General features: G+C 67.8%; 42 protein-coding genes (2 of these 42 running past the window's edge). 30 read left to right on the forward strand and 12 right to left on the reverse strand.

All coding sequences use genetic code 11. From position 1 onward, the window contains the following. Nucleotides 1-97, forward strand: partial view of a glutathione S-transferase family protein gene (locus KUV67_06625; GenBank protein ID MBY6204549.1) — the end only. Its footprint begins 884 nt before the window's first position; 97 of the gene's 981 nt are visible here — the last part of the coding sequence; its start codon lies off the left edge, out of view; it ends in the stop codon at nucleotides 95-97. A 25-nt stretch (nucleotides 98-122) separates the two neighbouring features. Continuing rightward, nucleotides 123-647, forward strand: coding sequence for a gamma-glutamylcyclotransferase (locus KUV67_06630; GenBank protein ID MBY6204550.1), 525 nt, complete (start codon nucleotides 123-125; stop codon nucleotides 645-647). 45 nt (nucleotides 648-692) lie between these two features. Here KUV67_06630 and KUV67_06635 read toward each other — a convergent pair whose 3' ends face one another. Beyond that, a complete protein-coding gene (locus tag KUV67_06635) occupies nucleotides 693-1,283 on the reverse strand; it encodes a hypothetical protein (GenBank protein MBY6204551.1) in 591 nt (196 codons plus the stop codon). A gap of 277 nt (nucleotides 1,284-1,560) precedes the next feature. Between KUV67_06635 and KUV67_06640 the strand changes: the two genes are divergently transcribed. The 17 genes from KUV67_06640 to KUV67_06720 all read left to right on the forward strand — a co-directional run bounded on the left by KUV67_06640 (nucleotide 1,561) and on the right by KUV67_06720 (nucleotide 26,389). Next, the gene (locus tag KUV67_06640; protein MBY6204552.1) at nucleotides 1,561-3,744 is read left to right on the forward strand and encodes a hypothetical protein; all 2,184 of its coding nucleotides are present in this window, start codon (nucleotides 1,561-1,563) and stop codon (nucleotides 3,742-3,744) included. Then, nucleotides 3,741-5,627, forward strand: coding sequence for a hypothetical protein (locus KUV67_06645; GenBank protein ID MBY6204553.1), 1,887 nt, complete (start codon nucleotides 3,741-3,743; stop codon nucleotides 5,625-5,627). The genes KUV67_06640 and KUV67_06645 overlap by 4 nt, the downstream gene beginning before the upstream one ends. Then, nucleotides 5,624-7,759, forward strand: a complete 2,136-nt coding sequence (locus KUV67_06650; protein MBY6204554.1) for a hypothetical protein — start codon at nucleotides 5,624-5,626, stop codon at nucleotides 7,757-7,759. The genes KUV67_06645 and KUV67_06650 overlap by 4 nt, the downstream gene beginning before the upstream one ends. After that, nucleotides 7,756-9,654, forward strand: a complete 1,899-nt coding sequence (locus KUV67_06655; protein ID MBY6204555.1) for a hypothetical protein — start codon at nucleotides 7,756-7,758, stop codon at nucleotides 9,652-9,654. Before KUV67_06650 ends, KUV67_06655 begins: the two co-directional genes overlap by 4 nt. Next, nucleotides 9,651-11,471 (forward strand): hypothetical protein, encoded by a 1,821-nt coding sequence (locus KUV67_06660; GenBank protein ID MBY6204556.1) that lies wholly within the window; start codon nucleotides 9,651-9,653, stop codon nucleotides 11,469-11,471. Before KUV67_06655 ends, KUV67_06660 begins: the two co-directional genes overlap by 4 nt. A gap of 7 nt (nucleotides 11,472-11,478) precedes the next feature. Beyond that, a complete protein-coding gene (locus KUV67_06665; GenBank protein MBY6204557.1) occupies nucleotides 11,479-13,395 on the forward strand; it encodes a hypothetical protein in 1,917 nt (638 codons plus the stop codon). Then, entirely contained in the window at nucleotides 13,392-15,275 is a 1,884-nt protein-coding gene (locus KUV67_06670) for a hypothetical protein (GenBank protein MBY6204558.1), read from the forward strand. The genes KUV67_06665 and KUV67_06670 overlap by 4 nt, the downstream gene beginning before the upstream one ends. A gap of 4 nt (nucleotides 15,276-15,279) precedes the next feature. Beyond that, nucleotides 15,280-17,178: a hypothetical protein gene (locus KUV67_06675; GenBank protein ID MBY6204559.1), complete on the forward strand. Its 1,899-nt coding sequence runs from the start codon at nucleotides 15,280-15,282 to the stop codon at nucleotides 17,176-17,178. Between the two features lie 2 nt (nucleotides 17,179-17,180). Further along, on the forward strand, nucleotides 17,181-19,001 hold the full coding sequence (locus KUV67_06680; protein ID MBY6204560.1) for a hypothetical protein: 1,821 nt from the start codon (nucleotides 17,181-17,183) through the stop codon (nucleotides 18,999-19,001). 40 nt (nucleotides 19,002-19,041) lie between these two features. Then, the gene (locus KUV67_06685; protein MBY6204561.1) at nucleotides 19,042-20,514 is read left to right on the forward strand and encodes a serine hydrolase; all 1,473 of its coding nucleotides are present in this window, start codon (nucleotides 19,042-19,044) and stop codon (nucleotides 20,512-20,514) included. Further along, nucleotides 20,511-21,092 carry a nuclear transport factor 2 family protein gene (locus KUV67_06690; protein MBY6204562.1) on the forward strand — a complete coding sequence of 194 codons (582 nt, stop codon included), beginning with the start codon at nucleotides 20,511-20,513 and terminating at the stop codon, nucleotides 21,090-21,092. Before KUV67_06685 ends, KUV67_06690 begins: the two co-directional genes overlap by 4 nt. Next, nucleotides 21,089-23,113: an amidohydrolase family protein gene (locus KUV67_06695; protein MBY6204563.1), complete on the forward strand. Its 2,025-nt coding sequence runs from the start codon at nucleotides 21,089-21,091 to the stop codon at nucleotides 23,111-23,113. The genes KUV67_06690 and KUV67_06695 overlap by 4 nt, the downstream gene beginning before the upstream one ends. A gap of 152 nt (nucleotides 23,114-23,265) precedes the next feature. Further along, entirely contained in the window at nucleotides 23,266-23,850 is a 585-nt protein-coding gene (locus KUV67_06700) for a VOC family protein (protein MBY6204564.1), read from the forward strand. A gap of 55 nt (nucleotides 23,851-23,905) precedes the next feature. Then, complete coding sequence (locus KUV67_06705; protein MBY6204565.1) at nucleotides 23,906-24,280, forward strand: nuclear transport factor 2 family protein; 375 nt, start codon at nucleotides 23,906-23,908, stop codon at nucleotides 24,278-24,280. A 55-nt stretch (nucleotides 24,281-24,335) separates the two neighbouring features. After that, nucleotides 24,336-25,127, forward strand: a complete 792-nt coding sequence (locus tag KUV67_06710) for a hypothetical protein (GenBank protein MBY6204566.1) — start codon at nucleotides 24,336-24,338, stop codon at nucleotides 25,125-25,127. A gap of 63 nt (nucleotides 25,128-25,190) precedes the next feature. Continuing rightward, entirely contained in the window at nucleotides 25,191-25,910 is a 720-nt protein-coding gene (locus KUV67_06715; GenBank protein MBY6204567.1) for a hypothetical protein, read from the forward strand. Then, on the forward strand, nucleotides 25,907-26,389 hold the full coding sequence (locus tag KUV67_06720; GenBank protein MBY6204568.1) for a hypothetical protein: 483 nt from the start codon (nucleotides 25,907-25,909) through the stop codon (nucleotides 26,387-26,389). The genes KUV67_06715 and KUV67_06720 overlap by 4 nt, the downstream gene beginning before the upstream one ends. 435 nt (nucleotides 26,390-26,824) lie before the next feature. On the opposite strand, the gene KUV67_06725 is transcribed toward KUV67_06720, so the two are convergent. Then, complete coding sequence (locus KUV67_06725) at nucleotides 26,825-27,208, reverse strand: zf-TFIIB domain-containing protein (GenBank protein MBY6204569.1); 384 nt, start codon at nucleotides 27,206-27,208, stop codon at nucleotides 26,825-26,827. A 322-nt stretch (nucleotides 27,209-27,530) separates the two neighbouring features. Between KUV67_06725 and KUV67_06730 the strand changes: the two genes are divergently transcribed. Further along, a complete protein-coding gene (locus KUV67_06730; protein ID MBY6204570.1) occupies nucleotides 27,531-28,238 on the forward strand; it encodes a protocatechuate 3,4-dioxygenase in 708 nt (235 codons plus the stop codon). Nucleotides 28,239-28,322: 84 nt separating this feature from the next. Here KUV67_06730 and KUV67_06735 read toward each other — a convergent pair whose 3' ends face one another. The 4 genes from KUV67_06735 to KUV67_06750 form a co-directional block, all read right to left on the reverse strand. Next, nucleotides 28,323-31,616 carry an EAL domain-containing protein gene (locus tag KUV67_06735; GenBank protein ID MBY6204571.1) on the reverse strand — a complete coding sequence of 1,098 codons (3,294 nt, stop codon included), beginning with the start codon at nucleotides 31,614-31,616 and terminating at the stop codon, nucleotides 28,323-28,325. A gap of 340 nt (nucleotides 31,617-31,956) precedes the next feature. Then, complete coding sequence (locus KUV67_06740; protein MBY6204572.1) at nucleotides 31,957-33,090, reverse strand: alanine racemase; 1,134 nt, start codon at nucleotides 33,088-33,090, stop codon at nucleotides 31,957-31,959. A gap of 216 nt (nucleotides 33,091-33,306) precedes the next feature. Then, on the reverse strand, nucleotides 33,307-34,017 hold the full coding sequence (locus KUV67_06745) for a hypothetical protein (protein MBY6204573.1): 711 nt from the start codon (nucleotides 34,015-34,017) through the stop codon (nucleotides 33,307-33,309). A gap of 126 nt (nucleotides 34,018-34,143) precedes the next feature. Continuing rightward, the gene (locus KUV67_06750) at nucleotides 34,144-34,722 is read right to left on the reverse strand and encodes a hypothetical protein (GenBank protein ID MBY6204574.1); all 579 of its coding nucleotides are present in this window, start codon (nucleotides 34,720-34,722) and stop codon (nucleotides 34,144-34,146) included. A 172-nt stretch (nucleotides 34,723-34,894) separates the two neighbouring features. On the opposite strand from KUV67_06750, the gene nadA reads away from it, so the two are divergent. The 4 genes from nadA to KUV67_06770 all read left to right on the forward strand — a co-directional run bounded on the left by nadA (nucleotide 34,895) and on the right by KUV67_06770 (nucleotide 43,322). After that, complete coding sequence (nadA, locus tag KUV67_06755; GenBank protein MBY6204575.1) at nucleotides 34,895-36,028, forward strand: quinolinate synthase NadA; 1,134 nt, start codon at nucleotides 34,895-34,897, stop codon at nucleotides 36,026-36,028. A 4-nt stretch (nucleotides 36,029-36,032) separates the two neighbouring features. Next, on the forward strand, nucleotides 36,033-37,616 hold the full coding sequence (locus KUV67_06760) for an L-aspartate oxidase (protein ID MBY6204576.1): 1,584 nt from the start codon (nucleotides 36,033-36,035) through the stop codon (nucleotides 37,614-37,616). Continuing rightward, nucleotides 37,613-38,461: a carboxylating nicotinate-nucleotide diphosphorylase gene (gene nadC / locus KUV67_06765; GenBank protein MBY6204577.1), complete on the forward strand. Its 849-nt coding sequence runs from the start codon at nucleotides 37,613-37,615 to the stop codon at nucleotides 38,459-38,461. Before KUV67_06760 ends, nadC begins: the two co-directional genes overlap by 4 nt. Before the next feature lie 100 nt (nucleotides 38,462-38,561). Next, the gene (locus KUV67_06770) at nucleotides 38,562-43,322 is read left to right on the forward strand and encodes a fibronectin type III domain-containing protein (GenBank protein ID MBY6204578.1); all 4,761 of its coding nucleotides are present in this window, start codon (nucleotides 38,562-38,564) and stop codon (nucleotides 43,320-43,322) included. Nucleotides 43,323-43,329: 7 nt separating this feature from the next. Here KUV67_06770 and KUV67_06775 read toward each other — a convergent pair whose 3' ends face one another. Then, on the reverse strand, nucleotides 43,330-45,873 hold the full coding sequence (locus tag KUV67_06775; GenBank protein MBY6204579.1) for a serine/threonine-protein kinase: 2,544 nt from the start codon (nucleotides 45,871-45,873) through the stop codon (nucleotides 43,330-43,332). Further along, the gene (locus KUV67_06780; protein MBY6204580.1) at nucleotides 45,870-46,454 is read right to left on the reverse strand and encodes a sigma-70 family RNA polymerase sigma factor; all 585 of its coding nucleotides are present in this window, start codon (nucleotides 46,452-46,454) and stop codon (nucleotides 45,870-45,872) included. The genes KUV67_06775 and KUV67_06780 overlap by 4 nt, the downstream gene beginning before the upstream one ends. A gap of 200 nt (nucleotides 46,455-46,654) precedes the next feature. Between KUV67_06780 and KUV67_06785 the strand changes: the two genes are divergently transcribed. Beyond that, complete coding sequence (locus KUV67_06785; protein MBY6204581.1) at nucleotides 46,655-46,855, forward strand: hypothetical protein; 201 nt, start codon at nucleotides 46,655-46,657, stop codon at nucleotides 46,853-46,855. A gap of 18 nt (nucleotides 46,856-46,873) precedes the next feature. On the opposite strand, the gene KUV67_06790 is transcribed toward KUV67_06785, so the two are convergent. Then, nucleotides 46,874-48,394: a CRTAC1 family protein gene (locus KUV67_06790; GenBank protein MBY6204582.1), complete on the reverse strand. Its 1,521-nt coding sequence runs from the start codon at nucleotides 48,392-48,394 to the stop codon at nucleotides 46,874-46,876. A gap of 135 nt (nucleotides 48,395-48,529) precedes the next feature. Here KUV67_06790 and KUV67_06795 point away from each other — a divergent pair, with 135 nt between their 5' ends. Together KUV67_06795 and mgtE are read left to right on the forward strand one after the other, a co-directional pair. Next, the gene (locus tag KUV67_06795) at nucleotides 48,530-49,774 is read left to right on the forward strand and encodes a saccharopine dehydrogenase NADP-binding domain-containing protein (GenBank protein ID MBY6204583.1); all 1,245 of its coding nucleotides are present in this window, start codon (nucleotides 48,530-48,532) and stop codon (nucleotides 49,772-49,774) included. A gap of 23 nt (nucleotides 49,775-49,797) precedes the next feature. Further along, complete coding sequence (gene mgtE / locus KUV67_06800) at nucleotides 49,798-51,198, forward strand: magnesium transporter (protein MBY6204584.1); 1,401 nt, start codon at nucleotides 49,798-49,800, stop codon at nucleotides 51,196-51,198. Nucleotides 51,199-51,204: 6 nt separating this feature from the next. Here mgtE and KUV67_06805 read toward each other — a convergent pair whose 3' ends face one another. Further along, the gene (locus tag KUV67_06805; GenBank protein ID MBY6204585.1) at nucleotides 51,205-52,743 is read right to left on the reverse strand and encodes a CRTAC1 family protein; all 1,539 of its coding nucleotides are present in this window, start codon (nucleotides 52,741-52,743) and stop codon (nucleotides 51,205-51,207) included. Between the two features lie 179 nt (nucleotides 52,744-52,922). Here KUV67_06805 and KUV67_06810 point away from each other — a divergent pair, with 179 nt between their 5' ends. Continuing rightward, complete coding sequence (locus KUV67_06810; protein MBY6204586.1) at nucleotides 52,923-53,522, forward strand: DUF924 domain-containing protein; 600 nt, start codon at nucleotides 52,923-52,925, stop codon at nucleotides 53,520-53,522. 134 nt (nucleotides 53,523-53,656) lie between these two features. Next, nucleotides 53,657-54,268 carry a DUF1579 domain-containing protein gene (locus tag KUV67_06815; GenBank protein ID MBY6204587.1) on the forward strand — a complete coding sequence of 204 codons (612 nt, stop codon included), beginning with the start codon at nucleotides 53,657-53,659 and terminating at the stop codon, nucleotides 54,266-54,268. Nucleotides 54,269-54,366: 98 nt separating this feature from the next. Here the strand turns inward: KUV67_06815 and KUV67_06820 are convergent, their stop codons facing one another. Further along, nucleotides 54,367-55,254 carry a DMT family transporter gene (locus KUV67_06820; protein ID MBY6204588.1) on the reverse strand — a complete coding sequence of 296 codons (888 nt, stop codon included), beginning with the start codon at nucleotides 55,252-55,254 and terminating at the stop codon, nucleotides 54,367-54,369. 71 nt (nucleotides 55,255-55,325) lie between these two features. Between KUV67_06820 and KUV67_06825 the strand changes: the two genes are divergently transcribed. Then, complete coding sequence (locus tag KUV67_06825; GenBank protein MBY6204589.1) at nucleotides 55,326-55,778, forward strand: MgtC/SapB family protein; 453 nt, start codon at nucleotides 55,326-55,328, stop codon at nucleotides 55,776-55,778. A 31-nt stretch (nucleotides 55,779-55,809) separates the two neighbouring features. Here the strand turns inward: KUV67_06825 and KUV67_06830 are convergent, their stop codons facing one another. Beyond that, nucleotides 55,810-57,671, reverse strand: the 3' portion of a protein-coding gene (locus KUV67_06830; GenBank protein ID MBY6204590.1) for an efflux RND transporter permease subunit. The gene runs 1,372 nt beyond the window's last position; 1,862 of the gene's 3,234 nt are visible here — the last part of the coding sequence; its start codon lies beyond the right edge, outside the window; the stop codon is at nucleotides 55,810-55,812.

The raw sequence follows: 57,671 nt of genomic DNA on the forward strand, positions 1-57,671 counted from the left end.
CTACGGCAGCCACGACATGATCAACCCACCGGGCGTGGTCCCGGTCGGACCGGCGCTGGACCACCACCGCCCGCACGACCGCGACCGCTTCGCCTGAGGCCCGCCGGTCGCCGGCGTCCGCCGTGACCCCAAGCGGCACCTTCCTGTACTTCGCCTACGGCTCGAACCTGATGACGGCGAGACTGCTGGCGCGTTGCCCCTCGGCGCGCAAGGCGGGCAACGCGATCCTCCCCGGCCACCGCCTGGCCTGGCACAAGATCGGCAGCGACGGCACGGGCAAGTGCGACGTCGTACCCGCGGCACCGGCGATCGGCCGAGCCGCCGATCGGGTCCACGGCGTGGCCTGGCGCATCCGGCGTGCCGAACGTCCAGCGCTGGATTTCCACGAGGAACTGGGCACCGGCTACACGGCCGAAGCCGTGCGCATCCGCCTCAACGGCCGGACCCGGCATGCCCGGACCTATCGGGCGATTCCGATCGACCCCGACCTGCGGCCGCTGGACTGGTACAAGCGCTTCGTCGTGGCGGGTGCCCGCGAACACGGGCTGCCCGATCACTGGATCGCCCGACTGGTCCGCACTCCCGCGATCACCGACGCCGACCTGCCCCGCCGCAACCGGAACCTGCGCGTTGGCAAGCGGGGCTGACCCTCCTCGAACCGGGTCACCCGGCCGCTCCGATCCGGAAACCGATCAGAACAGCAGGCCGAGCAAGCGATAGAGGATGTAGAACGCTGCGGTAAAGGCCGCCGCGGACTTCAGCTTGCCCGGCACGGCATGAGCATAGGTGATCGCGAATACGCCGATGTAGACGAACACCATCGCCAGGCCCCGGAACCAGCTCTGGATGCGGATATCGAGCACATCGAGCACGAGCGCAAGAAGCAGCAACAGGGTCGACAGCACCAGCGCGCCGCCGAATTTCTCCAGGTAGAAATCCAGCCCGCGGGTCTTGCCGAGCGCATTCCAGGCGAACACCAGCGCGCCGATCGGGATTCCGATCACCAGCACGGCCTTGATGCCGTCGAGCAGGTGGCCGAACTCGAAGTCGAAGCCCGTGTAGCCGAACGTGCGGGATACGATCGTGGCGAGAAAGAACACGCCGAGGAACCCGCCGAGGTCGATCATCGCGTTGGTATTGCCGCTGCGATGGCTGCCGTCGAAGAACGTGTCGGGGCGGGTCAGCACGTCCCTTACGTGTTCGACGTAGCCCTTGCCTGCCCCGTCCTTCGGACGATCGTCCGGATCCGGCGAGGTGGCCGTTTGCTGGTCGTGTTCCGTCATGGCGCGACTCCCTGTGGGTGGATGACCTTGCCTTGTCCTTACGTCAACGATACCGGCGCCCCGCCACGCCCGCAATGCGAGGTCGCGCCGAGCGTGATGGAGTTCTCGTTTTTCTTTCGCCCCGCTCGGCGCTGGGCTATGCTGGGGGCCAGGCCCGTCGAGCCGCTGCACCAGCACGACTCGGACGGCGCCTGAGGGAGATTGAGATGCCTTTCTCGGAATCCGGGGATCCATCCAGGACTACCGCTCGCTCGCAGCGGAAGCGCGGCCGCGCGCGATGAGCGTGATTTCCGAGCTCAAGCGCCGCAACGTGTTCCGCGTTGCGTTGTTCTACATTGTCAGTTCCTGGCTGCTGGTGCAGGTCGCCGAGACCGTGCTGCCGGTGTTCGGCGTGCCGGACACGTTCATCCGCGGGATCATCGTCGTACTGGTCATGGGCTTCGTCCCGGCGCTGGTCTTCGCCTGGATCTTCGAGCTGACGCCGGACGGGCTGAGGCGCGAGAGGCCGGAAGCCGACGCCGTCGCTTCCGCGCGACCGGTCTCGCAGAAGCTCAATATCGCGACGCTGGTTATTGCCGTGCTGGCCATCGGACTGCTGGCCGTCGATCGATTCGGCGGATCGACTTCGAGGGACGGCGCAAATTCTGGACCTCAGGCCGGTCCGGCACCGGCGCAGACGATGGACGAGCTGGCTCCGCCGGCGCGCTCGATCGCCGTCCTGGCCTTCGAGGACCTGAGTCCCGAGGCCAACCAGGCCTATTTCGCGGAGGGCGTTTCGGAGGAATTGCTGAACCTGCTCGCCCGGATCGAGGACTTCAAGGTCGCCGCGCGCACCTCGTCGTTCAAGTTCAAGGGCACCGGAGCCGACATCGCCGAGATCGGCCGGGCGCTGAATGTCGAGACCGTGCTGGAAGGCTCGGTCCGCAAGGCCGGCGACCAGGTGCGCGTGACGGCGCAGTTGATCAACGTCGCGGACGGCTACCACCTCTGGTCGAACAGCTACGACCGTCGACTCGAGAACATCTTCGCGGTCCAGGACGAGATCGCCGGCGCGATCGTCGAGCAGTTACGGCTCCAGTTCGATGTCGAGGCCGAGACTGCGTCGCGCACCACCAACGTCGAAGCCTACGACCACTATCTTCGCGGTCGCGAGCTCGCGCGCGAGCCCACGCGCGATGGACTGCTGCGCGCCATCGAGCAGTTCCAGGCCGCGCTGGCGATCGATCCCGATTTCGCTGCCGCACACGCCGGCATCGCCAATGCCTGGGTCTGGCTCGAGGACTACGGCGGCGTGAAGTCGTCGGAGGCCTACCCGAAGGCCGAGCAGGCGGCCCGGCGCGCGCTGGCACTCGATGAAGAATCCGCCGAGGCGCACGCCGCGATGGCCTTCGTGCTCGATCGCTACTACGACGACAAGCAGGGCGCGAGCGAGTACTTCGAGCGCACGCTGGAACTCAACCCGAACTACGTCACCGCCTACAACCTGTACGGCGACGTGCTCCGCGACATGGGCCTGCTCGAGCGAATGATCGAAGTCCATCGTCGTGCCGTCGAGCTCGACCCGCTCTCACCGTTCATGCGGATGCGGCTGGCGGCGAAGCTCCAGGTCGCAGGCGAGCCGGAGGAGAGCCGCAGGCTGATCGCCGAGCTGCTGGCCGAGCAGCCCGATAACGACTACGCCTTCGAAGAGCTGGGCAACCTGAAGATGGGCACCGGCGACTTTTCGGGCGCCTTCGACGCCTATCGAAAGGTCCACGTTCAGCGGCCGGGCGACCCCTATTCGGCGTCGCAGATGGCCGAGATGAGCATCGTGCTCGAAGACGAGACGGCGGCCCGCGCCTGGATCGCCGAGGCCCGCGCCCGAGGCGAGGACAATCGCTGGGAACTCGATCCGCGCGAACAGCTGGCCAAGTGGCAGCAGGACTGGGAGTCGCTACGTGAAGTCGGTGATCTTCGCGGCGGTCACACCGGCGCGCGGATGCGCGGCGAAGCGGCCATCGGGCTGGGCCATTGGGCGGAGGCACGCCGGCACTTCACCGAGGCGCTGCGGATGAGCGGCTATACCCCCGACGAGCCGGTGCTGCTGCAGCACGTGCACAAACTGGCCGGACTCGAGATTGCCGAGCGAGCGCTTGAGCTTTCTCCCGATCCCAATCGCCTCGAGCAGGCCCGGCGGCCGCTGGAGCTGCTGGTCGACGCGAAGGCTATCGCGGTCAACGACCTCAATTACTACGTTGCCCTCGCGCGATTCGCAGCGCTGCAGGGCGACCACGAAGAAGCCATCGACCTGATCCTGCAGGGCTTCGGACAGGGCGAACCGATTCCCGAGTGGTTCCTTCTACGCGATCCCGCGTTCGAGACCTTGCGCGATCTGCCCGCGTTCCAGGCCGCAGTCGACCGCGCGCGCGATCTCCGCGAGAGCCTGCAAGCTTCCCTTCCTCCGGACGCGCGCATGCCGTGACTCTTTGGGCCGAGATCAAGCGCCGCAACGTGATCCGGGCCGGACTGGCCTGGCTGGCGCTGTCGTGGCTGCTGATCGCGATCGCCGACCTGCTGTTTCCGTACCTGGGCTTCCCGGACGAAGCCATCCGGGCATTGATCCTCGGCCTGGGCATCGCCCTGCTCCCCGTACTGGTCCTGTCCTGGTTACTCGAACTGACGCCCAGGGGGCTTCGTTTCGATCGCGGCCCGCAGGGCGACAATCCGGAGAACGCGCGCACAGGGCGGCGCCTCGACCAGCTGACCGTGGTCCTGATTCTCGGCGCGTTGGGCTTGTCCGCCCTGCGCGAGTTCGTGCTGATCGAACCGGCCGACCTGCCGGTGGCCGAGCTTCCGGCAGTGCCCGGGCCCTTGCCGACGCTGCCGCAGCCCGAACCACTGCCGCCGCCGGCCGCAGATCCGCGCTCGATCGCCGTCCTGCCGTTCGCCAGCATGAGCCCGAATCCGGACAATGCCTACCTCGCCGAGGGCATGGCCGAAGAGATTCTCAATGTGCTCTCGCGCATCGACAACCTGAGAGTGGCATCACGAACGTCCTCCTTCGTCTTCGGTAACGGATCGACCGGCGCCCGAGAGATCGGTCGAAGACTGGGCGTCGCGCACGTTCTCGATGGATCGGTGCGGCGCCAGGGTGATCGGGTCCGGGTCACCGCGCAGTTGATCCACGCCGAGAGCGATCAGCACCTGTGGTCGCAAACCTTCGATCGAGAAGTGGCCGACATCTTCGCGCTGCAGGAAGAAATCGCCCAGGCGATCGCCGACTCGCTGGCCGAATCGCTGGGCGTCCGCACCGTCGAGGTGCGCCGAGCGACCGAGGACCTGCAGGCCTACGAACTGTTCCTGCGCGCTCGCCAACTGTTCGCCCAGCGCGGTGCCAGCCTGATGCCCGCGCGCGAGTTGCTGCAGCGCGCAACCGAGCGCGACGCGGACTTCGCCGAAGCCTGGGCGCAGCTGGCCGCCGTCGAATACGTGCTTCCGTCCTATTTCGCGGAAGCCGATGTGGCCGCCACCCGGCAAGCCGCATCCGATGCCGCCTCAAGGGCGCTTGCCCTGGTGCCGGACGAGCCCACGGCGCTGGCCGTCAGCTCCCGCCTGGCCGCCGACCGCAGTCAGCGTAGCGAATCGCTTTCGCTGGCCGATCGAGCGCTGGCCGAAGATTCGAACAACGCCAACACGTGGATGTGGAAGGGCCTGACGCTGCTCGAGGGCGGCCACCTGAGCGCTGCTCGGCAGGCCTTCGACCGGGCCCGCCGCCTCGATCCGTTGAGCGGCATCCACCTCGGCTGGCTCGGCTCGACCGAGATCGCCGCTGGGGAATTCGGCTCGGCAGAGAACCACCTGGCCGAAGCACACGCGCTCGGCTGGCAGGGGCCGGCCAGCGCATGGCAATTGAAGCTGACGGTGAATCGGGATGGATTCGGCGAGACGGCGGAGCAAGCCTATCGACACTGGATCGAGACCGACGGGCGCATCGACCCGGCCGCGCTGCCGATTTACCGCGATGCAGCACCGGCCTTCGGCGACCGCTCGCAGATCGACGCGGTCGCCGAACGCATCCGGACTGCAATCGACGCCCGGCCCGAGCTCGACTGGACGCCGCTGTTGCTGAACCTCGGACTCGCCGATGCGGCAATGCGCGAAGCGCTTCGACCCAAGCCGCCGTCGCGGCAGATCCTGCTGATGATGATCTGGACCCCGGCAGACGAGGCCTTCCGCGAGCACCCGGCCTTCATCGACTACGCCCAGCAGGCCGGATTGATCGATTTCTGGAACGAACACGGCTCACCGGATCACTGCCGGCCGGTCGGTTTCGGCCCGGACCGGAAGCTGGAGTGCGATCGATGAGCCTCTGGACCGAACTCAAGCGGCGCAACATCTTCCGAGTGGCGGCGGCCTACGTCGTGATCGGCTGGTTGACGCTGCAGGTCGCCGACATCGTGCTCGGCTTCACCGGCGCACCCGAGTGGGTCGGCAAAGCCCTGATCGCACTGCTGCTGCTCGGCGTGATCCCGGTGCTGGCGCTGGCCTGGGTGTTCGAGGTCACCCCCGAGGGCATCCGGATCGACGACGGCAGCAATCAGCGCGATGTCAGCCCGCAGGCCCGTCGACTGGATGTGGTCACGCTCGGCGCCGTCGTCCTGGTCATGCTGCTGATGGTCGGCCAGCACCTGGCACCGGCGCTGCTGTCGCCGGATGCGTCGGATACGCCAACCGTGCAGGAATCTGCATCTCCGTCGGGATCGACCACGACGGCCGATCCTGCCCCGGCCGAATCGCACGACACCCCAGTCGACAACCTCGTCGCACCCGAAGGATCGATCGCGGTCCTGCCGTTCACGAACCGCAGCTCCGATCCGGACACCGAGTATTTCGTCGACGGCGTCCACGACGACCTGCTGACCGAGCTTTCTCGCAATCCGCAGCTGACCGTGATCTCGCGCACCTCGGTGATGCAGTACCGCGGCACGACCAAGACGCTACGCACGATCGGCAACGAGCTCGGCGTGGCCCACGTGCTCGAGGGCGCGGTGCAGCGTGCCGGCCAGCGCGTTCGGATCAACGCCCAGCTGATCGATGCCGAGACCGATGCCCACCTGTGGGCCGACACCTTCGACCGCGAACTGACCCCGGAAAACGTGTTCGACATCCAGACCGAAATTGCGACCGCCATCGCCCGCGCACTCGGGCGAACGCTGTCGAGCACTACGCAACCAACCAGTGGATCCGCCGTGACGCGCAGCGCTGAGGCCTTCGACGCCTACCTCCGCGCCCGTTCAAGCGACGATCTGATTTCCGAACCGATCATTCGCCAGCGGATCTCGCTCTACCGCGAGGCCCTCGAGTACGATCCGGAATTCGCGACGGCGATGGGTGAACTCGGCCGCGAGTACACCAACCTGTACTGGTACGTGTCCCGCCGGGACGCCGATCGGCAGTTGGGCGGCGAATGGATCGATCGCGCCCTGCGCCTCGAACCGGACAATCCCATTCTTCAGATGGCGCGGGCCGAGCACCTGTACAGGGCCGACCTCGACTACGCAGGCGCGCTGGCCGCACTCGAAGACGCCGAGGCTCGGCTGCCTGGCGATGCGCGCATCTTCATGCTCCGGGCCTACATACAGCGACGGGCGAACCAGCCGGAGGCGACGATTGCGTCGCTCACGACCTCGGCGCTGCTCGACCCGCGATCGATCGAGGTGCTCCAGACCCTGTTCGAAACGCACTGGCTGCTGGGCGATCTCGAAAACGCGCGGGGCTGGCACGAACGCCTGGTCGAGATTCCCGCCGTGCCGCGTTCGACCCTGCTGAACCTGCCCTACGCCGAACTCGCACTGCGCGCGAACGCCGACGACGCCATCGCGGAGCTCCGTCGCCTGCCGGTCGGCGGAAACATCGGCCTCTCCCTGTTCAACTACATCGACCGGTTCTACTGGCCCTTCCTCGCGCGGGACTACGCGTTCGCCGAACAGCAGCTCGCGCAGCTCGATGAGGAATTCGACATCATCGAAGACCAGTTCACCTTCAACCCGATCGCACTGCTCGAGTCGCGGCTCGCCTCCGCTCGCGGCGACGCGGAACGGCAAGTCCAGCAGGCCGAGTCGGCACTGGGCGTGCTCGATCGAGCCCTGGAGCAGCGGCCCAACGACTACCGAGCCTGGTCGACTCGCGGCCTGGCGCTCGCCTTGATCGGCCGAGAAGAGGATGCAGTCCGGTCCTTCGATCGCTCCCTGTCCGGGCACGTCCCGAGTCGCGACGCAATGATTCATGGGGAAGTCCTCAGAACGCGTGCCATCGCACTCGCACAGGTCGCTCGAACACCCACCGTCATCGAGGCCGTCGAAGCCTATCTCGGGCGAACGATGAAGTACTACAGCATCCACGGCCTGATCCTCGACCCGGCCTTTGACCGCCACGTTGACGACCCGGCCTTCCAGGCCTTGATCGCGCGGCATGCGCGCGAGGATGCGGTCCGATGAACCTGATCACCGAGCTCCGGCGACGGAAAGTCTTTCGCGTGGCCGCGGCTTACGCTGTGGTGGCCTGGGGCGTAGCGCAGATCGCCGACCTCGTGCTGGCCAATACCGCCGCACCGCCGTGGGTGATGCAGGTAATCCTGCTGATGCTGGCCCTGGGGTTTCCGATCGCGGTGGTCCTGGCGTGGGCGTTCGAAGTCACGCCCGCCGGGGTGAAGCGAACCGAAGCTGCCAGCGACAGTCAGCGGGCTGCTGGCCTTCCGGTCTCCGAGTATGCGTTCATCGGCCTGATGCTGACCGTGATCGTCGTCGCCGGCTACCAGGTATCCACACTGCACGACCGCAACGGCGCGGTGGACGAGACGGCCCGGGTTGCAGAGCCCGAAGCCCCGCTCGAGAACGCTCCGGAAACTTCGCAAGAGCCAGATGATGGATCACACGCGACTTCAATCGCGGTCCTCGCCTTCGAGAACATGAGCATGGATGCCGGCAACGAATACTTCGCCGACGGCATTTCGGAAGAGCTGCTGAACATCCTGGCCGGCATCGACGGGCTCAAGGTCGCGTCGCGCACTTCGGCGTTCTCGTTCAAGGGCAGCAGCACGCCGATCCCAGAGATCGCCGAGCAGCTCGACGTGCGCCACGTGCTGGAAGGCAGCGTCCGCAAGGCCGGCAACCGGGTCCGGATCACCGCACAGCTGATCGACGCGACCGAGGACGCCCACCTCTGGTCGGAAGTCTATGACCGCGAGCTCGACGACATCTTCGCGGTGCAGGAAGAGATCGCCCGGGCGATTACCGGCGAACTCGAAAGCGTTCTCGGTACGCGCAGCGTCGACGTCACGGCCCCCACCCGCGACATGGATGCGTACGAGCTCTATCTGCGGGGACGCTCGCGTTTCTTCGGTCGAATCGAGCTCAATGAAGCCGTTGAAGATCTGCGGGCCGCGGTCGAGCAGGACGATGACTTCGCCGAGGCCTGGGCCTTTCTGGCCGCGTTGTACTGGTTGCACGGCAACGGCGCCTACCAATCCGACTACGATCGTGACGAAATGACGCGCCTTGCGGGTCTGGCCTCGGCCCGCGCATCCGAACTCGACGCGGAAATCCCGATCGCCCTCGCGGTCCAGGGCCAGATCGCTGCAGATTCGGGACGTCCCGGGGCGGTCGCGGACGGTGTCCGACTGCTCCAGCGCGCCGTCGCGATGCCCGCGCCCGACACCACGCCCCGGCTCTGGCTCGCGTTGCTCTGGATGGAACTGGGCCATCCCGAACGCGCGGAACCGTTGCTCGTCGAAGCCCGCGAAATGGATCCGCTGGTCGGGATCAACAGCGGCGCACTGGCCGTTTCCCTCGCTGCGCAGGGGGAGATATCGAGAGCCGAACCGCTCGCACTGGTCGCCGCAGGGATCGACGGGCTGTCCTTCTGGGGCGACCTGCTCGTCGTCAATCGTTTTCATGCCCACGGGCCGGAACGCGCGGCGGACCTGCTTGGTGGGCTGATCGACCGCCTGCGCACGCGCGACCGTGACGAGCGCTCGATCCGGGAAACCGCAGAGGACGAGTCCATCCTCGCGGCGATCCATGATCCCTCGTTGCGGGCGGACTTGCTGTCGGAGTGGCAGGACTACGGGGATGCCGACATTGCGTCCCTGCTGTTCGATCGCGCGACGCTGGCACTGGAGTCGGCCCCGTACGACTCGAATCGTCCGTGGGCGATCGCGATGGGCGCCTGGCTGCCCGCGATGGAGTGGCTCCGGGAAGACCCGCGCTACTTCGAACTGATGGAACGCCGCGGCCGCGTCGCATACTGGGAGTCGCACGGCTATCCGCGCGGCTGCCGGCCGGTCGATGGGCCCGCAGGCCGGCACCTGGAGTGCCCGGAGGCGGAACGGTGAGGCTGATCGCCGAACTGAAACGAAGAAAGGTCTTTCGCGTGGCCGCCGCCTACGCGGTCGTGGCCTGGGGCCTGGCGCAGGTGGCCGACCTGGTGCTCGAGAACACCACCGCACCGCCGTGGGTGATGCAGGTGATCCTGCTGATGCTGGCCCTGGGGTTTCCGCTTGCGGTGATCCTGGCGTGGGCGTTCGAGGTCACCCCCGAAGGTGTCAAGCGCACCGAATCGCTCGGGGGCAACGAGCGGGCGCCGGCGATGGCCGCACCCGACTACCTGCTGGTCGGCATGCTGCTCGCCGTGATCGTGGTGGCCGGGTTCCAGCTCACCCGGATGGCCGATCCCGCGATCGAACCCACGGCGACGCCTGCTGCAACCGCAGGCGAGGCAGGTGCGGACACTTCAACGATTTCTGCAGCGTCCATTGCCGTTCTGCCGTTTGCCGATCTGTCGCCGATCGGCGATCAGGAATACTTTTCCGACGGCATCGCAGAGGAAATCCTGAACGTCCTGGCGGCCATCGACGGCCTCCGCGTCGCCTCGCGCACCTCGTCGTTTCTTTACAAGGATCCCAGCGAACCGATTCCGACCATCGCCGAGGCGCTCGGCGTGGCCCACGTGCTCGAGGGCTCGGTCCGCAAGTCCGGCAACCGGATCCGCATCACCGCCCAGCTGATTCGTGCCGATTCCGATGCACACCTGTGGTCGGACACCTACGACCGCGAACTGAGCGCCGATACCGTGTTCGCGATCCAGGACGAGATCGCGCAGGCCATCGTCGACGCGCTGCGCAACGAACTGGGGCTCGACATCCAGGGCGAAGTCCGCGTCGCCTCGGACACGGAAAGCCTGGATGCCTACGAAATCTATCTGCGAGCACGCGAGATGTTCCGTGATCGCTCCGACCTTCCGGAGGCGTTCGCCTTGTTCGAACGCGCGGTGGAAATCGATCCCGATTTCGCCCGTGCATGGGAAGGCATGGCCGCGGTCGGTGCCGTCATCGAGGATTGGGGCTTTGTCGATCGTCCGTATCGAGAGCTGGCCGCGACCGCCGCGGACCGAGCTCTCGAACTCGACCCGGGCCTCTCGATGCCGTGGGCCGTCCGAGGCCTGCTCGAATTCACTAAGCGGCCGATCGATTTCAAGACATCACTGGGCCTGATCCAGCGCGCCCTCGACGCCGATCCGGACAATGCATCGGCTCTGCTTTGGGGAAGCATCCAGTGGACCAGCCTCGGATTCTTCGATCGCGCGATCGCAGCGCAGGATCGCTGCCTTGCGATCGACCCTGCCTACGAGAACTGCCGACGCTTCAAGGCGCTCGCGCTGCAGCTCGCCGGTCGGTCGGACGAAGCGCTGGACGCGTTCCTGGTCGGTGTAGGCAACGGGTTCGTGACCAACCAGTCCATAAGTTTCATCCAGCCGCTGCTCGAACGCGGCCGGCGTGCCGAAGCGATGCTGCTCATGACCGCCGACGATCTCTCGCCGGACTGGCAGCGGGCGATGCTCGAGTTCCAACGCACGGGACGTCCTGCCGGGAACGTACGCGACGCGATCGCGGAATCGGAGCCGCTTCGTCGGCACTACGCCCTGCACTACCTGACGCTCGGCGCCTACGACCTTGCAGCGGACATGGACGAAACATCCGAAACGACCCTCCTGCACTGGCACCCTGCGCTCCCCGGCCTGCGGAACTCCGAAGCCTTCAAGCGCATGCTCCACGCCCACGGTGTGCCGGACTACTGGCGGGATCACGAGTATCCGCCGCAATGCCGGCCGATCCTGAACGACGCCGGCGAGGACGACTTCGAATGCGATTGAGGCCCCGATGCAACTGATCGCCGAACTCAAGCGCCGCAACGTCTTCCGGGTCGGGCTGTTCTATATCGTCTCGGCCTGGCTGATCGTGCAGGTCGCCGAGACGCTGCTGCCGATCTTCGACGTGCCCGACGGCGCGCTACGGGCCATCGTGCTGATCCTGGTGTTGGGTTTCGTGCCCGCGCTGGTGTTTGCCTGGGCCTTCGAGCTGACACCGGAGGGACTGAAGCGCGACAAGAATGTCGAGCGGGTCGATCCGGATACCAAACGACAGACATCCCGGAAGCTGAACCTTGCCACGCTGATCGCAGCAGTGCTGGCGATCGGAGTGGTGGTCGCGGATCGCATGCTGCCCGAATCGACCCGCCCGGACGTCGAGCCGGCGAGCGCGCCAACCGACCCACCCGAGAGAATTTCCGAGGATGCGAGGAACAGCGTATCGGCAGCCGTCGCTACTCCCGAGCCGGCCGATCGCTCATCGATCGCGGTGCTGGCCTTCGAGAACATGAGCCCCGACCCGGACAACGCCTTCTTCGCCGAGGGCATTTCCGAGGAGATCCTGAACGTGCTGGCCGGCGTGGAGGGCCTGCGGGTGGCTTCCCGCACGTCGGCGTTCTCTTTTACGGGACGCGGGACGCCGATTCCCGAGATCGCCCGACAGCTGAACGTCGGTCACGTGCTGGAAGGCAGCGTTCGCAAGGCGGGCAACCGGGTTCGCATCACGGCCCAGCTGATCGACGCCTCGAACGATGCCCACCTGTGGTCGGACAGCTACGACCGCGAGCTCGATAACATCTTTGCCGTGCAGGAGGAGATCGCCGAGTCGATCACCACAGCGCTGGCCAGCATCCTGGACACGGAATCGGTCAACGTCGCAGCGCCCACGGACGACCTGACCGCCTATCAGGATTTCCTTCGGGGTCGATCGCGTTTCTACCAGCGAGTGATGCTGGACGAAGCGATCGGTGACCTCCGTGGAGCGGTCGACGCCGACCCCGACTTCGCGCAGGCCTGGGCGTTCCTGGCCGCTGCCGAATACGTGGTGGGTGATGGTGGCTACCCAACGGAACTTGACCAGGAGGCCCTGACCCGCAGCTCCGCCGAATCCGTGGATCGCGCCCTGAGGCTCGACCCCGAAAACGTCATCGCTCAGGCCATCAAGGGGCAACAGCTGTTCGATGCCGGGAACAGGGTCTCGATCGAGGAGGGTCTGGCCATGCTCGAGTCTGCGGCCTCCCGAGTCTCTCCGGACAGCACCGCACGCTTGTGGCTCGGACTGAATCTCTTGCAGCTGGGCCTGCCGGAGCGAGCATTCGACGTACTGGAACAAGCGCAGGCGCAGGACCCGCTCGTCGCCATCAACAATGGGTATCTGGGTGTTGCCCATGCGGTTCTGGGACGGCAGGAACCCGGACGCCGCTTCGCCCTACGCGCCGTCGAGCTGAGCGGATCACTGACGTTCTGGAGCACCGTGCTGGTCATCGAGGCGGCCAATTCCGGCGACACCACGGCGGCCATCGAGCTTCTCGACGAGGTCCGCAGTGCGATCGACGGAGATGCGGCGTTTCAATCCGCGTTGATCGAGGGGTTGACGGAAAGGTACACGCTGGAACAGCTCATGGAGCGTCACCCGGAGTTGTTGGCCGATGGCCTGGCCGACTTCTTCCGAACGAATGCCGGGCTCGTGCTCGGTGAAATCGACACCGCGCTGGCCGAGGCTTACGGGTCAGTGTCCGGACCTCGCTACTCCATCCTCCACAGCGCCTGGATGCCGTCCATGGTCGCGCTCCGGGAGCATCCGGGCTTCTTCGCGTGGACCCGCGAGCTGGGCTTTGTCGATTACTGGCGGATCCATGGATTCCCGCTGGACTGTGGACCGATCGTTGAGGGCGGCGTGGAACGACTCGAATGCGGAGGTGCCGATTGAGCCTGATCACCGAGCTCAAGCGCCGGAATGTCTTTCGGATCGCCCTGTTCTACATCGTCGCGGCCTGGGTCGTGGTGCAGGTCGCGGAGACGCTGCTGCCTGTGTTCGAAGTTCCGGACGCAACGATCCGCGCGATCGTGCTGGTGCTGGTGCTCGGGTTTCCGCTGGCTTTGGTTTTCGCCTGGGTGTTCGAGCTGACGCCGGACGGCCTGAAGCTGGACAAGAACGCGCAGTCCGATCCAGGCACCAAGCGGCAGACGGAGCACAAGCTGAACTGGGCCACGCTGATCGCCGCCGTGCTTGCCATCGGTCTGCTGATGGCGGACCGGATGATGCCGGAGCGAGCGGCCGAACCCGCGCCAGGCCTGGTGGCTGCGGATCCGGCTCCCGACACGGCGGCAAGCGAAGTCGAAGGAACGATTGAAGATCGGGTCAACCCGGCCTCGATCGCGGTGCTGCCTTTCGAGGACCTTTCGCCGAGCAGCGACCAGCAGTATTTCTCCGACGGCATCGCCGAAGAGATCCTGAACGTGCTCGTTCGGATCGAAGGACTCGATGTTGCAAGCCGGACCTCGGCGTTCCGTTTCCGCGATCGGCGCGATGTCGGGATCCCAGGGATCGCGAACGAGCTGGACGTCCGTCACGTGCTGGAAGGCAGCGTGCGCAAGGCCGGCGACACGATCCGGATCACGGCCCAGCTGATCGATGGACAGACCGACAAGCACTTGTGGTCGGAGACCTACGACCGCTCGCTGACGGTCGAGAACGTGTTCGCGATCCAGGACGAGATCGCGACCGCCATTGTCACGGCGCTGCGCGAATCGATCGAATTGCCGGACACGGCGCGGCCCGCCGTTGCCCAGCGAACGGAAAGCCTCGATGCCTACGAGCTGTTCCTCCAGGCCCGCTCCCTGTTCAATGCCCGCGACAACATGGACGTTGCCGACGCGATGCTGGCGGAGGCGGTCACGCTCGATCCGGACTTCGCCGGAGCCTGGGCGATCCGCGCGGCGATCTATATGCTCGACAACGAGTACGGCCAGATCGGAATGGACCGAGCCGCCGCCGTCGAGCGCGTCGAAGAGTACTCGGACCGGGCGATCGCTGCCGACCCCGACAACAGCCTGGCCCCCGCCGTGCTGGCGTTCAATCGAATCCAGGAAGGGCGCGAGCTTCGGGAAGCGTTCGACATCGCTTCGATCATCGGCGACCTGGAACGGGCAATCGACCTCGATCCCAAGAACGCCTCGGCCCGCAACTGGCTGGGTGTGACCTATGGCGAAACCGGCGAACTCGAGGCCGCGCTGGACCAGTTCACGCGCTGCGCCGAGGACGACCCGTACTACGCGCCCTGTGTCGAGAATATCTACGACACGCTGGTCAGCCTCGGCCGCATGGACGACGCAATGGCCGCGTATCTCAACGCCCTCGAAACCGGCGCCGTGACCACCCAATGGACCAACTTCGAGCTGCTGGCCCACTTCGGCCTGAAGGCGCATTTCCTGTTCGCCGCGAACCTGCCCTACTACCTGCCGGGCTGGAATCGCCAGGACGAACTCTGGGACGCCTGGCAGAACCTCGACGCGGACCACAGCGCGCTGGCCGAAGAGCTGGACGCCTGGGCGAAGGAGAGCGTCGAAATCAAGGTGGCCTACGCGGGTCCGGCGCTGCTGCTGGTTCCCCTGGGCGGGGGCTTCGAGATGACGCCGTTCAGCGTGCTGATCTGGTCGGACGCCTATACGAAGTACCGTCAGTCCGAACTGTTCCGGGAACGCATCCAAACACTGAACATCGACGAATACTGGCGCGAGCACGGCTTCCCGCCCCAGTGCCGACCGGTCGTCTCGGTATCCGGCGAGGACGACTTCGAATGCGAGTGACCCAATGAGCCTGATCGCAGAACTCAAGCGCAGAAAGGTCTTCCGCGTATCCGCGGCCTATGCAGTCGTGGCCTGGGGTCTGGCGCAAGTCGCAGACCTGGTGCTGGACAACACGGCTGCGCCGCCGTGGGTAATGCAGGTCATCCTGCTGCTGCTTGCACTCGGCTTCCCGCTGGCTGTATTGCTGGCCTGGGCCTTCGAAGTGACTCCCGACGGCGTGCGTCGAACCGAAGCGCTGGCGGCGGGCGAGGCGCCGCCGTCGCTTCGCAAACAGGACCGGCTTCTGATCGTCCTGCTGGTCGCCGTGATCGCGATTGCCGGTTATCAGTTCGCGACGCTGCCGCATTCGGGCGGACCCGCCGAAGGAAACGCGACAAGCTCGCCGACTGCCTCGTCGACCACTCCGGTCGAGCCCACGGCCAATGGACATACGCTCGATTCTTCATCGGACCAGCGCGCATCGATCGCGGTTCTACCGTTTCGCGCGATGTCGAGCGGCGAGGACGACGGCTATTTCGCCGACGGCCTGACCGAGGAAATCCTGAACTCGCTGGCCCAGCTTCCCGAGCTGCTGGTCACGGCCCGGACATCGACGTTCCATTTCAAGGACCAGGACCTGCCGGTGCCGCAGATCGCGGAGATGCTCGGCGTCGGCCACGTACTGGAAGGCTCGGTACGACGCGGCGGAGACACGGTGCGGATCACCGCCCAGCTGATTCGCGCTCGAGACGGCTTCCATCTGTGGTCGGACACCTACGACCGCGAGCTGGAAGACATCTTTGCCGTTCAGGAAGACATCGCCACCAACGTGGCCGACGCGCTGGACGTGATCCTCGACGACGACAAGCTCGAACGGATGCGGCAGGCTGGCATCGACGACCTGGACACGTTCATCGCCTTTCAGAAGGGCCGCGAGATCTTCATCGACGCGCATGAGGACATCTCGACCATCGAACTGGAGCTGGCCGCCGCGACACCGCTTTTCGAGCAAGCGCTGGAGATCTCGCCCGGCTTCGTTCCCGCGGTGATCTACAAGGCCGATGCCCTGGCCCATACGATGTACGCGTCGGCCGCGGCCATGCGCGCGGAGCAGCATCCGAACGAGGCCGAAGACGCGCTCCAGGCACTGCGCGACGAACTCGACAAGGCCTGGGAGACCGCTCGGCCGGGAAATCAGCGCGACATCCTCGACGTCGAGCGCAGGATTTTCCGCGACGACTGGACCGGACTCGGCCGGGCGCTCGAACGCGCGATGCAACCCGGGGACTGTCCGCTTTCGAACTGGACGCACGAGTTCGCGACTTCGCTCGGCGACCCCCAAGCGGCCTATGACAAAACGCGAGAGCAACTCCTGTGCGACCCCTTGAACGCGCTGACCATCTTCCACCATGCCTACGCCAATCTCTGGATCGGAGAAGCGGAACGCGCGATCGAGCTGGCGCAGAGCGCGATCGATCAAGGCATCGCCTACGCGTGGATCGACAGCGTCGAGTACTGGGCACGACTGGCGATTCGGGACTTCGATCATCCGACCGTTCGCGATGCAAGCGGAAACGACGGCTGGTGGGGATTCCCGAAGCAGCTGGTTGTGGCAGCGGCCGCCGGCAACCTGGATGTCGCCAGAGCGTATGCCGATGAATTCCGTGCCAGCGACGACGCCAACGATCAGTCATTGATGGTGGTTGCGGCCATGATCGGCGACCGGGAAGCGGCCAACCGCTTCGCGGCGCGCATCGACGCGCGTCCGGGCGGCGGCATCGTGCTGAACAACGCGGTCTACAGCTGCCTCTGCGGCGCGCCGTTCGAACTGGCTGCGACACCGAACTTTGCCCAGCGTCTGCAGCAAGCCGAGGCAAGCTGGCCACCGGAGCCAGTCATCGAATTCCCGGCAAAGGAGTGGTAAGCGTGTCGTTGATGTCCGAACTCAAACGCCGCAACGTCATCCGGGTCGGATTGTTCTACCTGGTGGCGTCGTGGCTGGTCGTGCAGATCGCCGAGACGGTGCTACCGGTCTTCGACGTGCCGGACGAGTTCGTCCGCGGGATCATCGTGGTGCTGGCGATCGGCTTTGTGCCTGCGCTGGTCTTTGCCTGGGCCTTCGAACTGACGCCAGACGGACTGAAGCGGGACAAGGACGTGCGCGTCGACCCCGAGACCAAGCAGCAGACCGTGCAGAAGTTGAACGTGGCCACGCTGATCGCCGCCGTGCTGGCGATCGGGCTGCTGGTGGCGGATCGGTTGATTCCGGAAAGCGCAGCACCGGCGGCGCTGCCAACGGCGGTCGAAGTGGCCGCGGCGTCACCCACCGTGGCATCCATCGCCGTGCTGCCCTTCGAAGACCTGTCGCAGGAAGGCAATCAGGCCTATTTTTCCGACGGCATCGCCGAGGAGATCCTCAACGTGCTGGTCGGCGTCGACGGCTTGGCCGTGGCCTCGCGGACGTCGTCGTTCCAGTTCAAGGGCATGCGCGCGATCGGCATCCCGGAGATCGCCAGCCAGCTCGAAGTCCGCAACGTGCTCGAGGGCAGCGTCCGAACGGCCGGAAACCAGATCCGGATCACGGCACAGCTGATCGACGGAGAGCGCGACGAGCACGTCTGGTCGGAGACCTTCGATCGCGAGTTATCCACCGAAAACCTGTTTGCCATCCAGGACGAGATCGCGCAGGCGATCGTGCAGGCCATCCGCGGTCAGCTCGATGTCGAGCTGGAAGCGCCCGAATCGGTCACCGCATCGACGACCAGCGTCGACGCCTACGGGCTCTTTCTCCGCGCCCGAGCCCTGTTCCGATCCCGCTCCTTCTTCGACGAGGCCGATTCCCTGCTGGTTCGCGCGCTGGAGATCGACCCGGACTTCGCCGACGCGCTTGCCTTGCGCGCGGCGATTCTAGTGGTTGCGCCCGAGTACGGTGTCATGCTCGTCGAGAGCGCGGAGGCCTCGCGAGCACTCGCCGAGCAACTGACCCAGCGGGCACTCGCGATCGACGATCGACTCGCGCTGGGCTACGCCATCCTGGGGCTGATCCAGGATCTCCGGCTCTTCGATGGCGGTGAGCCGATTCGCTTCCAGGAGATCCTCGACAGCTACAACGCCGCGCTCGCCATCGCGCCGGAGGACCTCGCCGCACTGAACTGGCGCGGCTTTGCCTATCTCCGTGCCGGCTATCTCGACGAGGCGAAAGTCGACTTCTCGCGCTGCCTGGGCATCGAACCCGGCTACGCGCCCTGCAACTCCAATCTCGTTTCGGTATTGGCGATTGCCGGCGAGACGGACCGGGCGCGCGATGTGCTCGATCGATCGATCCGACTCGGTGTATTTACCGGCGACATTCCTTCGTTGATCCTCCTGCATCAACTGGGCGATGAGCGCGGGTTCTATTTCCACGCGATTCGACTCCCTTCGCTGCGCGGCTGGCTCGGCATGGAGGAGATCCATCGCGCGCTCGACCGTCCTGCCGACGATCACGGCGTACTGCTCGAACGTCTCCGAGCGCATGGAGAATTGATCGGCACCACCCGCAGCCTGGACGAACTCCGGCTTGCGCTCGGCGAGTTCACGATTCGTCCGCCGACCTACTCCTACTGGTTCGATGCCTTGAGGCCGTACCGCGAATCATCGGCTTTCAAGAAGTACATGCACTTGTTCGGGCTCGTGGAGTTCTGGCAGGACAACGGTTTCCCACCGATGTGCCGATCGCTTGGCGCCGACGACTTCGAGTGCGATTGATCCGGTGAATCATCCATCCCGCTGAACGAGGAAACAAACCATGTCTCGATCCATCACTCCGACGCGGCTCGCCGTATTCACCGCAGGCGCGCTGCTCACTTCGGCCGCAGCGGTCGCGCAGGATGGCAGCTCGGTCGCCGACGATCCGCGCGTGGCCGATGCGGTTCGCCTCTGGTCCCACTGGATGGAGTACCAGGCCGGCAGCAGCCGGGTGCCGGCCGTGTCCTTCGGCATCGTCCACGACCAGGAGCTGGTGGCCAGCGGGGCTTACGGACTCGCCAACCCGGCCGAGGGAGTGGAGGCGACGCCGGACACGATCTACAGCATCTGCTCGATCTCCAAGTTGTTCACGAGCATCGGCCTGATGCAGCAGTACGACGCGGGTCGCGTGCGCCTCGACGATCCGGTCGGCGACCACCTCGAATGGTTCGCCCACCTGAAGGACGCGCACCCCGACGACGAGCCGGTGACGGTCCGCCGCTTGCTGACCCATTCGTCCGGCCTGCCGCGCGAGTCCGACTACCCCTATTGGACCGACGCCGCCTATCCGTTTCCGACCGCGGAGCAGATCCGGGAACGACTTCGCGCACAGGAAACGCTCTATCCCACCTCGACCTACTTCCAGTATTCCAACCTTGGGCTGACGCTGGTCGGGGAGATCGTCGCCGAGGTTTCCGGGCAGGCCTACGACGACTACATGCGCGAGCACATTCTGGATCCGCTGGAGATGGATGCGACCTACACCGACATACCGGTCGAGCTTCGCGGCGGTCGGATGGCGATCGGCCATACCGCACTCGATCACGACGGCGAGCGCAACGAGGTCGCGCCATTCCAGACCCGGGGCATCGCACCGGCCGCCGGCTACGCGTCCAACGTCAATGACCTGGTCAGGTTCGCCATGTGGCAGTTCCGCGTACTCGACGGCAACGACGAATTGATCGAGCCGTCGTCGCTTCGCGAAATGCAGCGCGTGCAATACATCGACCCGGACTTCGAGACCACCTGGGGCCTGGGCTTCAGCGTGCGCAAGGAGGGCAACCGGGTGTTCGCTCGTCACGGCGGCGGCTGCCCGGGCTTCTACACGGAGTTCCGGATCGAGCCGAAGACGAAGCTCGGTGCGATCGTGCTGACCAACACCATCGGGTCGGACCCGGGTGGACTGGCCGCACAGGCCTTCGAGCTCGTGGGCCCGGCCATCCAGAAGGCCATCGACGCGCCCGACGAAGCACCGGAACGCGACGGCTCGCTCGAGCGTTTCGCCGGGATCTACGGCACGATCTGGGGCAGGACGGCGGTCGTCCCGTGGGACGACGGACTGGCGGTTCTCGGCCTGGCCGGCTCGAACCCGGCCGAGGGCATGGCGCGCCTGAAGCACGTCGAAGGCACCACCTACGCCCGGGTTCGGGACGATGATTCGCTCGGCGAGACCTATGAATTCGAGCTCGGACCCGACGGCCGGGCGACACGCTTCAAGGTCCACAGCATCTACGTGGATCGACTCGACCGATGAGGCCCGGTGCTGCCGACCGGGACATCGCGCTGAGCGGAGGGCGCCCACGAACCCGTCGTGAACCACGGAGAACGATTTCGTTCCTGCTGGCCGCGTCGACTCTCTGGTTCGGGCCTCCGCTTTACGCCGAGCCGGCGTTCTCCAACTGCAGTCACGGCGCGGACGCTGACCGGATCGTCGCCCAGCGCGAACGGTTCAACGCCGCGATCCGCGACGAGGACATCGACACGATCAACGAGATCCTGGTCGACGACGTGGTGCTGATCACCGGCACCGACAGCGACATCTACGCGGGCAGCGTCAGACAGCTCGCGCTCTGGGCACGTGATTTCGAATCCGACGAGCGCCTGGTGTACACCCGAACCCCGTCCTGCATCGACGTGTCTGCAGGCTTCCCGATCGCGCTCGAGCACGGCCAGTGGCGCGGCGAGCCGATCGATGGCCGTCCAGGCCATGCAAGAGGCCGCTATACCGCCAAGTGGCGCAACGACGGCACGATCTGGCGGATCGAAGTCGAAACCTACATGACCGTCGAATGCACGCCGCCGGTCTGTCCCCGATCGGAGAACTCGGAATGAATCGATGGATAGCAGCACTTGCGGGGCTGACCCTGTCAAGCACGGCCTGGTCCGAGACCACGATTCGCTACGACTGGCTGACCCAGGGCGAGACGTCGGGCGAGCTGATCGTCACGCAACACGACGACGGCGCGCGTTCCGCACATTTCGAGTTCAACGACCGGGGCCGAGGGCCTTCGATCGATTCCCGATTCGAGATGACCGAGGGCGGCCTTGTGCGCGCCTTCGAGAGCACCGGCAATGCCTACATGGGCGCGCCGGTTGCGGAGTCGTTCTCGTACGGCGACGGCGCAGCGTCCTGGACGAGCACGCTCGAAGAGGGGCGCGACGAAGGATCGCTGGATGCCTTCTATCTCGCCAACGATTCCACGCCGGAGTACATGGCCGCGATGGCGCGGGCCCTGCTGACCGCGCCGGATCGGAGCCTGCCGATGTGGCCGGCCGGCACGGCCACCATCGAGAAGCTGGCCGAAGAGGTCGTCGAGCATGAGGGCGCGTCGCGGACCGCATCCCTGTACGCCGTTTCGGGCCTGGGCTTCGATCCGCAGTACCTCTGGCTGGACGAGGACAACGAGCTGTTCGCGCTGGCCTTCGGCTGGATGGGCCTGGTGCCGGAAGGCTGGGCCGACGTTCTTCCCGTGCTCGAAGAACGGCAGCGGGCCGCCGAGCGGGCGTTCCTCGCGGACCGCGCCGAGCGGCTGACGCACGAAGTGACCGGCGCGCTGTGTCTGGAGAACTTCCGCGTACTCGATGTCGATGCCGGCGTGCTTCGAGACGGCACGACGGTGCGCGTCCAGGACGGCTTGATCCAGGCGGTCGGCGCGTCGAACGCGATCGACTGCAGCGAGGCACAGCGGATCGACGGTGAGGGCCGAACGCTGATGCCCGGGCTGTGGGACATGCACGTCCACATCGGTGCATCGGACGGCGCACTGCATCTCGCCGCCGGCGTGACCAGCGTGCGCGACCTCGCGAACACGCACGACACGCTGATGCAGACGATCGAGCAGTTCGAACAGGGCACGGCGATCGGCCCGCGCGTCCATCGCGCCGGCTTCATCGACAAGGTCGGCCCGTTCGCGGCGCCCACGGGCAACCTGGCGGAGACGCTGGACGAAGCGCTGACGTTCATCAAGGAAATCCACGAACAGGGCTACCCGCACATCAAGATCTACTCGTCGATCGATCCGGACTGGGTGGCGCCGATGGCGGAGGCGATCCACGAGAAGGGCATGCGCCTGTCGGGCCACATCCCCTCCGGCATGACCGCCGAAGCCGCGGTGCGCGCGGGCTTCGACGAGATCCAGCACATCAACATGGTGTTCCTGAACTTCCTGGCCGGGCCGGACGACGACACGCGGACGCCGGTCCGGTTCACGCTGGTCGCCGAGGAGGGCGGCGCTCTCGACCTGGAGTCCGACGAGGTGCAGGACTTCATCGACCTGCTGGCCCGCAAGGGCACCGTGGTCGATCCGACCGTGACCATCTTCGATTCGATGTTCCGCCATCGGTCCGGCGAGATCGATCCGTCCTACGCCATGGTCGCCGACCACTTCCCGCCCAACGTCCGCCGCTCGATGCTCGGCGGCCAGCTCGACGTGAACGACGAGAACGCCGCGACCTACGCCGCGTCGGCCCGGGCCCTGCTCGAAATGATCCGCCGCCTGCACGAGGCCGGCGTGCCGCTGGTCGCCGGCACCGACGCGCTGGTGGGCTTCACCCTGCACCGCGAACTGGAACTCTACGCAGAGGTCGGCATTCCGAACGCCGACGTGCTGCGCGTCGCCACGATCGATGCCGCGGAGGTCGTCGGCGAGCTTGGCCGCATCGGGCGCATCGCGCCCGGCTACGTCGCCGACCTGGTGGCCCTCGACGGGAATCCGCTGGCCGATATCCGGGCCGTGCGAGCCACCGCGATGACGCTGAAGGGCGATCGACTCTACCAACCGGCCGCGATTCACCGGGCACTGGGCATCGAACCGTTCACCGTACCCGTCGATGCCCCGGACCCGATCCGCTGAGCGCATCGGGTCCCGAGAACCCGGGTCATGGAACGGCAACGCCCTATGCGCCGGGCCTTCGTCCCGCTATAGTGTGATCCGGTTCACGATTTCGTCCGGTGCCGGGAGGGGCGCCGGGACGCGATCCATCCACGCAACGCAGGGAGCTCGCCATGACGATCCATCCCCCCACCAAGCTCGCCCACGTGGTCTATCGCACGCGTCGCTTCGAAGAAATGCTCGACTGGTACGGCAAGGTCTTCGGCGCCCGGGTGCAACACCGCAACCCGGCCATGGCCTTCCTGACCTTCGACGACGAACACCACCGCTTCGCGCTGCTCGATCTTTCGGTGGTCGATCCGGACGGCTCGGAGCCGGAGTCCACGCACTGGACCGGCGTGGATCACCTCGCCTGGACGCTGGGGTCGCTGGAGCACCTGATGGGCAACTACGCCACGCTGAAGGCACAGGGCATCGAGCCCTACTGGAGCGTGCACCACGGCCTGACCATTTCGATGTACTACGCCGACCCGGACGGAAACCAGATGGAGTTCCAGGTCGATGCCTTCGACCGCGCCGAGGACTGCAACGACTACATCAGCGGGCCGTCCTTCGAGAGCAACCCGGTGGGCGTGGAGTTCGAACCCGACGAGTGGCTGGCGGCGATCGACAACGGCACGTCGATCGATGCGTTTCGCGTTCGCACGGTCCACGAGCCCGTCTCGCCGATCCGCGGCCAGGTCGCCGCCCTGTTCTGAACGTCCTGCCGGCCCGGCAGGGCCCGATCGCTCATCCGCTCAGGAGTCTCGACCCTTGACTCACACCGAAATCGAAGACCGACGCCTGATCGGCGAGGTCATGCAGACCTACATCGAAGGTGCGAAGACCGGCAGCAACGACGTGCTTCGTCCGATCTTCCACGACCTGGCCACGATCTGCGGCTACGTCGGTGACGACCTGTTCGCGGGTCCGATCCAGATGTTCTACGACTGGCACGACGAGAACGGTCCGGCCGAGTCGGTGCAGGCCGGCGAGACCACCATCGACCTCCAGGGCACCGCAGCATCGGTCCGGATCGAACTGCTCGACTGGACCGGTCACCGGTTCACCGACTTCTTCACCCTGGTCAAGGTCGAAGGACGCTGGCAGATCCTGAGCAAGGTGTTCTTCCTTCATCCGGAGGAGTGATCGTGTCGACTCGCCATCGATCGATGCACTCAGCCGCAGCGAGACCGTCCGCGGGATGATTCTCCGGTCCGTCATGCGCCACGTCCACGACCAGAACTGGTTCGCCGTGTTCCTCGACTTCCTGATCGTGGTGGTTGGTGTATTCATCGGCATCCAGGTGGCGAACTGGAACGAAGTTCGACGGGAAGACGCGGCGGGACGTGCGTATCTGGGTCGTATCCAGGAGGACCTGGCCGTCGATCGAGCCACGCTGAAAGGGCGCGGTCGGTTCTGGAGCGTGGTGCAGGAGTACGGGGAAGGCGCGCTCGGCTACCTCGAAGACGGGTCCCTGGTCGACGCGTCCGCCTGGAAAACGCTTCTCGCGCTGTATCACGCCACCCAGGTCTGGGGATTTTCGCTGTACGAGCCGACCTATCGGGAAATGATAAGCGCAGGGGACCTGAGGCTGATCCCGGACCCCGAACTACGCCGTGCACTCGGCGATTACTACGGCGTCAATTTCGATCAGAAGAACTTCGTCTTCCAGATGATTCCACCGTACCGGGATACGGTGCGGGGCATGATGCCCTGGGAGGTTCAGAATTACATCTGGGCATCGTGCTTCGAGTCCTGGGGGCTGGATCGTTACCGCCTGCTGGACTGCGACTCTCCGATTCCGGAGGAACGCGCCCAACCGTTGCTCGACCGCTTTGCAGCACGCGTCGAAGTCACCGAACAACTTCGCAACTGGCTGCGGAACCTCGAACTGATGCTGATCTGGCAGGTGCAGATGACCGAGGTCTCCAGCGAGCTCGATCGCCGGATCGAACGGTCGATGGAGAACCGCGACACGGGAACTCGAGAATGATCGGAGCCGGGAATGCTTCTGCGTAGCGTCATGCACCACGTCCGCGACCAGAACTGGTTCGCCGTGTTCCTCGACTTCCTGATCGTGGTCGTCGGGGTGTTCATTGGCATCCAGGTGGCGAACTGGAACGACGAGCGGGTGCAGCGGGAGCGGGAGCGTCTATTGCTCGCCGAGCTTCGCGAAGAAGCGATCCGCAATGCCGAGGCCGCGCGATCCGTGGGCGAAGGCCTGCGAGTCGGTGCCGCCTCCGGACGGAGAGTCCTGCGCCTTGCCGAAGCCGAGGGAACCGTCTGCCCGGACGATTGCTGGTCCGTGATCGTCGACCTGATGCACGCCTCGCAATGGCAGCAGATCTCAAGCCGCTGGACCACCTACGAGGAATTGCGCCGCGCAGGCCTGCCGAGCGATCGACGCATCATCGAAGCGGTCGAAACCCTGCTCCAGACCAACCATCGCGCCGCGCAGGGGCTGGAAATTCCCCCCGAATATCGGACTCTGGTCCGCCGGATGATCCCGATCGAACTGCAGGACGTCTATTGGTCCCACTGCTTCATCGAGGAAGGCGGTTACGAACGCTACGTCATGCCCTGCGCACCGCCTGTCGATTCCCCGCCCGTGCCGGCAACCGTAGTCCAGCTCATTCTCGGCGATCCGCGAATCATAGACACGCTTCGGGAATGGACAAGCATCGCGCTTCTGACTGGAAACGGTCTGGTGACCCAGCCGCCCGCAATGGCCGAAGACATCGTCGCTGCCATCGATACGGCAGCGGGTGCTCCATGATCCTCCGTAGCCTCACGCGCCACGTCCGCGACCAGAACTGGTTCGCCGTGTTCCTCGACTTCCTGATCGTGGTCGTCGGTGTGTTCATCGGCATCCAGGTGGCGAACTGGAACGAGGCCAGAAACAATCGCTCGATCGCGATGGGGCACCTGTCGGAAATCGCCGAGGACATCCAGACCCACCTGGACTTCCACCCCGAGTTGTACGACGCGGCCACCGCGCGGATCGCCGCGGTGGACTACATCTACGATCGGGCGTTAGGGCGCAGCCTGCCGGATCGACTAGTTCTTTCCACGGTCGAATGGGACGTCCCTCCGACCGAGGCACTGAGCGAGGAGGAACTGGACCGCATCATGGGCTCCGTCAACCTCATCCGCATCACCGTCGGCTCCCGGAACGGCTACGAGTCACTGATCAATTCAGGCAACCTCGGCCTGATCGAGAGCCGGGACCTGGCGCGCGCGATCCAGCATTACTAAGGGCAATACGACGACCTGCTCGATACCGGGGAAGTATTCCGGGCGTTCCGCAACGACGGCGCCGCGGTCTTCCACGAGGCGGGAATCTCCGTATTCGATCGCCGTCCGGTCGAGGAGATCATCGAGATCACCCGAACCCACCCGCCCTTCGCCGCCTACCTGCGATCGACAAGGGAGTGGGCCATCGTCCATGCGGGCTTTCTCGAGAATCTCCGGATCGAGTCCGAAGCGTTGCTCGCCCGCATCAATGCAGAACTGGCAGCGGGACCATGATGCTCCGTTCCGTTCCACGCCACGTCCGCGACCCGGGCCGGATCGCGGTCGTTCTCGACGTCCTGTTCGTGGTGCTCGCGATCCACACTCGGAGTACCGCTTGCTGCTTCTTCGACCGCTGCGCCCCGCGCCGAGGCCGGTTCGGGTGGAGACGAACGGGTGTCAGGCCTGTCGGCGTCTGAACAGGGCGCGCAGCAGTTCGGACAGCGAAAGCCGGGCCAGATCGCGGAACTCCCCGGCGTCGAGAAACACGCCCTCGCAACCGGAGCAGATCTCGTAGCGGATGTCCGGCTTGTGGGGGTCGGCGACGTGGCGCGTGGGACGACCGCAGCGCGGACAGTCGATATGGGTCAGCGCGTTCATCGCTTCGCCCTCGGCGGGTTCGCCCACATCGATGGCCTCGGCGATCTCGCTCTGCGCCAGCCAGTCGAGCTCGCCGGCATCGAACCAGATGCCGCCGCAGCCGGTGCAGCGGTCGACCTCGACCCCGTCGGCCTCGACCGGCTCCATCGGCTCCCGGCACTTGGGGCAGCGCAGTTCGCTCATCGCGGGGGGCACGTTGGCGTCGGCAATTCGGGGATCGTGGGCGTCGGAGGCACACGCGGTCCGCGCGCCGTGGTCGGGCGGCTGGGCATCGGCGATTTCCCTGTGGGTTCCGGGCGGGGGACGTCCAATGGTAGGCAAAGCGACGCCTTTCGTCCACGCGTCGTCCACGCGGGCAAGGCTTCGCCGATCGGGACCGTTTGCATTCCTCCGTCGATTGGAGGATTCTGCGGAGACATTCCGCGTTCTCCGGCGGTCCGCGCGACCCCGCAACGACGTGAGGATTCCGCGGCCGGCGGGCCGCATCGCTGACGAGGGAGCCACCATGACCCGTTCCACCGACCCCACCGACCCCGTAGATGCCGTAGATGCCGTCGACCTCTCCAATTCCACCGACCCGACCGATTCCCGCCGCCGACGCGTTCTGACCGGCGCACTCGGGGCGGCCGCGGCAGCGGCTGGCGCGCCCCTGCTGGCGGCCGTGACGCCCACCCAGACCGAGGGCCCGTTCTATCCGGTCGTCGAGCAGGCCGACACGGACGCCGACCTGACCCGCATCGAAGGATACGCCGAGGCCGCGACCGGCGAGGTGGTGGTGGTCGAAGGTCGCGTGCTGGACGAGAACGGGTCACCGATCGAGGGGGCCCTGGTCGACGTCTGGCAGGCCAACGCCAACGGCCGCTACGCCCACGAAGCCGATCCCAACCCGGCGCCGCTGGACCCGAACTTCCAGGGCTGGGCGAAGTTGGTGACCGACGCCGAGGGCCGGTACCGCTTCCGCACGATCAAGCCGGGGCCGTACAAGGTGGCCGACGAGTGGAGCCGTCCGCCGCACATCCACTTCAAGGTGGCGCGGCGCGGCTTCCATGAGTTGACCACCCAGATGTATTTCGCCGGCGACCCGCTCAACGACGTCGACCGCCTGCTTCAGTCCGTGCCGGAGGCGCAGCGCGGCATGCTGGTCGTCGACTTCCGCCCGCGGGACGCGGACGCGCCGACGGGCCGCTTCGACCTCGTGCTTGCATCGGTCTGAGCGACCCTGCCCCGGGCCGCCCGGGGCGCGGTCTCGCGGACTCAACTTGCAAGATAAACTTGCGGATTCGACTCGTTGATTCGACTAGTCGATTCGATTGGCCCCGGCGACGGCCCGCACGTCGAACCGTCGACCGGACTCGAGAAGCGCCTCGAACTCGTCCGGCGGAAGCGGACGGGAAAAGTAGTAGCCCTGGGCGACCGGGCAGCGCTCCGCGGCCAGGAAGCGCAGGTGCTCGTCGGTCTCGACCCCTTCGGCCACCGCCTCGATCTCCAGGTCGCGGGCCAGCGCCAGGATCGTCCGGATGATGGCTTCGTCCTCGCCGCTGCCGCCGACCCGGTCGATGAACTCGCGGTCGATCTTGAGCACGTCGATCGGGAAGCTCCGCAGGTAGGTCAGGGACGAATAGCCCTTGCCGAAGTCGTCGAGCGCGATCCCCACGCCAAGGGCACGAAGTCGTTCGAGGATCTCGGTCGCCGCCTCGGGGTCGCGTGCCAGGGATGTCTCGGTAAGCTCGAGTTCAAGGCTCGAGGGTTCGACGCCGGTGGCCGAGAGCGCTTCGCGTACCGTGCCGGCCAGGTCGTGCTGCCGGAACTGCTCGAAGGACAGGTTCACCGATACCCGGAACGGTGAGCGCCGCCCCGACGAACCTGCGGCGAGCGGTTGCCAGCTTCGCAGGAATCGACACGCCGTACGGAGCACCCACTCGCCGACCGGGATGATCAGGCCCGTCTTTTCCAGCATCGGGATGAACCGATCGGGCGGGACGCGTCCGCGCTCGGGGTGCTCCCACCGGATCAGCGCCTCGGCGCCGACGATTCTCCCGTTCACGATCGAGACCTTCGGCTGGAACTCCAGGACGAACTCCTCGCGTTCGAGAGCGCGGCGCAGACTGGCGTGGGTCTCCAGCCATTGCTGTGCCTCTTCGGCCATGCTCCGCGAAAAGACCGCGACCTGGCCGCCGCCCTGCTGCTTGGACCGGGTCAGGGCGGCTTCGGCGCCCTGCAGCAGCTGCTCGGCGTCGGTGGAGTCCTCGGGTGCGAACGCGATTCCGATTCCCGCGGTCACGTGGATCTCGCGCCCATCGATCGAGATCGGCTCGGCGATGGCCGCCTGGAGCCGTTCGGCCGAGTTCTCCGCCCAGAGCTGGCTTCGGTCCCCGGACAGCAGGACGATGAACCGGTCGCCACTGCCCCGGCCGACCGAGTCGCCGGGGTTCACCCCAGCGTCGAGGCGCTCGGCGATCTGCTGGAGCACCCGGTCGCCGCCGGCCTGGCCGAGCGTGGCATTGACCTTGGCGAAATCGTCCAGCCCGACGTAGAGGACCGCGATGCCGAAGTCCGCTTCACCGACGCGGCGCAACAACTGGACGAGACGATCACGAACCACGCCGCGATTGGCGAGCCCGGTCACCGCATCGTAGTTGGTGAGTCGCTCCAGTTCCTTCTCGGTCCGCAGTTTCTCGGAAATGTCGTAATGGGTCGAGATGTAGTGCGTGATCCCGCCGGTCTCGTCGCGGACCGGCGCGATGCTCATGTCGGCGTGGTAGGTCGATCCATCCTGCCGACGGTTGACGAACACGCCGTGGAACGGTTTTCCGGACACCAGGGCGCGCTCCAACCGCTCCTGGACATCCGGCGCGGTCTGCCCGGACCGTAGGAGCGCCGGCGTTCGGCCGAGCACCTCGGAGGACGCGTAGCCCGTGACGCGCTCGAAGGCCGGGTTCACGTATTCGATGATCCGCTGCGGATCGGTGATCATGACCGCTTCGGCGGACTGCTCGAGCGCGCGCGACAGCTTGCTCCGTTCGAGCTCCAGCGCGCGCTGCTCGGTCATGTCGCGGGAGATCCCGAACACGCCGAACGGCCGTCCGTCGCCATCGCGGCAGACGCCCTTGGTGGTGTGCATGTAGCGCAGGCCGACCGCGGCAGGAACCGTTTCGTGGATGCGCTGGGTCCGGCCGCTCGCGATCACTTCGCGGTCGGCTTCCTCGATTCGCGCGGCGCTGTCCTCCGGAAACACCTCGGCGTCGGTCTTGCCGACGATCTGTTCGGCGTCGAGACCGAGAAAGGCCAGGCCGGCCCGGTTCATGTGCAGGTAGCGGCCCTCCAGGTCCTTGACGAAGATCACTTCCGAGGTGTTCTCGGAGATGCCGGAAAGGATCGCGTGCTGTTCTCGCTCGCGCTGTTCGACATCGCGCTGGGCCGTGATGTCCCGGCCGATCGCGTAGAGTTCCGCGCTGCCGGTTCCATCCAGTGCACCGAGCTTGACCTCCAGCAAGGCGCGTTTGCCGTCGCCCCGCACGACCTCCCACTCGAAGGACTGTGGTTCGCCGGACGCAGCCCGCTGGAGATACTCGCAGCCCTTGTCCCAGGAGCTGCGGCCATCGGGCTGCAACGGTGGAGAAATATCGGTGAAGCTGCGCCCGATCAGCCAATCGCGCTTCCAACCGAACAGCGCTTCAACGCGGTCGTTGCAGTCAACGTAGGTTCCGTCGCGACGGTGCAGGGAAACCCCATCAGGGATACCTTCGAACAGGGCGCGATAGTTCGCTTCGCTTCTCCGTCGCGCCTCCTCGGCGCGGCGCTCCTGGGTGATGTCCCGCACGATCGCGTGCAGGTTTGCATCGTCGACGCCGTCGAGCCGGCCGAGCTGCACTTCGGCCAGGACCTCGTTGCCCGACCGATCGTGATGCACCCATTCGAACACCTGGAGTTCCCTACCCAGCGCGGCCTCGATCAGTTTCGGTGCCTTGTCGGCGGAGCGCTGGCCGTCGGGCTGGACCTCAGGCGAGACATCCAGCGGGGTCATGCCGATCAGCTCCTCGCGCGTGTACCCGTACGTTCGGGCGGCGGCTTCGTTGCAGTCGACGAAGCGCTCGTTGTTCAACAGGACCACGCCGTTGAGCACGTGATCGAACAGGTGCCGGTAGCGGGTCTCGCTCTCCGTCAGTGCCGCACGGGTCCGATCCCATGCGCGCCGCAGGCGGAACGCCTCCAGGACGCGGATCACGGCGGGCGCGAATCGAGCGGGGTCGGATGTCGCCACCACGTCGTCGATGCCCCGCTGCATCAGCGCGATCGCTCGCCGAGCGTCGATGTCCTTGCCGACGAGCAGCACCGGCAGGCGCTCATGGCGCGATCGCAGGAGGTCAACGGCGTGGATCGCCTCGTCGGCGCTCGCCGAGCCGAAGAACACGATGACGTCAGGTGCCCAGTCGACCGGATACGGGGCGTGGGCCAACCCGGCCTCCACGCATCGCCACTCGACGGCGTAGCCCGCCTCCTCGAGGCTGGCCAGCGATCGGGATCGGGGCTCGGGCGCGGCGCCACGAACCAGCAGGCGCAAGCGCCGCGACCCGCTCTCCTGCGGGTCCACCGGATTCGCTCCTGCAGGTGAAGGCTTCCCGGGTCGGGTCTCGCTCCGAGAGGCCGGCCGGTCATCGGCCGGTCCGCTCGCGGTTTCGTCGTATCGCGTCCGATCCATAGCGATCGCTGGGCGGTGCGAGGCATCGATCCGTGGCTCCGGGCCCCGCGTCGACCGAATGCGTGGACTCCCTACCCTACCATCGACCGCACGTTCGGCGAAAGCGCGCCGGCACGGCTGCGCGAGCGCCCCGGAGTCGGGCTCGGGGCGGTTCCTCAGGCCCTGCCCGCGGCCCCGATCGTGCCCGGAACGCCGGACAGGGTGACGTGATCGCCGCACGGGTGCTCATCGTCTACCAGCCTCGGCATCGGCTCAGCGATTCCGTGTGTTCACCGTCTGCCGCAATCAGCGCCATGCGCTCGAACTGCCCGGCCGTCGCGCAGGCGTGGTTCGGCAGGACGCGAAGGCGGCGACCGATCGGAAAGTCCGCAGTGTCCAGCGCCTGACCGTCGCGCCGGCCGACCAGGCCGTGCTCCTGGTTGGTCGCCCGGACGATGACTTCGGGGGCCAGGACCTTGCCGTCCTCGTCGCAGACCAGGCCGTAGCCCTGGTCGACGGCCTGATCCGCCGTACCGCGATCACGCGACAACGCCATCCAGCCCGCGTCGACCAGCACTTCGCCCTGGTCGGATCGATGGCCGATGACTTCGGTCAGTACCGAGATCGCGATGTCGTCGATCTCGCAGACGCCGAGTCCGGCCATGACCAGGTCCATGAAGGCATACACGCCGGCGCGCACTTCGGTGACGCCAGCGAGGTTGTCCGCAAACAGGGCCGTCGGCGTCGAACCCACGCTGACGACCGGGGCTTCGAAGCCTGCGGCGCGCAGTCGACCGGCAGCCGCCACGGCATCGTCCCGTTCCTTCTCTGCGATGCGCTTCAGGCAGGTGCGATCTCGGCAGGCGTAGGATCCGCCGGCGTGGACCATCACGCCGGCCGCCGTTACGCCCGCGCGTTCGAGAATGCGTGCGCATTCGACCAGCGTCGGATCGTCCGGACGAAAACCCGCGCGGTGTCCGTCGGCATCGACTTCGAGCAGGACACGAAACGGCACGCCGGTGCGCTCCGCGGCGGCGGCCACGGCCCGCGCCGCCTCCGGGTGGTCAAGGATCAATGTGAGATTCATGCCGTCGCGGATGCGGCGGGCTGCGGCGTCGAGCTTGCCCGGCGCGATGCCGACCGCATACAGCAGGTCGTCGAATCCGGCGGCGAAGAAGTGATCGGCCTCGCCCAGCGTCGATACCGTTGCGCCCCCGGGGTGGCCGACCAGCATGCGGCGAGCCAGTTCGACATTCTTGACGGTCTTCATGTGCGGGCGCAGCGGCACGCCCAGCGCGTCCACGCGCGCGTTCAAGCGACCCAGGTTCCGCGCGAACCGGGCTTCGTCGATCAGGAGGGCGGGCGTGGGAAGTCGGCGACGGTCCATCCGATGCCTCGTGATGCGGGGTCCGGTCCATTGTCGCCCGGCGCGCGGCGCGCTGCCCACACGATCGTCGTGCGCCGCCGGACCTGCGAGCGACGGCGCTTCGGCCTTCGCCCACGACATCCGTCCCTGCGCACGAAAAAGGGCGCGGACCGAGCCGGTCCGCGCCCATGCCGTCGACGTTCCTCGCTGTCGCGGTCGCCGATCAGCGGAGAGCGTTCAGAGGAATCGGACTTCGCCCGTGCTCAGGTCGTGCACCGCACCGACGACCTTGACCTTGCCTTCCTCGACCAGGCCGCGGACGACGTCGCTGCGGCGAAGGAGCTCGTTGACCTGCATTTCCACGTTGGTCTCGACCACGCGATTGACGAACTCGATGTTGGCGGAGCTGCGGTCCGTACCGGTCGGGGTGTTGACCGCATCGATCGCCGGCTCGATCTCGTCGAGCAGCGCCGTCAGGTTGCCGACCTCGACGCCGTCGCAGGCACCCTTGACCGCGCCGCAGGCCGTGTGACCCATGACCACGATCAGCTTCGAGCCGGCCGCAGCGGTGGCGAACTCGAAGCTGCCGAGCAGGTTGGTGTCGACCACGTTCCCGGCGACTCGGCCGACGAACAGGTCGCCGACGCCCTGGTCGAACACGATTTCGGGCGCCGAGCGGGAGTCCAGGCAGGACAGGACGACCGCGAACGGATACTGGCCGCCGGCGGTGGCCTTCTGTTCGGCGATCAGGTCGCGATCGGTGGAGTTTCCGGCGACGAACCGGGCATTGCCCTCGACCAGCCGCTGCAGCGCCTGGTCCGGCGTCATCTCCACCTGCGTGGCCTGATCGATGACGTCGATGTGGTCGTCGGCCAGGGCCAGCATCGAAGCGGACGGACCGAGCAACAGGGCGCCGAGCAGCAGGGCACGGGGAGAAACTGATTTCATAGGTTCAACCTCTCGAATAGGGTATGTAAGTTCAATAACACCTATCGAATGGTCCACCATCGTCCGTCAGCGCCGCGTCAACGGAAGTCGCTTCGAGGGCGTGCGCGCGTGCTGGCGCGACGAGGTTCAGTCGGCGGGCCGGTACTCGCCGGCAAACCAGGGGGCCCAGTCGCCGTCCGGCGCCTGCTGCCAGAATTCCTGCAGCACGGTGCCGTCGGCACGGGGGGTCCATCGCCCGCGGAACGGGAAGCGCTGCCGGTTGGCGTGGTAGACGATGCTGCCTTCCATGGCCATCCGGCCCTGAGCGTCCAGTCCGCCTTCCAGCTCGATCAGCGCGCTCGCGCTCTGCCAGAGCTGGCGCCAGGCGTCGCGCTCCGGGTCGTGGAAATTCATGCTCAGGCCCGTGCCGCCGCTCGCGCCGGTCCATTCCTCCAGCAGCAGGCAGCCGCCTTCGCGACGCGCGATGCGATTGGTGCCGACCCGCTGGTCGGTGCCGGGGCGATAGACCTGCCAGTCGCCGATCCAGAAGTCGAAGTCCCGCGCCGGGCCGGACTCCTGCGTGCACGGCGAAGGCGGTGGTGCGGGTGCGGTCACCGGCTCGGAAACCGCCGGGACGGTTTCCGTCGGCGCCTGCTCCTGGGCCTGGATCGGACCGGCCAGGACCAGCGCGAGAAGCATCCAGGGCCTGCGAACGAAGTCGTGCATCGAAGCGTCCCGATTCGAGTCCGGTCCCAGCATGCGCTCGAAGACGTCCGCGGGCAAGCCGCTCGGCCACTGCTCCGGGGCGCCGGCTTTTGAAATCCCAGCGGTTCACCTTCATTTGAGACAATGCGTTTATCGAAGGGCGGTCAACGCCGACCCGTTCAGGAGACCCCCGATGACCGAATCGCCGACGCGCCACGACCGCGCGCTCGAACCCTTGTCCGACTGGCCGGAGGCCGCCGATCTGGAATGGACGCCCGCCGTCGAGGCGCGGACGAAGCACCTCCAGCATCGCGTCGCCGACGTCGTGCCCGAGGCCGAGTGGCCGCTGCATGCGCCGCTGGTCGACGCGATCCTGCGCCTGAAGGACGAGCGCGGCGCGGTGATCCTGGCCCACAACTACATGACGCCGGAAATCTTCCACTGCGTCGGCGACGCGACCGGCGACTCGCTGAAGCTCGCGCAGCTGGCGGCGGAGGCCGAGGAGCAGGTGATCGTCCAGGCCGGCGTGCACTTCATGGCCGAGACCGCCAAGATCCTGTCGCCGGAGAAGACGGTACTGATCCCGGACCTGCGCGCCGGCTGCTCCCTGGCCGCGTCGATCACCGGCGAGGACGTGAAACGGGTCAAGGCCGCCTATCCCGGCGTGCCGGTGGTGACCTACGTCAACACCACCGCCGACGTGAAGGCCGCCTCCGACATCTGCTGCACGTCGTCGAACGCGGTCCAGGTCGTCGAGGCCGTGGCCGCCGAATGGGGCAGCGATACGGCCATCCTCATCCCGGACGAGTATCTCGCGAAGAACGTCGCCAGCCAGACCGGGGTCCGCATCCTGACCTGGAAGGGCGCCTGCGAGGTGCACGAGCGCTTTACCGCAGCGGAGATCGAGCAGCTGCGCATCGAGCACCCCGACGCGATGATCATCACCCACCCCGAGTGCCCGCCCGACGTGCTCAAGGCCGCCGACTTCGCCGGCTCCACCGGTGCGATGGCGGCCTTCGTCCGCGACCACAAGCCGTCGAAGGCGATCCTGATCACCGAGTGCTCGATGAGCGACAACGTGGCGGTCGACAACCCCGAGACGCAGTTCGTCCGCCCGTGCAACCTCTGCCCGCACATGAAGCGGATTTCCCTGGCGGGCATCTACGACGCGCTGCGCCTGGGCCAGTTCGAAGTGACCGTCGACCCCGCCGTGGCGGATGCGGCGCGCGCCAGCGTCCAGGCGATGCTCGACCTGCCGATGCCGGCCCGCCCGCCGGCCTTCGACACCGCTCGGCCGGCGATCGACATTCCCTACGTCCGGGTCTGACCGGGTGAGCGTCCGGGCAGCGGATCCGCCCGTCGTCGTCATCGGCGCGGGGCTGGCGGGGCTGTGGGCCGCGCTGAACCTCGCACCCCGCCGGGTCGTGCTGCTGGCCGGCGGATCCCGCCACCGAACCTCCTCGTCGTCCTGGGCCCAGGGCGGCATCGCCGCGGCCCTGGGGCCCGACGACGATCCCGGCGCGCACGCGGCGGACACGATGGCCGCCGGGGCGGGACTGGCCGACCCCGAGGTCGTCCGTGCACTGACCGAAGCGGCCCCGGAGGAAGTCCGTCGACTGTTCGATGCCGGTGTGCCCTTCGAGCGCGACGCCGGCGGCGGCTGGGTGCTGTCGCGCGAAGCGGCCCATGGACGTGCCCGGATCGCCCGGGTCGGCGGCGACCGCGCCGGCGCCGAGATTGTCGCGGCACTGGTCGCGGCCGTGGGCGCCGCCCGGGAGCGCTGCGGCGGCCACATCGACCTGCGGCGAGGGGTCCGCGCCAAGGGTCTGCAGATCGACGACCAGGGGCACTGCACCGGAGTGCTCGCAATCGACGACCGGGGCCGCGCGCAGCCGATCCCGGCGCGCGCGGCGGTACTGGCCACCGGGGGCGTGGGCGGCCTGTTCGAGGTCACCACCAACCCGACCGCCAATTGCGGCCTGGGCCTGGCCTGGGCGGCGCGCCTCGGCGCACGGATCCGCGACGCGGAGTTTGTCCAGTTCCACCCGACGGCAATGAAGCTGGGCGAAACGCCGGCGCCGCTGGCCACCGAGGCACTGCGCGGAGAAGGCGCGGTGCTCGTCGATCGGTCCGGTCGGCGCTTCATGCCGGACCTGCATCCCGACGCCGAACTCGCGCCGCGCGACGTGGTCGCCCGCGCGGTCCATCGCCATGACCTGGAGGGCGGCGCGTGGCTCGACGCGCGGTCGATCGGCCCGGACTTCCCGCGCCGCTTTCCGACCGTGTTCGAGGCCTGCCGTCGCGCCGGTCTGGACCCGCGGGAAGCGCCGATCCCGGTCGCGCCGGCCGCGCACTACCACATGGGCGGAATCGCGGCGACGCTGGACGGCGAGACCGACGTGCCCGGCCTGTTCGCGATCGGCGAGGTTGCCTGCACCGGCGCGCACGGCGCCAACCGGCTGGCGTCGAATTCGCTGCTGGAGACGGTGGTCATGGCCAGCCGCCTCGCCGACCGGCTGCGCGACGCGGACGCTCCGTCCCGGCGGGCAAACGGGCGGGACCTGCCCGGCGCGGACCTCCCCGACGCCGCGCTCGATCGACTGCGCGCCGCGATGCAACGAGGCGCCGGCGTCGAGCGGGATGCAAGCGGCCTGGCCCGACTGGTCGCCGAGATCGACCGGCTCGAGACGCGCCACGGAACGTCCGACCCGCTGCTGGTCGCGCGCTGCATCGCCGAGACCGCGGCGGCGCGGACGGAGTCTCGCGGCGCCCACGCGCGCAGCGATTTCCCCGCCGCGAGCGAGCGGGCAAGGCCTTCCACCTGGCGCCGCGCTGGCGCCTGCCCCCGGTCGGATCGCGTATCGTTGACGCGGTCCAGGCCAATCTCCGATCCAACGCTGGAGCCCGCCCGATGATTCCGACCGTTCCCCGCCACGTCCTGCTCGACGTGGTCCGCCGCGCGCTCGCCGAGGACCTCGGCGGTCGCGGGGACCTGTCCGGCCAGGCCACCCTGCCGGACGATCTCGAAGGACGCTTCGTGGTGCGCGCGCGGGCCGAAGGCCGGTTGGCGGGCGCCCGGGCCGCCCGGCTGACCTTTTCCGAAGTCGACCGGACGCTGCGTCTCGACGACTGGCTGGACGACGGCGCGGCGCTCGAAGCGGGCACGGTGATCGGCCGGGTCATGGGCCCCGTACGCAGCATTGTCGCTGCCGAGCGCGTCGCGCTGAACCTGCTGGGCCGCCTCTCCGGCATCGCCTCTCTGACCGCGCGCTTCGTCGCTGCCGTCGACGGCACCGGCACGGCAATCACGCACACCCGCAAGACCACGCCGGGGCTGCGGGCGCTCGAGCTGGCCGCGGTGGCGGCCGGAGGCGGCGCGATGCATCGCTTCGGGCTCGACGACGCGATCCTGATCAAGGACAACCACGTGGCGGCCTGCGGCGGTGTCGGCGCTGCCGTGCGCCGAGCCCGGGCCTTCGCCGGCCACATGACCCGCGTCGCGGTCGAGGTCGATCGCCTCGACCAGCTCGACGAGGCGCTGGCGGCGGGCGCCGGGAGCGTGCTGCTCGACAACTTCTCGAACGAGGACCTGCGGGCCGCCGTCGCTCGCGTCGGCGATAGGGGCGTGACCCTGGAGGCCTCGGGCAACGTCTCGCTGGATACCGTGCGCGCGATCGCCGGGACCGGCATCGACGTCATCTCGATCGGCGCGCTGACGCACTCCGCGCCCAACCTCGACGTAGGCCTCGACGACGCCTGATCGAAGGCCGCGGCGCTGTGGGCGTGCGCAGGATCCATCGTTGACATTCCGGGTCCGCCGGCATTGGACAGGGTAGAGCCGTTCAATGCCGGAGAGTCTCATGGCCCGTCGTAGTTCGCCGCACCTCGCTCGTCTCCTCCCGTTCCTGGGCGTGCTGCTGGCTTGCGCCAATACGCAGGCCGCAACGCTCGAAGCGCTGCCGAACGCGTCGATGCCCGGCAGCGAGATCATCGCCCGCGGCATCGGCTACCCGCCATCCGAGTTGATCGAATTCCAGCTCGTCGACATCGCCGGCGGCCCGGCGATTCCGAGCGGCGAGCTGTTCGCCGACGACGTCGGTCGGCTGTTCGGCCGCCTTGCCCTGCCCCAGGCCAATCCCGGCAGCTATCGACTGCAGGCGTGGGCGAGAGGCATCCTGGAAGGCGCGGCACCCATCGAACTGCTGGCACCGCCAACGCTGACGGTCTCGCCGACCCAGGGTCCGCCGGGCCGCCTGGTCAACGCCACCTTCTCGTCGATCGGCGCCGGCCGGGTGACGGTCTTCTACGACGATGTCCCGGTGCTCGGTCCGGTCTTTCAGGGCGGAGGCAGCTTCCAGGCGTCCTTCGTGGTGCCGGCCGACCGGCCCGTACCGCTCGGCGGGACAGTCGAAGTGCGTGCCGAACAGAGCGCCGGCGGCAGCATCGCCGCAACGGCATCCACCTCGTTCCAGAGCGAGCCTGCGGTCGCCGACGAAGTGGTGCTGACCACCTTCTCGGGGCCGGGCGAACCGCTCTCTCCCGGCGAGACCTTCAGCTTCAGCGGCCAGGTCCAGCTGCCGTCGTTCCGCAGCCCGGCCGACTACCGCTGGACCGCCGCGATGCGCACCACCAACGGTCGCCTCGTGCCGGTCAACCTCGGCCCGATCGTGTTCGACGGTGCGGGGAACTTCGAGGGCGAAGGCGTGATGCCGACGCTGGCCGCGGGCTTCGGCTACCTGGCCTTCGGTCAGGCCACGGACCTGGGGATCGTCTACAAGATTCCGAGCTCGGGCAACAGCGCGTTCCTGCAGGCGGTCGTCATCGACTACGAACCGCTCGAGGTCCAGACCCTGAACTTCAACGTCCGCCGCCAGAGCGACGGCAGCCCGGTCGAGACGGCGGTCGTCAACGTGTTCGCCAACACGGTGTTCGTTCCCCCGGGCTGGAACTTCGAGGAGGACGGCTGGCCCGGCACGCGCGCCGCCGGCAGCACGCTGCAGAAACCGATGTGGTCGGCGGCCTATGCACCGCCGAACCAGTACGTCGACGCGATCGAGCAGGCCACCCACGCCATCGGTTCGCACACCAACCCGGTCACCGGCTGCCCGATCACCCTGAGCAGCGGGCTGACCAACTCGAACGGCGACTGGCAGGCCAACGCGGTGCCCTGGCTGAACTGGTTCTACGATTCGCTGGCCTACGACACCAGCCAGCTCGACATCAACACGCGGATCAACGGCCCGGGAAAGGCGACCTTCTCGGCCAACATCAGCGCGACGCACCTGGACCTCGGCCTGATCAATCCGGACAACGGCGTGTGCACCGGCCAGCGCTTCGACTTCCAGTACGACTACGACACCGAGCTCTGGAAGCTCCGGACCGACCTCGACGGCGACTTCGACCTCCCCTTCGACCCCGACGAGACGATCGAAGTCGTTCTTCCCGACTGCGGGGCGGCGGCGCCCGGCATTCCGGCCGACCCGTACATGCCGGGTCTGCCGGTGCAGCATGTGACCTTTGCCAACCAGCCCACGCTGCGCTTCGGCGCGATCTGGAGCTTCCCGGACGTGAACGGTGCGACACTGATTGTCGAGGACGTCCCGCAGATCCGACTGCCGCACGCCTCCTTCCTGTTCGGCCTGCTGCAGAACCCAACGCTGCACTTCGACGGCCAGGAGGTCGGCCCGCTGTCGGTCGAGGGCGCGGCCTGCGGGCAGAGCGGCGTCGACTACGTGATCGATCTGCCGCAGCTGGTCACCTACCCGCCGGGCATCCGGACGGGCTTCATCACCGCGGAGGACTCGAACGGCGATCCGCTGCCTCCGCGCTTCTTCCAGATCGATATCCGCCCGGGCCCGACCTGGATCAACCAGGCCGCCGACTTCACCACCCGGACCATCTTCTGGTCGCCCGAGAAGGTCAGCCTGTTCGCCGCCGAGCCGGACCGCCAGCGCGCCCTCCAGGTGCCGAACCCCGGCTACGGCATCGGCGGCATGGCCAACGACAACGAGTCCGAGGCCGATCTTTTCCAGACCCTGCTGCCCAGCGGCGCCGGAACGCGCCGGCGACTCGGCGACGCGACGAGCATGGCCGTCAACCGTCCCAACGACCCGGTCGACAACGAAGCCAACGGGTCCGGCTCGTCGGCCGGCAATCCCGTTCCGTTCGGAAGCGAAGAGCCGATCACCGTGCTCGACACGGGCAAGATCCCGCTGTTCCGCTATGCCTGGGGCATTCCGCCGATCGCCTCGGCCACCGTCGGCGCCGACATCTGGTTCAAGGCCCTGTACGCCTACTACGGCGAGTGGATCGCGACCAATACGCAGGTGCTGGTCGACGTGACCACCGAGGCGATCGCCCAGGCGGGTCTCGACGTCTGGATCGACGTCAGCGTGATCCTCGACCTGGTCTCGCTGAACGCCTTCGCGCTGCCGAACTTCGCGCTGACCATGCCGCTGGTCGTCGAGGACAATCAATTCGACGCCGCGGCCAGCGAGCCCTGCTTCGAGTTCGCGCTCGACGTCGCCTACGAAGTCAAGGTCGGCTGGTGCCCCTTCTGCATCAAGGCCGGCGACGTCGCCGAGCTGTTCGATGTGCAGGAGCCGTCGGCCTGCGCCAACCGAACGGCGCGGGTCGCTCGCGCCGCGCCTGACGTTCCACCGATTGATCGCACGTCGCTGGCCGTCGACGGCAGCGGCCTGGCCAGCCTCCTTTGGGGCGACGGGTCCGGCAACCTGCAGTTCCAGTCCTACCAGAACGGCGTGCCGTCGGCCCTGCAGTCGCTGGTGGCCGGCCCCGGCGCGATGGGTGCCGCCCACGCGTACTACGACGCCGGCAAGGCGGTGCTGGTCTACGCACAGAGCAGCCTGACGGAGGCCCAGTTCCTGGCCCTCGACGGCGATCCCAACGATCCGCTGGACGGCGACTACGCCTCGGCCGTGGCCGCCCAGCACCTGGTCTACCGGGTCGACGACGGAAGCGGCTGGAGCGCGCCGATGACGCTGACCCCACCGACCACCGGCGACGGCGGCGTGGTGCTGGCCGCGTGTCCGGCCACCGACAGTGCCTGTCCGGCCGGCGGCGAGGTGCTGGCCGTGTGGGTGCACGACGCCTCCGGCAATATCGACCTGCACGACCTCCGCCTGAAGTACGCCTTCTTCGACGGCCTGAACTGGGGCCCGATCGGCGACATGGAGATGGGCAGCACCGCCAAGGACCTGCAGCCCTCGGCGACCTACCTGAACGGCGACCCGGTGGTGGTCTGGGTCCGCAACCCGGCGGTCTCCAACGACGGCACGACGGCGACCCTGAATCTCGGCCAGCGCCGCCTGGCGTACCGCTTCCTTCGCCAGTCGGCCGGCGTGCAGGTTCCGCCCACTCTGCCCCTGGGCGTCGCGTCACCTTCGGTCGCCGCGTTCGCAGCCGACACCCTGTCGATCGCATTCTCGGTTGCGACGGAAGGCGACGCCTTCCTGGGCACCCGCCGATCGCTGCATACGGCGTTCGGCGTCCAGTGCTTCGCCGGCGTCTGCCAGTTCAATTCGGCGCAGGAGCGCACCGACAGCCAGGGCCGACGGATCTTCGTCGAGCGGCCGAAGCTTTCGCGCAACCTGAACGGCCAGGGCGTCATCACCTTTCGCCAGCTCGGCGTCGAGAACCCGACCGAGAACGACCCGGACGGCGTGTTCCAGCACACCGGCGCCCTGATGCAGCTGATCTTCGACTACCAGCCAATGGCTCCGCCGACGCCGTCCGACCCGATCGAGCTGAGCAATCTCGGGGCGGTGAACTGGAAGGTGGACGCCGTCTTCGACCCGGCCTCGAACGCGATGCTGACCAGCGCCGTGCAGATCGAGACCGCAGGCGGAGCGCGCAGCACCAAGCGGGACGTGGTGCCCGGCGTCAAGGAACGCCGCATCGGCACCGCAGGCGCGACCCTGCTGGTCGCGGAACGGCCGATGCTGCCGGAGTTCGAGCTGATCGACGCGCAGCTGTCACCGACCTGGATTCCCGAAGGCGGCAGTGCCCAACTCGAGGTGCAGCTGCGCAACAACGGCCCCGGGTGGAGCGAGCCCGGCCCGGTGACCGTGGCGACGTTCTGGAACGGCCCGGCCGGGCTCGGCCTGCCCGGACCCGTGCAGACCATCGACGATCTGACGACCGGACAGCCGCTGACGATCTCGCTGACCGTGCCGCTGCCGGCGAGCCTGAACGAGGACGACGAGCAGACCCTCCACGTGGTCGTCAATCCGCAGCAACAGCTGTCCGAATCCGACGGTTCCAACAACGCCCGGTCGGTGGCGGTGGGGGCCCTCCCGCCGCCGACCGGGCTGGAGAACGTCGACGGCGATCTCAGCGGCACCGTGGTGATCCACTGGACGCCGGTCGACGATCCGCGCGTGACCGGATACCGCGTCTACCGCGAGGATCCCGACGGCAGTTTCCACCACGTCGGCTTCACCGACGTGCCCGGCTTCGCCGATTTTTCCGCCGAGTCGGAGCAGCGGCACCGCTATCGCGTCAGCAGCGTGGCGGCGAACCTGAACGAGTCGGCCCCCAGCGAACCGGTCGAGGCCTGGACGCTGGATCCGGACGTGGTCTTCCGCGACGGGTTCGAATAGGCGACGTTCAGTCGACGCCTGCAGGGCGCGATGCGGGTGGTGGGTCCGCCGCCACCCGCTCGGCGACCTGCCGGAGATCCCGCTGGCGATAGTGGCCGGCCGGCAGGGCAGCGTCGGCTCGGCGAACCGCCGATTCGATCAGCGCTCGCGCGTCCACGATGCGTCCCGAGCGCCAGAGCATCTCCGCCTGCCATCCTTCGACCAGCAGCACCTGCGGATGGTCCGGTCCCATCATTCCGGCCAGCGCATCGTGCGACGAGGCAAGCAGCGGAAGCGCCTCGTCGATCCGGCCCAAGCCGCCCAGCGCCGCACCGCGATAGCTCTCCGCGACCCGGGCCAGCGGATGGCGCGGGCCGTGGGCCTCGACGATGTCCTGGTGGATCGCCGCGGAGCCGGCCAGCGCGGCCTCGAACTCGTCCAGGCGAATCCGGGCCTCGGCCAGGTTCAGACCATTGATCCAGGCGAGCGGGCCGACGGCGCGATCGATCGACCGATAGCCAGCTGCCACGCGCTCGGCCACCTCCGCGCCCTCGCGATACCGCCCGAGCTCGAGCAGCCGGGCGGCCCGATTGCTTTCGACGACGAGCAGGTCGGGATCGTCGGCTCCCATGTTCCTGCGCGCATTCGTGCCGGCGGCTTCCAGCAACTCCAGCGCTTCCCGGGTCTGCCCGCGGTCGGCCAGGACGTTACTGAGGGTGAGTTGTGCCATCCACGTCCGGCGTTCATCGTGACCCAACCAGGCCTCCGTGGTTTCCAGGTTCGCGCGCGCCAGGGCTTCGGCCGCCTCCATCGCGCCCCGTCCGAGTTGGATCTGGATCAATCGATCGCGCGCGATCAGGGTGTTGACGTGCCGTTGTCCGTTGACCCGGAGGCTCTCTTCGAGCGCCTGCTCACCGACCACGGCTGCTTCGTCCGCCCGACCTGCCCGCTGCAGCACGAGCGCGCGCATCGCGTGGAGGCTCTGCGCCGCGCGATCCGTGCGCTCGTCCCGGTGCAGGTGCGCGGCCCGGTCGAGTTCGGCCAGCGCGGCGTCGGTCCGGTTCTCGTCCAGCCGTCGCCCGGCCTTCCCGATGTGCGCATAGATCATCTCGTGGCGCATCTCCGGATCCTCGGGATCGGCCAGCGCGAGCAACCGGTCCCAGGTCGCTTCGGCCTCTTCTCCTCTCCCGGTTGCGTTCTCGCTCCGCGCGATCGGATCGAGCTGGTCGAGCGCCCGCGGATGGGACGGCCCGAGCCGGTCGGCGTAGGTCGCCAGGGCCCGGCGAAGCAGGGGTTCGGCGGCGTCGTGCAGATCGAGCGCCTCGTAGGTCTGGCCGACCAGGGCCCGGATCCGGGCAAGCGCCAGGGGGCGATCGGCAAAGCGTCGCTCGGCTTCCGGCACGGCGCGCTCCAGGACGTCGACCACCCGCACGTCCCGCCCCAGCTCGGTCGCACGGGGCGCGACCAGCACGTCGCGCAGCAGGACGTTGACCGCCGACGTCTCGCTTTCGGCGTCGCGTACCCGGACATAGGCGGTCAGGGCCGTGGCGAGACCGGCGGTCAGCAGTACGAAGATCGTTCCCAGCGCCAGGAGCCGGCGGCGCCGCGCCGGCGCGGTGCGCAGGCGTTCGAGTCGATCCTCCACCTGCTCGATGGCGGGCCGGTCCACCGGGTCGGGTGCGAGCATGCCGCGCACGAGACGGCGCCAGGCCGCCGGCATGCCCGGCGCATCGACATCGGGGGAAGCGCGCTGGGCATGCAGCGCCTGCAGGTCCTCGACCGAACCGGCCTCGAACGGGTAGCGGCCGCGTGCGAGAAAGGCGAACACCGCACCCAGGGCATGCACATCGTCGGCCTGCGACGGCGGGCCGCCGGCCAGTCGCTCCGGCGACATCACCGCCGGCGATCCTGCGCCGCGAGCGCGTCCTCCTTCCCTGCGAGCGCTGCCGAAATCCATCAGCACAACGCGCCCGTCGGGCTCGATCATCACGTTGCCGGGCTTGATATCGCCGTGGACCAGGCCGTGCGCGTGCACCGCGCCCACCGCGTCGGCAAGCTGGCGGGCGATCCGGAGCGCCTCGGCGTAGCGCGGCGCAGCGATCCGCACATGGTCGCGCAGGGTCGTACCGTGGATCCGGTCGGCCCAGAGGCCCGGCCGACCGTCCTGGATGTCGGCGCCGTGGACGGCCAGGACGTTCGGATGCCGGACGCGAGCCAGCTGACGCGCCTCCTCGATCCAGGCCTCCGGGTCGGCGGTCGGTGCGTCGACGCGCCGGAGTTTGAGCGCAACCTCGCGCTGCAGGATCGGATCGAAGGCCAGCAGGACATCCCCGAAGCTTCCGCGCCCGAGCGAGCCGCGAATCTCGAGGTGTCCCCAGCGCGTCATCCGGACCGAATCGGCAATCTCGTCGTCCGCGGCACGACGCATCACCCCGGCCAACTCGGCCAGCTGTCTGAATCGTTCGAAGCTCTCGGTCGAGAGGTCCTGCCGGGCGGCCTCCCAGTCCAGCGGTTCGCCATCGGCGAGCCGGGCACTCCAGGCCTCGAGCGAATCGGACGGGGGGCCGCTCACCCCATCCTCCGGGTCAATTCAGCCAGGCCGCGTACGACCAGCATGCGCGCGGCCGCCGATGATTCGGCCTCCATCTCCATCGCGATTTCCGGATAGGTCATGTCGAACTCCAGCCGGAGGATCACCGCATTGCGCTGCTTCTCGGTCAGCACCGAAAGCGCGCGCTCGTAGGCGTCCAGGGTCTGCTGGCCGATCGCGCGCTCGAGGACGCTGGGCGCGTCATCGGCCGGCTCGACTTCCGCATGGCGATCCGCCGATCGTCGGTCGCTGCGGCGCAGTTCCTCCCGGACGGCATTGAGCAGAATGGTACGGAGGTAGGCCAGCAGGGCGCCCGGGCGACCGGCTTCGAAGCGGTCCATGTTGTTCAGCGCGCGCAGCAGGGAGACCTGGACCAGGTCGTCCGTATCGGCCAGATCGCGCGCCCGCTGCGGCAGGCGACCGTGCGCCCACCGTCGGAGCAACGGCAGGCAGCGCTGGAACAGCCGTTCGCGCGCCGCGGCATTGCCGTCCTGCAGCGCGCGGACCAGCGTTGCGGTCGATTCCAGCGATTCGTCAAGCGATCCGTCAAGCGAGCCGTCCATCGACCCCTCCCTCGCAGCCTCGACCCTTTCGCTTCGTGGGCTCGAACCCGATCCGTCGCGCCCTCGCTCCGAATATCGCGCCATGCGGGGGGCGGCGTCAACCGAGGCGCAGGCCCGCGCGTTGGAGGCCACGAACCGTTCTTCTGGAGGTCCCCATGAATCTCAGGTCAGTGAATCTCAGGTCAATGAATCGCAGGTCCATGGCTCGCACCCTGATCGGCCTTTCGGCTGCGGCCGTCCTGGCCGGATGTGTCGTCCATCCCCATCGGACGCACTACGCGACCTGGCACGATCATCGTGCCGCACACCCGCACGCGCGCTACGTGGTGGTCCACCATCGCCCGGCCCCGGACCGGACCTGCTGGAAGGTCACGCGTGGATGGCGCTGCGTGGCCCGGTAACCGCCTGCAGGCCGCCGCCTATTCGAAGCCGTCGGCCCAGATGCGGTCGAGCGCGATCGGATAATCGATTCGCATCGCTCCGTTCATCGGCCCGTCGATCTGCTGGACGGTGCCGTCCGGCCAGGTCACGCGCATCGTCGAGACCGAGCGACCGCCGAGACCGAAATGCAGTCGGCGGCTCTGCACGCCGCCCATCCCCGAACCGGCATGGACCTGCCGCAGTTGGGCGGCTCCGTCGTCCATGCCGAGTTCGACGCGCGCGCCGATCGCGGTCGAGCGCAAGCCGCCTCGGCCGACCAGGTCGAGCTGCAGCCAGCCGGTGTCGTCGGCGGGATCGAGACCGTTGACGTGCAGCCGGTAGTCCTGGCCGAAATTGCCGAGGATCAGGTCCATATCGCCGTCGCGATCGAAGTCGCTCGCCGACGCACCCAGCGATGCATCCCCGCCGGCCGTCAAGGAGCCGGCGGGCGATTCGCCGAAGCTGCCGTCCCCGATGTTGACGAACATGCGGTTCCGGCCGGCGTCCTGGCTGTCCATGATGCTGGCGAAGAAGTCGAGCCAGCCGTCGTTGTCGAAGTCGTGCAGGATCGTCGCCCAGCCGATGCCGTCGTCGATGGCCACTCCGGCCTGCGCGGTGACTTCGATGAACGTGGGGGACCCCTGGGACAGCTGGTTCTGCAGCAGGATCAGTTCGTGGCTGCCCGAATAGACGAGATCGAAATCGCCGTCGCGGTCGTAGTCGCCGAAGGCCACCCCCATGCTGTCGGCGGGTCGATGCGTTCCGCTGGCCAGGGAAACGTCGGTGAAGCACCACGAAGCGCACCCCGGTCCGTCGTTGCGCCACAGGAGGTTGCCGAAGGCCTTGTCGTTGACGACGTAGAGGTCGTCGTCCCCGTCGTTGTCGAAATCGAACCAGGTCGCGGCGAACCCGGGGCCGCGGGTCCGGTCATCGTCGAGCAGGTCGGTCACGTCGGTAAAGGTGCCGTCGCCGTTGTTGCGGTAGAACGCATCGCGGCTCTCGGGCAACTGGGCCTGCTCCAGGTAGTACCAGTGCACGATGTAGAGGTCGAGATCCCCGTCGCGGTCGTAGTCGGCCCAGGCGGCCGACTCCCCGTCGCCGACGCGGGTCAGGCCGGCGGACTGCGCGACCTCTTCGAAGGTCCAGCCGCCGAGGTTCCGGAACAGCGACGGCGTGCCGCGTGACAGGACCAGCAGGTCCTCCCGGCCGTCGTTGTCGTAGTCCGCGATCGAGGCTCCCCCGCTGATCCGATCGTCCAGTTCGAGCAGGCCGCCGGTGTCGACCTGCACGAAGTTGCCGCCGCCCAGGTTCCGCCACAGGCTGTTCGAACCCGCAGACGAGGTCAGGTAGAGGTCGTCCAACCCGTCGTCGTCGAAGTCTCCCCATGCCTGCCCGGTGACGAGATAGACGCTCTGGTGACCGGCCGCGATGCCGGCCGCGTCGGTGCCGTCGTCGAAGGGGAGCGAGGCCGCCACGGGTTCGGACAGCCACAGGACCAGGACCGGGACCAGGTATCGCATCGCACCCCCCTTCCGGGGCAATCGAATCGTCATTCGACATGGTGACCGGAGCGGGCCGCAAAATCAATTTCCAGCGGCGGCGATCGGCGACGGCCATGCTATCGTTGAGGCCGGTGGTTCGAACGGGTACGGGACATGGCCGATCGCGAATTCGACCTGGTGCTGATGGGCGCCACGGGGTTCACCGGACAGCTGGTCGCCGAGTACCTGCTCGAGCGCTACGGGGCCGGGCGCGATCTGCGCTGGGCGCTGGCCGGGCGCAACCGGGACAAGCTCGAGTCGGTACGCAAGGACCTGGGCGCGGACGCGTCCGACCTGCCGTTGATCGAGGCCGACAGCTTCGATCGGGCGTCCCTCGACGCAATGGCGAAGCGCGCGCGAGTCGTGCTGACCACGGTCGGCCCCTACGCGCTCTATGGCGAGGAACTGGTTGCTGCCTGCGCGTCCAACGGAACCGACTACTGCGACCTGTCCGGCGAAGTGCCGTTCATGCACCGGATGATCGATGCCCACGGCGACGCCGCTCGGGCCAGCGGTGCACGGATCGTCCATTGCTGCGGCTTCGATTCGATTCCGTCGGATCTCGGTGTGATGGTGCTTCAGGACGAGGCGATGCGCCGCTTCGGCAAGCCGCTCGAGCGCGTCGGCCTGCGCGTGAAAGCGGCCAAGGGCGGGCTGAGCGGCGGCACCTTCGCCAGCATGCTCAACATCGTCGAGTCGGCGCGCGCCGATGACGACGTCGCCCGGGTGGTCAAGAATCCGTACGCGCTGTGTCCGCCGGAGCACCGCAAGGGCCCCCGCCAGCCCTACGTCAACGGCCCGAAGTTCGACGAGGAACTCGACTGCTGGATGGCGCCGTTCATCATGGCCGCGATCAATACCCGCGTGGTCCATCGCGCCAATGCGCTGCGCGAGCACGCCTACGGCAAGGACTTCCGCTACGACGAGGCCGTGCTCACGGGCACCGGCGTCGGCGGCCGGGTCAAGGCCACGATGCTGTCCCTCGGCATGGGCGCGTTCGCCCTGGGCTCGGCGCTGAAGCCGACCCGGGGGCTGCTGAAGAAGCTCGTGCTGCCCAGGCCCGGCGAGGGTCCGGACGCCGAACAGCGCGAGGCCGGCTTCTTCAACATCGTCATCCACGGCCGTACGAGCGACGGCGAGGCCCTGCGTGTGCGCGTGCGCGGCGATCGCGACCCCGGTTACGGCTCGACCTCGAAGATGATCGGCGAGTCGGCGGTCTGCCTGGCCCGCGACATCGATCGCGAACGCACGCCCGGCGGGTTCTGGACCCCGTCGACCGCACTCGGCGAGGCGCTGCGCACGCGCCTGGCCGAACACGCCGGCGTGACCTTCGATCTCGAGGACGTGCCGCAGGGCTGAGCGCCGGCGGAACGGAGCAGCCCATGGAGCCGGACGTCGAACAGGACCCGAAGCCGAGCGCCGACGAGGTCGATGCGTCGCGGCAGGAGCTGGACAAGGAACGCGTCCGGGCCGTCGTCGATGCCGTCGACGAGCAGGATGCGCCGCGCCTGTCCGAGCTGCTCGAGCCGCTGCACGCCGCCGACGTCGCCGACCTCATCGAGCAGATCAGCAGCAACGAGCGACAGGCGCTGATCGAACTCTGGGACCGCCGCATCGACGGCGAGATCCTGTCCGAGCTCGACGAGTCGGTGCGCGAGCCGCTGATCGAGGCACTGCCGGCGGAGGTCCTGGCCGAGGCGATCCGGGAGCTCGACTCGGACGACGTCGTCGACCTGGTCGAGGACCTCGAGGAAGAACAGCAGAGCCGCATCCTGGGTGCGCTGGAGACGATCGACCGGATCGGCGTCGAGAACGCGCTGTCCTATCCGGAGCTCTCGGCCGGCCGCCTGATGCAGCGCGAGCTGGTCGCGCTACCGGAGGACTGGACCGTCGGCCAGGCGATCGACTACGTGCGAACCGCGGACGAACTGCCGGACCAGTTCTATCACGTGATCCTCGTTTCGCCGGCGATGAAGCCGGTCGGCTACGTCGCCCTCGGCCGGCTGCTGTCGTCGCGCCGCGACCACCCCCTGCTCGACATCGTCGAGCCGAGCTTCCGCACCGTGGCGGTGACCGAGCAGGAGTCCGACGTGGCCTATCTGTTCAACCACTACCACCTGATCTCGGCGCCGGTGATCGACGAGGACGGCCGGCTGGTCGGCGTCATCACCATAGACGACGCCATGTCGGTGCTGGACGAGGAGCACGAAGAGGACATGCTCCGCCTGGCCGGGGTCGACGAGGACTCGTCGCTGGCCGACTCGGTGCTCCAGACGACCCGGGGCCGCGCGGTCTGGTTGATGGTCAACCTGGTCACCGCGATCGTCGCGTCCATGGTGATCGACGCCTTTGCCGAGACCATCGACCAGATGGTGGCGCTGGCCGTTCTGATGCCGATCGTCGCGTCGATGGGCGGCAACGCGGGCACCCAGACCATGACCGTCGCGGTGCGGGCGATCGCGACGCGCGAGCTGACCGCCAGCAACGCGATTCGCGTCAGCTGGCGCGAGATCACCGTCGGCGCGATCAACGGCATCCTGTTCGGCCTGGTCATGGCCGGCGTCGCCGCGTTCTGGTTCGGCGTGCCGAAGCTCGCGCTGGTCATCGCGGTCGCCATGGTGCTCACGCTGGTCGCCGCCGCGCTCGGCGGCATCGTGATCCCGATCATGCTGGAAAAGCTGAAGATCGACCCGGCCCTGGCTTCGGGTCCGTTCGTCACCACCGTGACCGACGTCGTCGGCTTCTTCGCCTTCCTGGGCCTGGCCTCGGCCCTGTTGCTCTGACGCGCTTCAGCGCAGCGGCTCGAAGCCGTCCCTGAACACCAACGCCGCGCCCGGGTACGCGAACTCGACCCGGGCGTCGACGGGCAGTTCATCGAAGGTGCTGACCGCCCCGTCCGGCCATTCGATCCGCAGGCCGTCGGGCTGCCGGGCGCCGAGCCCGAAATGCAGGATTCGCTCGTGGCTGCTGCCGATGCTCTCGCCGATCCGCAGCTCGCGGTGGATCTCGCGGCCGTCGTCGAGGGTCAGGATGACCCGGCTGCCGGCGGCGTTCCGGTTGATCGGCCCACCGCCGACCAGCGCCACCTGCAGCCATCCGCCGACCGCCGGCGTGACGTTGCGCATCAGGCGGTAGCCGGTGTTGTAGTTGCCGACCACCAGGTCCATCCGGCCGTCCCGGTCGTAGTCGGCGCGTGCCGCCCCGATGGTCATGAACGGATCGGACGCGCCGGCCGTTGCGCTGATGTCGACGAAGGGCGCCGGGACCTCGTTGCGGTACACCCGGTCGTTCGCCGACGGGCTGGATTCGACCGTGGCGGCGTAGAGGTCGAAATCGATGTCGTTGTCGAAGTCCTCGAAGATCACGCCCCATCCGATCACGTTGCCGGTGCACTGCATGGCCGAGGACACGTCGGTCCAGGCCGTGCCGCCTTCGCGGGTCGGGTTGTGCAGCAGGATCAGCTCGGCGATGCTCGAATAGAAGAAGTCGAAGTCACCGTCGAGGTCGTAGTCGTCGACCGCGATGCCCATGCTGAAGGCCGGGCGATGGGTTCCGGTGGCGTGCGACACGTCGGTGAAGCACCAGCCGCCGCAGCCGGCTCCGTCGTTGCGCCAGAGCAGGTTGCCCCAGTGCTTGTCGTTGACGACGTAGAGGTCGGCGTCGCCGTCGTGATCGTAGTCGGTGAAGGCCGCGGCGAACCCGGGGCCGGACATCCGGCCTTCGTCCAGCAGGTGGCTGACGTCCTCGAAGCCCTCGCCGGCGAGGTTCCGGTACAGCCGGTCCTGCGCGCGCGGATCGGTTTCGTCTTCGTCGTAGAACCAGTGCACGATGTACAGGTCGAGCCAGCCGTCGGCGTCGAAATCGCCCCAGGCCGCCGATTCGCCCATGCCGTCATCGTCCAGGCCCATCGCCGTGCTGACGTCGACGAAGCCGGCCGCGGTGTTGCGGAACAGCTTCGGCCAGCCGAGACCGACCACCAGCAGGTCGTCCCGGCCGTCGTTGTCGAAGTCGGCCCATGTTGCCCCGCCGCTGACATGGGCGGGCAGGGCCACCTCGGCATTGCGGTCGGACACCTCGAAGCCGGTGCCCGTGTTGCGGTACAGCGTGTTCGGTCCGCCGCTGTCGGTCAGGTACAGGTCCACCCGGCCGTCGCCGTCGTAGTCGGTCCAGGCCTGGCCGGTGATCAGGTAGTACGCCGAATGCCCCTGCTGGATTCCGGCGTCGGCCGTGCGATCGACGAACTCGATGGCCTCGACGGGGCCGACGAAAAGGACGGCGGCGGCAAGAATCGACCGGCCGAAGGCGTGCTGACGTGCGTAGAGCGTCATGGTTTTCTCCCCCGAGTGTGACGAACTCCCTGTTTCTGCACCCGAGCATACGCTCGCGCCGATGCGGCCACAAGCGCACGATACGGGTCATCGGGACGAAGCGCTCCCCGGCACCGCACCGCTGTTCGCACGATCCGGCCTCGATTATCCTGATGCCTTGCCCATTCCCGGCAGCGCTCATGTCCACGATCGACGACATCCTGACGTACTGGTTCGGCACCCACGACGACGACGCGCGCGCGGCGGACCAGCAGGCCTCCCTGTGGTGGAAGAAGGACCCGGCCACGGACGAGGCCATCCGCCGCCGCTTCGAGCCGCAGGTCCTCGCCGCGGGACAGGACAAGCTCGACGACTGGCAGGCGACGCCGGAGGGACGGCTGGCGCTGATCCTGCTGACCGACCAGTTCCCCCGCAACATCTACCGGGACACGCCCGAAGCCTTCCGCTTCGACCGCAAGGCCCGCGACCTCTGTGCCGAGGGCCTGGAACTCGGCCAGGCGGCCCACCTGCGGCCGATCCAGCGGGTCTTCTTCTATCTCCCGCTGGAGCATTCCGAGGACATCGACGACCAGACCTGGTGCGTGGACCTGATGCGCGCCCTGGCCCGGGACGTGCCCGAGGCCTGGCGCCCGACCTTCGAGGGCTACGTCGACTATGCCGAGGCGCACTACCGCATCATCGAACGCTTCGGCCGCTTCCCGCACCGCAACCGGATCCTCGGGCGCGAATCCTCGGACGAGGAGCGCGAATTCCTGACCCAACCCGGCTCGTCGTTCTGACGCACCGACCGGAACGGGCCGATTCCACCGGGAGCCCCACCGGAGTACGATGAACGACCCACCGTGGAGCCACGGTTTGTTCAAGGGGTAGACCGGCCGGGCGTCCTGGCCCGGTCCCAACGGGAGATGACACGATGAACCGATTGACCAAGCGATCGATTTCGCTGGCCCTCGCGGCCGGCCTGTGTTCGGGCCTCGCCTTCGCCCAGGAAGGCGACGGTGCGCCCGAGATGACCGCCGAACAGGCCGCGATGATGCAGGCCTGGATGGAAGCCGGTACGCCCGGCGATCCGCACGAACGACTGGCCGGCCAGACCGGCGAGTGGACCGCCGACATGGAAATGTGGATGGACCCGGACGCGCCGCCGAGCAAGCTCACCTATTCGGTCAAGCGCAGCATGGAGCTCGACGGTCGCGTGCTCCACGAAGACTGGTCCGGCGAGTGGATGGGCCAACCGTTCCGGGGCGTCAGCCGGACCGGCTACGACAACATCACCGACACCTACTGGTCGACCTGGAGCGACAACATGTCGACCACGCTGCTGATGACCACCGGCGGCATGAAGGACGACGGGACCATCGAGATGACGGGTGAGTCGCCGAATCCGATGACCGGCGAGATGATGCCGAACCGCTTCGTCTGGCGCTTCCCGGACGAGGACACGGAGGTCATGGAGGCCTACGAGACCCGCGACGGCGAAGAGACCATGACCATGCGAATGACGCTGACTCGCGTCGGCAGCTGATCCGGAGCGGCCTTCGGGCCGCACCGATCACCCGGCCGGTCCCCCGCAGGACCGGCCGGTCACACGTGCCGGTCCTTGTCCGGCGCGCCGCCGACCGATCACGTCCGGCGCGACGCATCTTTCCGGCCGCATAGGGCCACCAGGCCGATCCCGACCAGGACCAGGATCCCGGACCCCACCAGCCGCCCGTCCAGCGGTTCGGCCAGCAGGGCCACACCGCCGAACGCGGTGATCACCGGCACCGCCAGCTGGGCCACCGCGGCGCTGTGCGTTCCGATTTGCCGAAGCGCCGCATACCACACCGCGTAGCCGAGGCCCGACGCCATCGCCCCGGATGCCACGGCGAGCGTGATCCCGCGCGGGTCCCAGCGCACGGCCGTCGCGAAGATGCCCAGCAGCACCAGCGCGGGTACCGTCGCTCGAACGAAATTGGCCGCCGTGACCGCGGTCGGATCGCCGCCGCCCCGCGCCCGCAGCGTGTAGATTCCCCAGGCGACCCCGGCGCCGGCCATGCTCATCGCCGCCGCGAGCGGCGGGGCGGCGATCCCCGGCCAGAGCAGCCAGGCAATGCCCCCGAGCGCTGCGGCGAGGCCGGCCCATTGACGGGTCCCGAGCCGATCGCCGCGGGCCAGGGCGACCGCCAGCATGGTGACCTGCACCGCACCGAACAGCAGCAGCGCTCCGGTGGCCGCGGTCAGGCCCCGATAGGCCAGCGAAAACAGCAGGGCGTAGGCGAACAGCGCAGCGGCCGAGACCCAGCTGCCGCGCGCGCCCGCACGCTCGATCCGGACGCGCACCAGCAGCGCCAGGACCAGCGCCCCAGACGCCAGGCGAACGGCGGTGAAGGTCAGCGGATCAATGGCCGTGCCGTCCAGCGCCGCCCGCGTCAGCAGGGAATTGGCGGCGAATGCGACCAGCGCGACGCAGGTCAGCAACACGATCCGGGGACGCGTCACGGATCGCACCTCGGCGACCGGCGCAGCCATAGCGGCAACGGCCGCCGATTCCGCCGGGCCCGGCTGGTAGGCTGAAGATCCGCCCCACCAGGAGAACGGTGATGGAATCCGGACTGGAGTGGACCGAGATGCTGCTTCGCCTGGGTGCCGCGGCCGCGCTGGCCGCGACCATCGGCCTGGAGCGAGAATTGCGCGACCGGCCGGCGGGCCTGCGCACCCACATGCTGGTCGCGCTCGGCTCGGCAACGTTTCTGATGGTCGGCTACGAGATCATGTTCGCCACCGCGATCGGCGACCCGTCGGCGCAGGTCGACCCGACCCGGATCGTCGAGGGGGTCGTCGGCGGCATCGGCTTCCTCGGCGCCGGCTGCATCATCCAGGCCCGCGGCACCGTGCGCGGCATCACCACCGGCGCGGCGATCTGGATCGCAGGCGCGATCGGCGTGGCCTGCGCCATCGGCGAGTTCAAGCTGGCGGTGATGACCACCGCCATCGCGCTGGTCACGGTCGTGGTGCTGGGTCACTTCGAGCGCCGCGTCGTGGACGACGACTGAGCATACCCGCAGTGGCCGGAACGGCCTCGCTTCAGTGCGACGTGGCCGGCTCGCCGGCCTGTCCCTTCTTCGCGCGCTGGCGCGTTCGCGTCAGGAAGCCGACCAGGCCGTCCGACGCATTGCGGACGATGACGTAGAGGCACGGAACGAGGAACAGGGTCAGCAGCATCGCCGACAGCAGGCCGCCGACCACGGCGACCGCGAGCGGCTGCATCAACAGCGCGCCCGAGCCTGCCCCGACGGCCAGGGGCAGCATGCCGACGACCGTGGTCAGCGTGGTCATCAGGATCGGCCGCAGGCGGATGCCCCCGGCCTCGACCACCGCCTCCTCGAGGGCGACGCCGGCCGATCGCTGGCGCTCGATGTACTCGACCAGCAGGATCGCGTTGTTGACCACGATGCCGACCAGCAGCACGGAACCGAGGAACACCGGGGCGCTGATCGGCGTCCCCGTCAGCCAGAGGGCGATCGCGGACCCTGCCGCGGCCAGCGGGGCCGCGGTCATGATGACCAGCGGATTGGAAATCTTCTCGTACTGCACCGCGAGGACCACGAACACCAGGAACACGGCAAGCAGGATGACCGTCGCCATCTCGCGATTGGTTTCCTGGATCGTCTCGAACTGTCCGCCGAGGACCACGCCGTACTGGTCGGGCATCTCGATCTCGCCGATCCGGCGCTGGACCTCGGCCATGATCGACCCGACGTCGTTCTCCGCCGTGTCGAAGTTGCCGACGATGCGCTGGATGCGCACCTGGTTCTCGCGGCCGATCTCGGCCGGGCCTTCCTCGAGCCGGAAGGTCGCGACCTGGCGGGCCTGGATCGGACCGTTGGCGCCGTTGGCCACGATGACCTGGCTCAGCGTGTCGATATCGCGCACTTCGTCGCGCGGCAGGCGCAGGCGCACGTCGTATTCGTTGACGCCGGTCGAGTAGCGCGTCGGCACGAAGCCGCTGACCGCGTAGCGCAGCGACCGGGCGACGCTGCTCACGTCCAGCCCGAGCGCGGCGGCCCGCTCGCGATCGACGTCGATCGACAGCAGCGGCGTGCGGTCTTCGTCCTGCATCTCGACCCCGTTCAGTCCGGGAATGCCGTCGAGTGCGGCGATGACCTCGCGGGCCAGGCGCTGCAGCGTGGCGATGTCTTCGCCGACCAGCTTCAATTCCATGTCCTCGCCCGAGACCCCGAAGGTCAGGCCCCGGATTCCCGGCGACCAGACGTAGGTGCGGGCACCGGCGATGTCGAGCGCGTTCAGGCGCTGCTGCATCTCGGCCACCCAGCGGCTGGCCGGCCAATCGGGGCGCTGTTCCGCGTCGTCGAGCTTGACCAGTACGTAGCCGCGACCCGGTCGCACGTTCGCGGTCCCGCCCCACACGTTTCCGCCGGCCAGCGCGAACGCGCTTCGAACGTGCGGCATCGTGCCGACTTCGGCCTCGATCCTGCGGGTTGCCGCATCGGTCTCTTCCGGCGTGGTCCCGGCCGGGAGCGCCAGGCGAATCCCCAGTTCACCATCGTCGAGCTGCGGCAGGAACTCGTTGCCGAGTCGTCCGGCCAGCAGCAGGCTGCCGGCGAAGATCGCCAGCGCGGCCGCCACCACCGCCCAGCGCCAGGCGAGGACCCGGCCGAGCGCAGCGCGGTAGCCGTCGGCGAGCCGGTCGATGAATCCGTTGAACGCTCGATAGGGGGCGGAGCGTGCGAAGCCCGACTCGAAGCGGATCCTGGCGAACTGGGCCGCGAGCATGGGCACCAGGGTCAGGGCCACGGCGAGCGAGGCGATCACGGCGAAGGAGATGGTGACCAGCAGCTCGCGAAACACCAGCGTGGCCAGGCCGGTGATCAGCAGGAAGGGCACCACGGCGGCGAGGTTGGTCAGGGTACCGGCGGTGATCGCCG

Source organism: Halomonas denitrificans (genome assembly GCA_019800895.1).
In the GTDB taxonomy this organism is placed as follows: domain Bacteria; phylum Pseudomonadota; class Gammaproteobacteria; order Xanthomonadales; family Wenzhouxiangellaceae.

Bases quoted from the DNA above. Each gene is read 5' to 3' on its own strand.
- KUV67_06635 (MBY6204551.1), bottom strand. From the start codon at position 1,283: ATGACGGAACACGACCAGCAAACGGCCACCTCGCCGGATCCGGACGAT.
- KUV67_06640 (MBY6204552.1), top strand. From the start codon at position 1,561: ATGAGCGTGATTTCCGAGCTCAAGCGCCGCAACGTGTTCCGCGTTGCG.
- KUV67_06650 (MBY6204554.1), top strand. From the start codon at position 5,624: ATGAGCCTCTGGACCGAACTCAAGCGGCGCAACATCTTCCGAGTGGCG.
- KUV67_06655 (MBY6204555.1), top strand. From the start codon at position 7,756: ATGAACCTGATCACCGAGCTCCGGCGACGGAAAGTCTTTCGCGTGGCC.
- KUV67_06665 (MBY6204557.1), top strand. From the start codon at position 11,479: ATGCAACTGATCGCCGAACTCAAGCGCCGCAACGTCTTCCGGGTCGGG.
- KUV67_06675 (MBY6204559.1), top strand. From the start codon at position 15,280: ATGAGCCTGATCGCAGAACTCAAGCGCAGAAAGGTCTTCCGCGTATCC.
- KUV67_06685 (MBY6204561.1), top strand. From the start codon at position 19,042: ATGTCTCGATCCATCACTCCGACGCGGCTCGCCGTATTCACCGCAGGC.
- KUV67_06690 (MBY6204562.1), top strand. From the start codon at position 20,511: ATGAGGCCCGGTGCTGCCGACCGGGACATCGCGCTGAGCGGAGGGCGC.
- KUV67_06695 (MBY6204563.1), top strand. From the start codon at position 21,089: ATGAATCGATGGATAGCAGCACTTGCGGGGCTGACCCTGTCAAGCACG.
- KUV67_06700 (MBY6204564.1), top strand. From the start codon at position 23,266: ATGACGATCCATCCCCCCACCAAGCTCGCCCACGTGGTCTATCGCACG.
- KUV67_06710 (MBY6204566.1), top strand. From the start codon at position 24,336: ATGATTCTCCGGTCCGTCATGCGCCACGTCCACGACCAGAACTGGTTC.
- KUV67_06720 (MBY6204568.1), top strand. From the start codon at position 25,907: ATGATCCTCCGTAGCCTCACGCGCCACGTCCGCGACCAGAACTGGTTC.
- KUV67_06725 (MBY6204569.1), bottom strand. From the start codon at position 27,208: ATGAGCGAACTGCGCTGCCCCAAGTGCCGGGAGCCGATGGAGCCGGTC.
- KUV67_06730 (MBY6204570.1), top strand. From the start codon at position 27,531: ATGACCCGTTCCACCGACCCCACCGACCCCGTAGATGCCGTAGATGCC.
- KUV67_06740 (MBY6204572.1), bottom strand. From the start codon at position 33,090: ATGGACCGTCGCCGACTTCCCACGCCCGCCCTCCTGATCGACGAAGCC.
- KUV67_06745 (MBY6204573.1), bottom strand. From the start codon at position 34,017: ATGAAATCAGTTTCTCCCCGTGCCCTGCTGCTCGGCGCCCTGTTGCTC.
- KUV67_06750 (MBY6204574.1), bottom strand. From the start codon at position 34,722: ATGCACGACTTCGTTCGCAGGCCCTGGATGCTTCTCGCGCTGGTCCTG.
- nadA (MBY6204575.1), top strand. From the start codon at position 34,895: ATGACCGAATCGCCGACGCGCCACGACCGCGCGCTCGAACCCTTGTCC.
- nadC (MBY6204577.1), top strand. From the start codon at position 37,613: ATGATTCCGACCGTTCCCCGCCACGTCCTGCTCGACGTGGTCCGCCGC.
- KUV67_06770 (MBY6204578.1), top strand. From the start codon at position 38,562: ATGGCCCGTCGTAGTTCGCCGCACCTCGCTCGTCTCCTCCCGTTCCTG.
- KUV67_06780 (MBY6204580.1), bottom strand. From the start codon at position 46,454: ATGGACGGCTCGCTTGACGGATCGCTTGACGAATCGCTGGAATCGACC.
- KUV67_06785 (MBY6204581.1), top strand. From the start codon at position 46,655: ATGGCTCGCACCCTGATCGGCCTTTCGGCTGCGGCCGTCCTGGCCGGA.
- KUV67_06790 (MBY6204582.1), bottom strand. From the start codon at position 48,394: ATGCGATACCTGGTCCCGGTCCTGGTCCTGTGGCTGTCCGAACCCGTG.
- KUV67_06795 (MBY6204583.1), top strand. From the start codon at position 48,530: ATGGCCGATCGCGAATTCGACCTGGTGCTGATGGGCGCCACGGGGTTC.
- mgtE (MBY6204584.1), top strand. From the start codon at position 49,798: ATGGAGCCGGACGTCGAACAGGACCCGAAGCCGAGCGCCGACGAGGTC.
- KUV67_06805 (MBY6204585.1), bottom strand. From the start codon at position 52,743: ATGACGCTCTACGCACGTCAGCACGCCTTCGGCCGGTCGATTCTTGCC.
- KUV67_06810 (MBY6204586.1), top strand. From the start codon at position 52,923: ATGTCCACGATCGACGACATCCTGACGTACTGGTTCGGCACCCACGAC.
- KUV67_06815 (MBY6204587.1), top strand. From the start codon at position 53,657: ATGAACCGATTGACCAAGCGATCGATTTCGCTGGCCCTCGCGGCCGGC.
- KUV67_06820 (MBY6204588.1), bottom strand. From the start codon at position 55,254: ATGGCTGCGCCGGTCGCCGAGGTGCGATCCGTGACGCGTCCCCGGATC.
- KUV67_06825 (MBY6204589.1), top strand. From the start codon at position 55,326: ATGGAATCCGGACTGGAGTGGACCGAGATGCTGCTTCGCCTGGGTGCC.